The organism is Algoriphagus sp. SE2 (assembly GCF_039563885.1).
Taxonomy (GTDB): Bacteria; Bacteroidota; Bacteroidia; order Cytophagales; family Cyclobacteriaceae; genus Algoriphagus.
Genome location: NZ_JBCLWJ010000017.1, coordinates 57672 through 105761, shown reverse-complemented (window position 1 = coordinate 105761; position 48090 = coordinate 57672). Strand labels below are relative to the sequence as shown.

The 48090-nt window shown below is 36.8% G+C and carries 34 protein-coding genes and 1 pseudogene (1 of these 35 cut by a window edge); 20 read left to right on the top strand and 15 right to left on the bottom strand.

Going from position 1 to position 48090, the window contains the following annotated elements; all coding sequences use genetic code 11:
• The first annotated feature begins 442 nt into the window (after positions 1 to 442).
• A complete protein-coding gene (locus tag AAGF08_RS17430) occupies positions 443 to 2752 on the top strand; it encodes a GH92 family glycosyl hydrolase (protein WP_343512622.1) in 2310 nt (769 codons plus the stop codon).
• Positions 2753 to 2754: 2 nt separating this feature from the next.
• Here the strand turns inward: AAGF08_RS17430 and galE are convergent, their stop codons facing one another.
• From galE to AAGF08_RS17415, 3 genes are all read right to left on the bottom strand, one after another.
• Positions 2755 to 3768 carry a UDP-glucose 4-epimerase GalE gene (galE, locus tag AAGF08_RS17425; protein ID WP_343512621.1) on the bottom strand — a complete coding sequence of 338 codons (1014 nt, stop codon included), beginning with the start codon at positions 3766 to 3768 and terminating at the stop codon, positions 2755 to 2757.
• 66 nt (positions 3769 to 3834) lie between these two features.
• Positions 3835 to 6945, bottom strand: coding sequence for a PKD domain-containing protein (locus AAGF08_RS17420; protein ID WP_343512620.1), 3111 nt, complete (start codon positions 6943 to 6945; stop codon positions 3835 to 3837).
• Positions 6946 to 6954: 9 nt separating this feature from the next.
• A complete protein-coding gene (locus AAGF08_RS17415) occupies positions 6955 to 10086 on the bottom strand; it encodes a PKD domain-containing protein (RefSeq protein WP_343512619.1) in 3132 nt (1043 codons plus the stop codon).
• 164 nt (positions 10087 to 10250) lie between these two features.
• On the opposite strand from AAGF08_RS17415, the gene AAGF08_RS17410 reads away from it, so the two are divergent.
• From AAGF08_RS17410 to AAGF08_RS17385, 6 genes are all read left to right on the top strand, one after another.
• Positions 10251 to 11870, top strand: a complete 1620-nt coding sequence (locus AAGF08_RS17410) for an ATP-binding cassette domain-containing protein (protein ID WP_343512618.1) — start codon at positions 10251 to 10253, stop codon at positions 11868 to 11870.
• A 10-nt stretch (positions 11871 to 11880) separates the two neighbouring features.
• Positions 11881 to 13278, top strand: coding sequence for a sodium:solute symporter family protein (locus AAGF08_RS17405; protein ID WP_343512617.1), 1398 nt, complete (start codon positions 11881 to 11883; stop codon positions 13276 to 13278).
• Entirely contained in the window at positions 13265 to 14446 is a 1182-nt protein-coding gene (locus AAGF08_RS17400; protein ID WP_343512616.1) for a class I SAM-dependent rRNA methyltransferase, read from the top strand. The genes AAGF08_RS17405 and AAGF08_RS17400 overlap by 14 nt, the downstream gene beginning before the upstream one ends.
• Positions 14447 to 14510: 64 nt before the next feature.
• Positions 14511 to 14945, top strand: a complete 435-nt coding sequence (locus AAGF08_RS17395; protein ID WP_343512615.1) for a hypothetical protein — start codon at positions 14511 to 14513, stop codon at positions 14943 to 14945.
• 182 nt (positions 14946 to 15127) lie between these two features.
• The gene (locus tag AAGF08_RS17390) at positions 15128 to 17440 is read left to right on the top strand and encodes a TonB-dependent receptor (protein WP_343512614.1); all 2313 of its coding nucleotides are present in this window, start codon (positions 15128 to 15130) and stop codon (positions 17438 to 17440) included.
• A 14-nt stretch (positions 17441 to 17454) separates the two neighbouring features.
• The gene (locus AAGF08_RS17385) at positions 17455 to 18051 is read left to right on the top strand and encodes a hypothetical protein (protein ID WP_343512613.1); all 597 of its coding nucleotides are present in this window, start codon (positions 17455 to 17457) and stop codon (positions 18049 to 18051) included.
• Between the two features lie 93 nt (positions 18052 to 18144).
• Here the strand turns inward: AAGF08_RS17385 and AAGF08_RS17380 are convergent, their stop codons facing one another.
• Positions 18145 to 18609 carry a hypothetical protein gene (locus AAGF08_RS17380; RefSeq protein ID WP_343512612.1) on the bottom strand — a complete coding sequence of 155 codons (465 nt, stop codon included), beginning with the start codon at positions 18607 to 18609 and terminating at the stop codon, positions 18145 to 18147.
• 220 nt (positions 18610 to 18829) lie between these two features.
• On the opposite strand from AAGF08_RS17380, the gene AAGF08_RS17375 reads away from it, so the two are divergent.
• The gene (locus tag AAGF08_RS17375) at positions 18830 to 21289 is read left to right on the top strand and encodes a ligase-associated DNA damage response DEXH box helicase (RefSeq protein WP_343512610.1); all 2460 of its coding nucleotides are present in this window, start codon (positions 18830 to 18832) and stop codon (positions 21287 to 21289) included.
• Here AAGF08_RS17375 and AAGF08_RS17370 read toward each other — a convergent pair.
• From AAGF08_RS17370 to AAGF08_RS17355, 4 genes are all read right to left on the bottom strand, one after another.
• Positions 21286 to 22734, bottom strand: coding sequence for a TrkH family potassium uptake protein (locus AAGF08_RS17370; protein ID WP_343512609.1), 1449 nt, complete (start codon positions 22732 to 22734; stop codon positions 21286 to 21288). The two genes, AAGF08_RS17375 and AAGF08_RS17370, sit on opposite strands and share 4 nt — an antisense overlap.
• A gap of 2 nt (positions 22735 to 22736) precedes the next feature.
• On the bottom strand, positions 22737 to 24083 hold the full coding sequence (gene trkA / locus AAGF08_RS17365; protein WP_343512608.1) for a Trk system potassium transporter TrkA: 1347 nt from the start codon (positions 24081 to 24083) through the stop codon (positions 22737 to 22739).
• A gap of 163 nt (positions 24084 to 24246) precedes the next feature.
• Positions 24247 to 25491 carry a DNA recombination protein RmuC gene (gene rmuC, locus AAGF08_RS17360; RefSeq protein ID WP_343512607.1) on the bottom strand — a complete coding sequence of 415 codons (1245 nt, stop codon included), beginning with the start codon at positions 25489 to 25491 and terminating at the stop codon, positions 24247 to 24249.
• Entirely contained in the window at positions 25481 to 26494 is a 1014-nt protein-coding gene (locus AAGF08_RS17355) for an alpha/beta hydrolase (RefSeq protein ID WP_343512606.1), read from the bottom strand. Before AAGF08_RS17355 ends, rmuC begins: the two co-directional genes overlap by 11 nt.
• An 84-nt stretch (positions 26495 to 26578) precedes the next feature.
• Between AAGF08_RS17355 and AAGF08_RS17350 the strand changes: the two genes are divergently transcribed.
• Positions 26579 to 27805, top strand: a complete 1227-nt coding sequence (locus AAGF08_RS17350) for an Nramp family divalent metal transporter (protein WP_343512605.1) — start codon at positions 26579 to 26581, stop codon at positions 27803 to 27805.
• Positions 27806 to 27812: 7 nt separating this feature from the next.
• On the opposite strand, the gene AAGF08_RS17345 is transcribed toward AAGF08_RS17350, so the two are convergent.
• Positions 27813 to 28712, bottom strand: coding sequence for a neutral zinc metallopeptidase (locus tag AAGF08_RS17345; RefSeq protein ID WP_343512604.1), 900 nt, complete (start codon positions 28710 to 28712; stop codon positions 27813 to 27815).
• A 170-nt stretch (positions 28713 to 28882) separates the two neighbouring features.
• Between AAGF08_RS17345 and AAGF08_RS17340 the strand changes: the two genes are divergently transcribed.
• Positions 28883 to 29674 carry a DUF1080 domain-containing protein gene (locus AAGF08_RS17340; RefSeq protein WP_343512603.1) on the top strand — a complete coding sequence of 264 codons (792 nt, stop codon included), beginning with the start codon at positions 28883 to 28885 and terminating at the stop codon, positions 29672 to 29674.
• Between the two features lie 79 nt (positions 29675 to 29753).
• Here the strand turns inward: AAGF08_RS17340 and AAGF08_RS17335 are convergent, their stop codons facing one another.
• The 3 genes from AAGF08_RS17335 to AAGF08_RS17325 form a co-directional block, all read right to left on the bottom strand.
• On the bottom strand, positions 29754 to 30896 hold the full coding sequence (locus tag AAGF08_RS17335) for a permease (protein WP_343512602.1): 1143 nt from the start codon (positions 30894 to 30896) through the stop codon (positions 29754 to 29756).
• Positions 30897 to 30907: 11 nt separating this feature from the next.
• Positions 30908 to 32071 carry a histidinol-phosphate transaminase gene (locus tag AAGF08_RS17330; protein WP_343512601.1) on the bottom strand — a complete coding sequence of 388 codons (1164 nt, stop codon included), beginning with the start codon at positions 32069 to 32071 and terminating at the stop codon, positions 30908 to 30910.
• Between the two features lie 351 nt (positions 32072 to 32422).
• Positions 32423 to 32890, bottom strand: coding sequence for a histidine phosphatase family protein (locus tag AAGF08_RS17325; RefSeq protein ID WP_343512600.1), 468 nt, complete (start codon positions 32888 to 32890; stop codon positions 32423 to 32425).
• A gap of 154 nt (positions 32891 to 33044) precedes the next feature.
• Between AAGF08_RS17325 and topA the strand changes: the two are divergent.
• From topA to AAGF08_RS17285, 8 genes and pseudogenes are all read left to right on the top strand, one after another.
• Positions 33045 to 35368 (top strand): annotated as a pseudogene (gene topA, locus AAGF08_RS17320) (type I DNA topoisomerase).
• A gap of 26 nt (positions 35369 to 35394) precedes the next feature.
• Positions 35395 to 36633 (top strand): carboxypeptidase-like regulatory domain-containing protein, encoded by a 1239-nt coding sequence (locus AAGF08_RS17315; RefSeq protein WP_343512599.1) that lies wholly within the window; start codon positions 35395 to 35397, stop codon positions 36631 to 36633.
• 49 nt (positions 36634 to 36682) lie between these two features.
• Positions 36683 to 37378 (top strand): NAD-dependent deacylase, encoded by a 696-nt coding sequence (locus AAGF08_RS17310; protein ID WP_343512598.1) that lies wholly within the window; start codon positions 36683 to 36685, stop codon positions 37376 to 37378.
• Positions 37379 to 37422: 44 nt separating this feature from the next.
• Complete coding sequence (locus tag AAGF08_RS17305) at positions 37423 to 38358, top strand: DUF5996 family protein (RefSeq protein WP_343512596.1); 936 nt, start codon at positions 37423 to 37425, stop codon at positions 38356 to 38358.
• 101 nt (positions 38359 to 38459) lie between these two features.
• Positions 38460 to 39581: a serine hydrolase domain-containing protein gene (locus tag AAGF08_RS17300; RefSeq protein WP_343512595.1), complete on the top strand. Its 1122-nt coding sequence runs from the start codon at positions 38460 to 38462 to the stop codon at positions 39579 to 39581.
• Positions 39582 to 39589: 8 nt separating this feature from the next.
• Positions 39590 to 40924 carry a YfcC family protein gene (locus AAGF08_RS17295; protein ID WP_343512594.1) on the top strand — a complete coding sequence of 445 codons (1335 nt, stop codon included), beginning with the start codon at positions 39590 to 39592 and terminating at the stop codon, positions 40922 to 40924.
• 26 nt (positions 40925 to 40950) lie between these two features.
• Positions 40951 to 41973 (top strand): L-glyceraldehyde 3-phosphate reductase, encoded by a 1023-nt coding sequence (mgrA, locus tag AAGF08_RS17290; protein ID WP_343512593.1) that lies wholly within the window; start codon positions 40951 to 40953, stop codon positions 41971 to 41973.
• Positions 41970 to 43166: an MFS transporter gene (locus AAGF08_RS17285; RefSeq protein ID WP_343512591.1), complete on the top strand. Its 1197-nt coding sequence runs from the start codon at positions 41970 to 41972 to the stop codon at positions 43164 to 43166. The genes mgrA and AAGF08_RS17285 overlap by 4 nt, the downstream gene beginning before the upstream one ends.
• A gap of 17 nt (positions 43167 to 43183) precedes the next feature.
• Here AAGF08_RS17285 and AAGF08_RS17280 read toward each other — a convergent pair whose 3' ends face one another.
• Positions 43184 to 43975, bottom strand: coding sequence for a hypothetical protein (locus AAGF08_RS17280; RefSeq protein ID WP_343512590.1), 792 nt, complete (start codon positions 43973 to 43975; stop codon positions 43184 to 43186).
• A gap of 198 nt (positions 43976 to 44173) precedes the next feature.
• On the opposite strand from AAGF08_RS17280, the gene AAGF08_RS17275 reads away from it, so the two are divergent.
• Together AAGF08_RS17275 and AAGF08_RS17270 are read left to right on the top strand one after the other, a co-directional pair.
• Positions 44174 to 45298, top strand: coding sequence for a histidinol-phosphate transaminase (locus AAGF08_RS17275; RefSeq protein ID WP_343512589.1), 1125 nt, complete (start codon positions 44174 to 44176; stop codon positions 45296 to 45298).
• A complete protein-coding gene (locus AAGF08_RS17270; protein ID WP_343512588.1) occupies positions 45299 to 45862 on the top strand; it encodes a GNAT family protein in 564 nt (187 codons plus the stop codon).
• Here AAGF08_RS17270 and AAGF08_RS17265 read toward each other — a convergent pair.
• Positions 45851 to 47218, bottom strand: a complete 1368-nt coding sequence (locus AAGF08_RS17265; RefSeq protein WP_343512587.1) for an exonuclease domain-containing protein — start codon at positions 47216 to 47218, stop codon at positions 45851 to 45853. The two genes, AAGF08_RS17270 and AAGF08_RS17265, sit on opposite strands and share 12 nt — an antisense overlap.
• Positions 47219 to 47290: 72 nt before the next feature.
• Positions 47291 to 48090, bottom strand: partial view of an FAD-dependent protein gene (locus tag AAGF08_RS17260; RefSeq protein ID WP_343512586.1) — the 3' portion only. It continues 781 nt past the right edge of the window; the window shows 800 of its 1581 coding nt (coding positions 782-1581); the start codon falls outside the window, past its right edge — the gene reads right to left on this strand; it ends in the stop codon at positions 47291 to 47293.

Below are 48090 nucleotides of genomic sequence, written 5' to 3'. Positions count from 1 at the left end.
GTTTCAACAAAATTGTAGGATTGAAGTATCTTATTTACTTCCCTTCGTTTTTGAGTGATGCAAAGGTAGTTTTTTGAATCATTAATACAAAAACAGAACAATAAAATTGATTCAACAAATTGTATTAAGTTCTGATTCAAGGAGATAAATTTTAAAAAAATGACTCTATATGAAGTTTAATCAGGTTAAAATCACTCTTTTAAAGATTATGTTTCTAGCAGACACGTAAAAAATATTATTTGGCTCAACCTAATCTTTGAAAATTTAAATCCCTCCATTTTAATTTCTTTGAATCTGATCCATTTAGTAAAAAGTAAGTTAAACGCTTTGTTTCTTTTCCCAAAATTGAAATCCTTTCCGTACAAAGCTTTAGAGAAAGCTCAACCTTTTTTGTTTATTTAGTATGAATAGATCCAAAATCAAACTTCAATACCAAAGGAAAATGAACATTCGGATTATCCTTTTATTCATTCTAATTCATGTCAATTCCCTCACTCATGCTCAGAATGTAGTCAAACCTGTTGATTTAGTCTATCCATATGTAGATAGTAGTAATTCACGATGGTTCTTTTTTAATTCTGCTTCCAGACCTTTTGGTATGGTGAATTTAAGTCCGGATACAGACATCGATGGCGCTTGGGGAAGCGGGTACCGATATAATAGTGATACCATTAAAGGTTTCAGCCATATTCATGCTTGGCAACTTTCAGGATTGTCTGTATTGCCTTTGTTGGATTTTGATCTAAAGGAATCTAAGGTGTTTGGATCTCCTTTTAATCATTCATCCGAAATTGTTAAACCTGGATATCATCAAATATTTCTTGAGAGATATGGTGTAAAAGCCGAGCTGACCTCCACTTTACGCACAGGTTATCATCGGTATAATTTTGAAAATGAAGGAGATCAGCAAGTATTAATTCGTTTGGGTGGAATGCTTGGACCATCTGCCATTGTCAATGGTTCTATTTCACAAAAAGCGGATACCGTTTTTGAGGGTTTTATTATGAATGGCTCCACATCAAGACGGCCTTACGAAACTCCGATTTTCTTTGCGATAAAATTTAATAGACCAGTTCAAACCCTTACAGGATGGAATGAATCTGGGATTCAATCAAACCTACAAGAAATTAATGGTCCTGATTCAGGAGTGATTTTGTCTTTTGGGAAGGAATCACCTGAGCTCCTAATGAAAGTTGGGATTTCATATGTCAGTTCAGATCAGGCATTACTAAACTTAGAATCAGAATTGAATCACTGGGATTTCGAAAAAGTCATGGAGGATTCATTTGAAGAATGGGACTCGTACCTCTCCAGAATTGAAGTTTCTGGAGGTTCAGAAAAATCCCAGAAGAGGTTTTATACTGACTTATGGCATGCATTACAAGGCAGACGAACGATTAGTGATGTAAATGGTAAATATGCTGATATGACTTCTGGTAAGCACCTTACTAAGCAAATCCCTCTCGACAATTCAGGCAAACCTAAATTCAGACATTTTAACTCGGATTCTTTTTGGGGAGCCCAATGGACCATTAACACGCTTTGGCATTTAGTATATCCTGAGATAACAGAGGAATTCGTCAATTCTATGCTGCTCTATTATCAGGATGGTGGTTTGATCCCACGCGGCCCTTCAGGAGGAAATTATACTTATGTGATGACTGGAGCTTCAAGCACTCCTTTTATCGTAAGTGCCTACCAAAAAGGAATTCGTGGATTTGATATTCAAATGACTTACGAAGGGTTACTGAAAAACCATAAGCTAGGAGGTATTATGGAAAAAGCTGGATACGAGCATAAAACCAATTTAGGTGGAGGATTTAAATATTATTTGAAGAATGGTTTCGTTCCATGGCCAATTCCAGAAGGAAGGTTTGGGGCTCATCAAGATGGGCCAAGTCTTACAATGGAATATGCCTATCAAGACTGGACTTTGGCTCAGCTTGCTAAAGCACTTGGGGATCAGACTACCTATTCCGAAATGATGGAAAGGTCTAAATACTATAAAAACACATTTGATCTTGAGACTGGCTGGATGAGACCACGGAATGTTTCAGGTGAATGGAAGCAACCTTTTGACCCGTATGAATATAATGCTGGTTTCAATGAAGCGAATGGAAGTCAAGCCACCTGGTTTGTTCCCCATGACTTGGACGGACTTGCTTCTCTGATGGGAGGACAAGACAAAGCGATAGAGCGATTAAATGAATCATTCAAAGTTGCAGAAAAGCAAGGTTTCACATCGGGAACCTCACATTCACAGGAAGCTCACCCTGAATACCGAAGAATCCCAATCAATTATGGAAACCAACCATCTATTCAAACAGCATTTATTTTCCAAAAATTGGGTAGGCCTGATTTGACTCATTATTGGACAAGAGCGATAGTGAATAAAGTTTATTCAGAATTAAGTCCTGATTCTGGGTATAATGGTGATGAGGATCAAGGCTTGATGGGCAGTTTAGCTGTTCTGATGAAAATCGGCCTCTTTCAAATGAACGGAGGAACGGAAGAAAACCCTTCTTACCAATTAGGAAGTCCAATCTTTGATGAGATCAAAATCAACCTGAATCCTGCCTATTATGCAGGAAGGCAATTTATTATAAAAACAACAAACAATTCCCCTTCCCATTTTTATGTAAATTCTGGAAAATGGAATAATCAGATTTTAAGAAATCTTGAATTAAGACACGATCAGATAACCAGAGGAGGAGAACTTATTTTAGAAATGAGTGAGGCTCCAAATAGGTAAGATTACTTGATCAGGTTTTTTTGCCAATTCCAGGAATCCCTCAAAGAATCTTCTAAAGTATATTTTGGATGCCAACCGAGAACTGTATTTATTTTTTTAGTATCAGCCCAGATTTTTACCACATCGCCAACTCGTCTTGGTCCAATCGCATAATTGAGTTTGATTCTATTAACTTTCTCAAAGGTTTTGATAATTTCTAAAACGGTATTTCCGTTTCCGGTTCCTACATTAAATACATCGTAAAAATCATCATCCTGCTCATTCAAATAACTTAATGCTTTTACATGAGCATCTGCTAAATCCATGACATGAATAAAATCACGGATACAGCTACCGTCCTCCGTATCATAATCATCCCCAAAAACTGTGATTTTTTCCCGGATACCAGCTGCAGTCTGAGTTACATATGGGACCAAGTTATTAGGAGTACCATTTGGTAATTCCCCGATCTTTCCACTTGGATGAGCTCCAACAGGATTGAAATATCTAAGTGAAATAACTTTTACTCCAGCTTTACTTTTGACGAAATCGACCAAAATATCTTCGCAGATTTTTTTTGTATTCCCGTAAGGACTTTCGGCATCCTTTCTAGGCGTGGATTCTGTTACTGGTAATTTATCCGGCTGGCCATAAACGGTACAGGAAGAAGAGAAAACAATGTTTTTAATGCCTTTTTCTTTCATAAAATCTAAAAGAACAATCAACGAACCGACATTATTTCTGTAGTATTTTAAAGGTTCTATCGTACTTTCTCCCACTGCTTTAAAAGCTGCAAAATGAATAACACCAACGAATTTATGCTCAGAATAAACTTTTTCAAGGATGCTTTTATCATTACAATCACCCTCATAACAAATCACATCCTTCCCAATAATTTCTGCTAATCGATCAATTACACTTGATTGAGAGTTGGAAAAATCATCCAAAATTACAGGTTCATAACCTGCTTTTAATAATTCCACAGCTGTATGAGAGCCGATATATCCTGCTCCTCCCGTAATTAAAATCTTTTTCATTTCATCAAAAATTTAGATCGTAAAGCTATTTAAATCTGTCAGGTTAGAATAATTTAAATTCAAAAATCACTGAATTAATGTAAAAAAACCTGTCATGGAATCAGTACCAAACTCACCTTCTAGAGGGTATTCATAGGTGATTTTGTAAGTAAAAGTGCCTGGAATTCCAGGGTTCCCGAATTGATTTCCATCCCATCCCTCACTTCCAGCATAAACTAGTTGCCCCCAACGATCCCAAATCAATAATTCATAGGTGATAGTACAGTTAAAAATAGGTTCGTAAGGTCCATCCTTTGGATTAAAGCCGGTTGGCATCCGAACCTGTGGTTTAGATTCAGTTACATTACCGGTTCCATTTACAGAACAACCATTTGCATCCGTCACAGTCACACTAATCTGGCCTGAGGATAAGCCAGATATTCTGGAATCAGTTAGCCCATTCTCCCATAAAACTGTATAGGGTGCGGTTCCTCCTGAAGGAATAACTTCCAAAATACCATCCGATCCGCCTGGACAACCCGGGTTTTCTTCAAAAAAACGAATTTCCAACTGTTCTGGTCCTAATATTTCCCCCTCGACCACAATAGTACAAGATCTGGAATCTATTAGCGTTTCTGCAAAGGGTCCTTTTGGCAATCCGCTTACAGTAAGAAATTCTCCATCCCACTCTGAATCATATCCTAATACTTCATAGGGTGCTGTTCCCCCTGTTACTTTCATCCGGAATAAACCGTCCGAACTGTCTACACAACTTACATCTTGTATGATTATATCAGATGAATAAGATAAGGGATCCAAATCTTCTATTTCAATGGAAAGGTTTACCTCTCCACATCCGGAAAGATCCGTGATTTTTACTTCATAAATCCCAGAAGACAAATCAGATGCTATTTCAGAGTTAAGATTAGGGTCATGCACCCATACATAATTAAATGTTCCCGACCCACCCACAGGTTCAAGTTTGATCATCCCATTGGCTTCGCCCGGGCAAGATGGAGCGAGTGTTTCCATAACATTTACCTCAAAATCAGGATAAATTATCACCTCTAATTTCTTTGAAATCCCCGAACATTGGGAAGTTGAACTGGCCGTCACCTCATAGTTTACAAATCTACCAGTAGCATTAAAATCCCATATAACCTGGATTTCCTCTGTTCCCTGACCCGATTGGATTGTACCCCCTTCTATTATCCAGTTATAATTATTCTCACTAGATGGAAAAGGAACTGAATAGGCTAAACTTTCAGTTTGGACTCCACAAATTCCAACAGGCCCCTCAGGCAAATCCGGCTCAAATAGATCAGATACCGTTACTTGAATTTCTTGAATCTCACCCTGACATCCGTTATCCGAATAAGGGATCGCTCTCACGACACCTTCTTCAGTTGGATTTTCCCATCTTACAAGTAATGTAGAATCAGTTTTTGAGATTTCAATTCCCCCCTCAATCTCCCATTCCACTCTATCAAAATTCGAAGTATTTTCGAAAACATAAAGGATCTCTTCCTCATTGGGACAAACCGAACTAGGACCCTTCAACTCCCCTTCAATTTTTTTCACGTCTACTTCAAACCTAAATTCTTCCTCATTATCACAACCATCTTCTCCTGTTGAAGCTAGAACAACAACTTCAAATATTCCTTCTTCTGAAAAAGTATGAGCAACTTCTTGACCTGATTGTTCTTGACTTCCATCACCAAAATCCCAAATAAAGCTATTAAACAAAGGGCTATCAGGAATAATTTTCCAAATCCCCTCTTTCTCAAAACAAGCTATTTTATCCCCTTCAACCTCAAAATCATAGGTCGTTTCAGTTTCAAATTGAACATTCTGCAAATTTGCCGCTATGGCATATGCGAAGGATTCTATAAATCCAGAGCCATAAGCATATCCAATGAATCCTTCCGGATTTGATAGAGAATTTACTCCTTCAGAAACTGCCAGTTGTGCATACTCAAAACCAGAGTTACCCGGCACAGGTTTAAACTCAGCCCCCATATTTTGACCATTCAATATTGTTTTTCCGGAAGACCCACTGGGAACAATTACATTTATAAAATGTCTCTCTAAACTAACTCTACTAAAGATTGAAAAAACAGCTGACTTAAGTCGTTGATTAGTTGAACTATAGGTGATTAGAGAAGGATCTCCCTGACTTGACTGTGTACTTGTAATCAAATTACAAGCTTGACTTTTCCCCAAAGCAGTAACGGCAGTAGGTTTAGAAGTTTCAATGGTTGCCAATTGATCTTGCCCAAAATCAAGTTTAAGAAATTTACCTGCATTAATTGTCCCAACTAGGTTCCCGTCTACTCTTACCTCAGTATCATTTGAAGAAGCAAGAACTTTCACAATCTCTCCGGAAGTTCTATCGATAAAAGGAACATGAATATATGATTTTCCCCAAGTATTTATTGGGTAAGCTTGTTGGAAAAGATGATCGCCTGTTGTGCCACAATCTCCTGCACTCGTTAATTTATTACCGCCGAAAACTGCAATATTTTTACAATCACCTTCCTCGCCATTTACTACCCGAATCCTTGATCCTGTTAAATCCCCTACAGCTTTGATTTGATAGGTCTCACCCGCATTCAAAGTTATATATAGTGGTGCATTTGCTGGAATGGTATTTACCGTTGTGGTTGAAGTAATGATCTCCACTTCTGTGAAATCTTCTACCGCTAAAATCAAAAGGGTACTCTCGAAATTTGTATTTCCCCCAGGTTCTTGCCCAGGTCCAAAAACATCAGCATGCGCTGTCACATAATAATCTTTACCTAGGGCATTAACCGGTAATAAAACCGTCCCATCCCCACTTCTTTGTCGATGATTAAATGCATGAACAGCTACTTTCCCACTAGAATAGATGTAAGCACTCTTTTTTTCCTTTTCCCCTGATGTCCTGTGAATAATATCTTCACTAAACTCATGGACGAATTGTTCTCCTGCCTTAATCGAAAAGGGAATACTTGTATTTCCTTGTTGAATATATCCATCGCTATCCTCATTTGCAGTAATAATGATCATAGCAATGTCAGGCTGAATTTCCCGAAAATAATTCTCCATAAAGCCCACATAAAACTCATTCCCGATTGTACTGATTTGAGCCAAAGAATCCTTCGCAATCAAAAAAATTGCCAGCGTAACAAACAGATAAATAGACTTAATATTATTCATCAACAAAACTTACCTAATAAGGGTAAATGCTCCTCTCTTTTCAACGGTTTCAATTTCTCCTTCTAAAGGAAAAGTATATTGTATTAAATAGGTATAAGATCCAGAAGGCGCCTCATTTCCTGATATCAATCCATCCCAACCTGATGGACCAGAATAGATCAATTGCCCCCATCGGTTATATATCCAAAGTTCAAATTCTATTTCACAATTCGATACCCCTTGGAATAGGTTTTCATTGGAATTAGGATTAAAACCTGTGGGCATCCTTATTTCCGGTGCAGCCTCTTTTACTACCCCAACCCCTAAACTAATACACCCAGAAAGATCTCTAACTGAAATGTTATAATTCCCTCTTGGAACACCGATTAGCTGATTTCCAAGCCCCATCGGATCCTCCCAAGAATAAACATAAGGGCCATTTCCTCCTTCAGGAAAAGCAAATAATTCCCCATTACTTCCACCTGGACAAGCAGGTTTTTCCAATCTTACTTCCACTTCTAAAGCCGGTGGCGAAGTAATTTCAAACTCAATAGGAATGACACAACCATTTGAATCTTCTATCTCCCAATTAAAAACACCCTGTGGCATATCTGTTAAATTCAAAACGCCCATAAATGTTTGTAAACCTTCATATTCAAAGGTATAAGGAGCTGTACCCCCGGCTATTTCAAGATTTAATATACCATCGGCTTTTCCGTAGCAGGAAGTTGCTTGGGTATTAATTGAGCTAACTTCAAGTAATTCGGGTTCAGCCACCTCAATGTTATCCAATGACACCTCACATCCAATCTGATCTATAACCTTCACAGAATAAATTCCAGCTGATAATCCACTTACATTTAATTGCTTCAATTCAGGGTCATGTGACCAGATGATATCATAAGGTTCTATTCCTCCTTCAACTCCCAATTCTATCACGCCCCCACTTTCTCCAAAACAAGAAATTGAAGAAATGTTCACAATATTGATCTCAAAAGAATCTGCAACAGTCACCTCTAAAGCCGGAGAATCTCCTGCACAAGAATTATCAACCAAACTTGAAACTGTATAGCTAATTTTCCCAGTTACTCCTGGCTGGTCCCAAATGACCTCTACCATTCCATTTTCTGGAGAAACGACTATTGTACCTCCACTTATATTCCATTTATATCCCCTTCCCTGTGTAGGATTTGGTACCGAATAAAAATGAGAAACATTAGCATCGAAACAAACTTGTTGTTCCCCTACTGGAGATACAGCTTCTAGCCTATTATTGATTACAACTTCTTGGGAAATTGTTTCTCCCATGCATCCATTTGATGAAAATGGAACAGCAATTATTTTAGCAGAATTATTTGCTGGCCCCCAATTTACCAAGATCGAATCTCCATAGTTTTCAATTATTTCCCCTCCTTCAACCGTAAAGTCAATTTTTGAAATACCTGTCATGTCGGAAAGCTTATAGATTAATTCTTCAACATCAGGGCAAACACTAAAAACGCCTTCAATTTCTGCATCGCTGGATATTTCCAAAACCTCAACTTCAACGGTAATTTCTTCCTGTTCCTCGCATGAATTTGGGCTTAAGGATGCTTTTACAAGTATCTCATAATCCCCGGGCTGGGTATAAGTGTGTGTCACCTCATTACCGATTTGAACAGCCGACCCGTCTCCAAAATCCCACTCAAAATAGGTATAGTTTGGGTTTTCAGATTCAATCTCCCAAGTTCCTTCCTGATTAAGACAAGCCACATTATCTCCTTCCACCTCAAATTCATAGGTTGATTCTGTCTCAAAATTGAGATTATCTAATGCTGCTCCAACTGCAAAACCATAAGACTCTATAAACCCAAAACCATAGACATAAGCTGTAAAACCTTCAGAATTAGTAAGCTGATGAATTCCTTGGGAAATGTTTATTCTAGCATAAGAAAAAGAGGGATCACCCGGAACTGGCGAAAATCTTGTACCTACATTCTGCCCGTCTAAAAAAGTTAAGTTTTCAGTCCCAGCCTTAACAACTAAGTTCAAATAATGCGCAACTATAGACGGCAAATTCAATGCATTAAATCGAATTTCTTTCAATAATTGCTCACTTGGACTGTAGGTAATCATGAAAGGATCGCCATTATCATAATTAGGGGCATTGGGCTCATTACATTGCTGACTTTTTGCAAATACAGTGACGCTTGCAGGTTTAGAAGTTTCTATTTTAGCAGATTCATTGATACCGAATTCAATACTCAGAAATTCCCCGGCATTGATAGTCCCACGATTTTGTCCAGTTACGAAGACTTGGGTATTATCTTCAGAAGCAAGTACTTTAACTAATTCACCAGAGGTTCTTCCAGAAAGTGCTACATGCACAAATGAAGTTCCCCAGCTGCTGGTAGGATAAGTTTGTTGGAAAAGGTTATCAGGAGCTCCTCCGCAGTTTCCAACTGTTGTCCATTTGTTCCCTCCAAAAACAGCTATTTTCTTACAATTATCTGCATTTTCCTCTAACACTCGTATACGGGTTCCCGTCAAATCAGCTTTTGCTTTCAACTGATAACTTTGTCCTCGATTCAATATTATTGAGAAGGGAACACCCGCATTTTTGCCGCTGTATGCATCTACTGAAGAAGTTATTTCTATCTCTGTATCATCTTCGGTGGCAATAACCAATAGCTCACTTTCATCATTGACATTAGCTTGGAAAGAAACAGGAGCTGTCAAAAATTCATAATGCGAGGTAATTAAATAGTCTCTTCCTAAAGCTCCCAAGGGTAAAACAACCGTCCCATCTGCAGAACGAAAACGTTCATTAAAAGCATAAACTGCAATTTTTCCATTGGAGCTGATATATATTCCTTTATTCTCGACGACCCCGGAATTCCTATGATGCATATCCAAATCCTGCGAAGGAATGGTATGTGTAAACTGTTGACCTTGGGATAAATTAAATGGAATAGCTCTGCCCCTATATTCAATTACACCGGTAGCATCTTCATTAGCAGAAATTACAATCACAGCCTGATCAGGAGCATCTGGTAAAATTCTATTATTGTCCATAAAGCCTACCCAAAACTCTTTTCCTACAGTAGAGAGTTGAGCCTCAGCCAAATGGGAATAAAAGCAGCACAGAAAAAGAAATAAAAACAGGTGTAAAATTTTCCTCATATACCCCTCAGTGGGTGATCAGCTTTCAATATAAACATCCTACGAAACAATAGTTTAAATAATCTGGAATTGTATTCTTTTTTAACAACCAAAAGACATTTGAATCATTACCCAAGAAAAATTTAATTCCTATCTTTGCGGCTCAAAAAAAGAAGCGAAGCCTAATGATTTCAGTAGATAACCTTTCCCTTAAGTTTGGTAAAAGAACACTTTTTGATGAAGTAAGCGTAAAATTCACTCCAGGAAATTGCTATGGTGTGATAGGTGCCAATGGTGCCGGTAAATCGACATTTTTAAAGATCCTTTCCGGTGAAATTGAAAGTACCAGCGGATCGGTTAATATCACTCCAGGTCAGCGAATGGCTGTATTAAGTCAGGATCACTTCAAATTTGACGAAGTAGAAGTTCTTAAAACCGTCCTTATGGGACATAAAAAACTCTATTCCATCATGGAGGAAAAAGACGCTATCTATATGAAAGAAGACTTTTCTGAAGAAGATGGTTTAAGAGCCTCTGAACTAGAAGCTGAATTTGCTGAAATGGACGGTTGGAATGCAGAATCTGATGCTGCCTCTCTCCTTTCAGGATTGGGTATCTCGGAAGATCTACATTATTTACCGATGAACCAGTTAGCAGGTAATCAAAAAGTAAGAGTATTATTGGCTCAGGCGCTTTTTGGTAATCCAGACATCTTGATTCTCGATGAACCTACCAACGATCTGGATTCCGAAACTATCGAGTGGCTGGAAAACTTCCTGATAGATTTCAAAAACCTTGTGATTGTGGTTTCCCACGATCGTCACTTCCTTGATACAGTTTCTACCCATATCGTGGATATTGACTTTTCTAAAATAAAAATTTACTCCGGTAACTATACCTTCTGGTACGAATCCTCTCAGTTAGCACTGAAACAAAGATCTGATCAGAACAAAAAAGCAGAAGATAAAAGGAAAGAACTTCAATCTTTTATCGAACGATTCTCTGCCAACGTAGCGAAATCGAAACAAGCTACCTCTAGAAAGAAAATGCTTGAAAAGCTTAATGTGGATGATATTCAACCGTCTTCAAGAAAGTATCCTGGGATTATTTTCAAGCCAGAAAGGGAAGCAGGAGATCAGATTTTTATGTCAGAAAATCTGGAACTGAAAGCTGATGGAGTGACTTACTTCACAGATGTCAATTTGATGGTAGATAAAGGAGATAAAATAGCTTTCATATCAAGGACCAAACAAGCTGTCAACAAATTCTTCCAAACCATTATGGAAGAGATTCCAACCCAAAAAGGAAGCTTCAAATGGGGTGTAACAATAAATAAGGCCTATTTACCCAATGACAACTCCGACTATTTCAAGACTGATATTCCCCTAATCGAATGGTTGAGACAGTTCTCCAGCAACCAGGAAGAAGCCTATGTGAGAACATTCCTTGGAAGAATGCTCTTTACAGGAGAGGAATCCTTGAAAAAGTCTTCTGTACTTTCCGGAGGAGAAAAAGTTCGTTGCATGATTTCTAAAATGATGCTTCAAAACCCGAATCTCTTGGTACTTGACGAACCTACAAATCACTTGGATTTGGAGTCTATCACTGCTTTTAACAATGCAGTAGTTGATTTTACAGGTACAGTGATGATGTCCTCTTATGACCACACTTTTGTTCAATCTTCTGCTAATAGAATCGTGGAATTCACTCCAAATGGGACGATTGATAGAAGAATGCCATATGATGCTTATTTGGAATCAGAGGAAATAAAAGCTATCAGAGAAAAAATGTACGGAAACAAATAAGTTTTAGGACTTGCTGCTCACCTCAATTATTATTTATCTCGCTATTACCGTCGGAATTGGCGTTTGGTCAACAAGACTGGTAAAGAGTTCCAATGATTTTGTATTAGCAGGAAGATCCCTTCCCTTATTCCTATCAGCATCGGCTTTATTCGCAACTTGGTTTGGCTCCGAAACGATTTTCGGAGCCTCTTCTGTTTATTTAGAGGATGGTCTTCAAGGGGTAATTGAAGATCCTTTTGGAGGAGCGCTCTGTTTGGTGCTTTTCGGAATGTTTTATTTACGCCCCATGTACCGAATGGGCGTATTGACTATTGGGGATGTTTTTAAAAAGATCTTTGGAAAGAGGATTGAATTCTTTGCCTCAGTATTTATGGTACCTGCATATTTTGGTTACGTCGCTGCCCAATTAGTCGCTTTAAGTTTGGTTTTGGGCTCCATTACAGATCTGACTTTAACAGAAGGAATCTTGATTTCATCGGGGATTGTCGTTTTCTATACATTCCTTGGTGGGATGTGGGCAATTTCAATCACCGATTTCATACAAACAACTATGATTGTTATTGGATTGCTTTGGGTAGCAATTATGATAGCTAAAGAGGCAGGAGGTGTATCTGAAATAATTTCTCAATCTCCTCCAGAAAGTTTTCAATTCTTTCCAGATTCGAACCCGATTTCTTGGATCAATTATTTTGGAGCATGGATTATTCTTGGTTTAGGCAGTATTCCGAGTCAAGATATTTATCAGCGGGTGATGTCATCAAAATCCGAAAAAGTAGCCGTACAGTCCACTTACTTAGCAGGAGGGTTTTACTTGACATTTGGCTTATTACCTTTATTTATCGCATTAGGAGCAAAAGTCCTATATCCGGAGTTATATCTGGAAAACAGTCAGATGCTTTTACCTACCATGATTTTGGCGCATGGAGGCCTTCCTGTCCAAATTGTATTTTTTGGAGCCTTGATTTCAGCAATCATGAGTACTACGAGTTCAGGTTTATTGGCTCCGGCAGCGATTATTTCAGAAAACCTCATCAAACCTTATTTTGGTGAAAAGCTTAAAGACAAAAGCTTGCTTTGGATATTAAGGGCCAATATTGTTTTCGTTGCCGTTGTAGCCACGTTGATTGCTACAATGGAATCGAATATTTATGATCTGGTGGCCGGTGCTTCGATTTTGATGTTAGTTTCTTTGTTCGTTCCATTAACCGCAGGGTTGTATTGGAAAAAAGCCTCAGCAACAGGGTCATTGCTGGCAATGATTATTGGAATGATATCATACTTAATTGCAGATCAACTGGAACCTCCAATCGGATCACATATTATCGGATTGGTTTTTAGTATTTTAGCCATGATAATCGGAAGCTATAGTTTCCCTACACGAATCTTACAAAACGATGAATTATCCTAAAATTATTCTCAAAAAAGGCAAAGAGATTTCTTTGAAACGAAGACATCATTGGGTGTTTTCAGGAGCTATTTATCAAATGCCTGATGATCTAAAAAATGGTGATTTAGTTTCTATTTTTTCTTCAAGGGATGAATTCTTGGGAACAGGTCATTTTTCACATGGCTCCATCATGGTGCGGATTATATCTTTTGAAGAAAGAGAAATAAACCAAGCCTTTTGGAATGAGAAAATAGCTTCTGCTTATTCTCTAAGAAAAAATCTGGGATTAATTAAAAATACACAAACCAACGTTTATCGGTTAGTTCATGGTGAGGGAGACTTAATTCCGGGCTTAATCGTAGATTACTATAATGGAACAGCCGTAATTCAGGCCCATCATGTGGGAATGCATGCTCATGTCAAGGAAATCGCTTTCGCAATCAAAAACACCTATGGAGAAACCCTTGCTGGAGTATTTGATAAAAGCGCTGAAACACTTCCTAAAAATCTTGGTATTTCCTCTAATGAATGGATTCTTGGAGAACCAAAAACTAACTTGGTTCAGGAGTATGGGGCCACTTACAAGATCGATTGGGAAAAAGGTCAGAAGACGGGTTTTTTCATAGATCAACGGGAAAACAGAAAACTCTTAGCCTCCTACTCCTCTGGAAAAAAGGTTCTTAATACCTTTTGCTATTCGGGGGGATTCTCTGTGCTGGCACTAAGAGAGGGTGCCTCTGAAGTGCATTCGGTTGATATTTCTCCAAAAGCTATTGAACTAACGGAAGAAAACGTAAGTCTAAATCCGGATATCAAAGGCAAGCACGAATCTAAAGTTGCCGATGTGGTAAAATATATCCGTGAAATTGGAGATGATTATGATATCATCGTTTTAGATCCTCCAGCTTTTGCTAAAAATATGAAAGCACGGCATAATGCCGTGCAGGCTTATAAAAGATTAAATGCTGAGGCTTTAAAAAAAATAAAAACAGGTGGGATACTTTTCACGTTCTCCTGTAGCCAAGTCGTTGACAAAGCCTTATTTACTAATACCATCACGGCTGCGGCTTTAGAAAGTGGTAGAAAAATCAAAATCCTTCATCAAGTCACGCAACCAGCGGATCACCCCGTGAATATTTTCCATACAGAAACTGAATATTTGAAAGGTTTGGTATTATTTGTCGAGTAATTCCTAGGAAACCGACTTATCATATCTACTTTTCAACTATTTTCACCTATCAAAATCAAAAAACATGTATACAGGATTACAACACTTACATTCAGGCCTAGCATATTTGGTGCTTTTGGCTCTTATTTTAATCGTTTTATATTCCCTATATGGCTCCCTGTCCAATAAAGATTTCACAGATAAAGACAGGAAAATTGCCTTAATAGGTTTTATTCTTTCACATATTCAGTTAACAGTAGGACTGATACTTTATTTTGTGAGTCCACTTGGATTCGAGTTGTTAAAATCTGGTTCCGCGATGTCAGATTCCGCAGCAAGATTAACAGCTGTAGAACATCCACTAGTCAATATCATTGCCATTGTTTTAATTTCTATTGGCTACATCCGGGCCAAAAAAGGATCTATATCTAAAGCAAGATTCCGTAGTATTTATATGATGTATGCCATAGGAATTTTACTCCTATTATCAAGGATTCCTTGGTCATCCTGGTTGGGATAAAAAATTCAAAATCTTCAAAGTCCAGCAACTAAATGTTGGACTTTTTATTTTTCCAGCAATAGAATAGACATTCTGTCATTTGATTTTGCCACTTGAATAGTCATATTAAACCTATTTCACATTTTTGCAACTTTGTTTCATTTACACTAGTTTAATCTAGAAATGGAATCTATTTTTGTTCTGTGAAATACTTGAAGCTTTCCACATTTTCTATAATTCTTTTTCTAGTAGGTGCATTTTCTGCCTATGGGCAAAAATGTGATTTATCTATCCGAGGTAAAATTTTGCACCAAGAAAATAATGATCCTATCGTAGGTGCTTATATATGGATTGTAGAAAGTGCAACAGGTGCTGTTTCTAATGAAAATGGGAATTTCGAAGTCAAAAACCTCTGTGCAGGAACTTACACGTTAACGATCCAATATTTAGGCCATAAAGAAATAAGAGATAGCATTCTACTCAATTCTAACAATTTCAATAAAACGTATCGATTAGAGGAAGAATCTATGGATCTGGGGGGAGTTGAAATTCATGGTCATAGGTTTGATGTACAAACGACAACTTCAGTTTCTGCACTCTACGGGGAAGCATTATTAGAAGCAAGAGGTGAAAATTTGGGAGAAAGCTTAAAACGGATATCAGGAGTCACTACTTTTTCTACAGGTAACAGTATTTCTAAACCTGTGATTCATGGAATGCACAGTAATAGAATAATGATTTTGAATAATGGAATCCGACTCGAAGGCCAACAATGGGGTGCTGAACATGCACCTGAAATTGATCCTTTTGTAGCAGATGAAATTACTGTTATTAAAGGTGCTGAAACTGTTCGATATGGACCCGAAGCAATGGGTGGTGTGATTCTGGTAAACCCTGCTCCTCTTCCAACAAAAAAAGACCCAAAGACGAATCTTTATCTAACTGGGGGAACCAATGGAAGAATGGGAAACATCTCTATTTCACATGCCAACGGCTCAAATAAAATAAAGGGCCTGGGCTATCAGGTTCAAGCATCTGCTAAAAGAGCTGGAAATATTAAATCTCCCGATTATTACCAGGGAAATACCGGACTTAGTGAACTTAACTTTTCCGGATCTATAGGATACAGCAGTTCAAAACTTGGGATTGAAGGGTATTATAGTTATTTCAATACCACCTTGGGAATTCTTCGAGATTCACATACCGGGAATCTAGATGATCTTACCAGCATAATAGAAAATGGCCGTCCCTTTTCAGACCCTGGATTTACCTATGATATAGTTAATCCAAAGCAAGTTGTATCTCATCATTTGGGAAAAATAAAATCTCACTATCATCTTTCCGATACTTGGAAACTCAACTTTCAATATGGATTCCAAGCAAATAATAGACAAGAATTCGATAAAAGAAGAGGAGATTTAAACGAAAGGGCAAGTCTTGATTTACAGTTGTTCACCAATACTGTAGACTTATTTTTAGATCATAATCTAAAAAATGAATGGAGTGGAAGTTTTGGGCTTAATGCTATTCAACAAGCAAACAGCAATATCCCAGGAACTGGAGTTACACCATTGATCCCAAATTACGATATGCTTAATCTGGGAATTTATGCTATTGAAAAATACAGTAAAGGGCCATTAGAGCTAGAGGGAGGGTTAAGGTTTGATACAAGATCTGTAAGCACAGCAAGATATGTTGGATCTGAACTTCAGGAAGCTGATTTAAGCTATAATAACTTTTCTGCATTTATTGGTGGTTTATACCAAATCAACCCTAAAATCACTTTCAATTCTAATTTAGGTACAGCTTGGAGACCCCCAAATGTCAACGAGCTTTTCAGTGAGGGGCTACATCATGGAGCAGCAGCAGTAGAAATTGGAGATGCTGACCTTAATTCAGAAAATTCTGTTAAGTGGGTAAATGCATTGGAGTATGATGGAGGAAGGACTCATTTAGAGGTCACAGCCTATGCAAATCATATCTCAGACTATATCTATTTAAATCCAACCGGCGACACTTATGTTTCATTAAGGGGTACTTTCAATGTCTATGAATATCTTCAGGCAAATGCTTTCTTCTATGGTTTAGATTTCTCTGGAAGCTATGTCTTTACTGAAAGGTTAAGCGCCTATGCAAAAGGGTCTATTATTCGGGCAAAAAATACTGATGAAGGAAATTATTTTCCTTTTATTCCTTCCGATAGAATGGACTGGGGGTTGGCATACCAATTTGGATCTTTAAGTAATTCCAAAACTAATAAACTAACGCTCAGCAATTTACTTGTTGCCAAACAAAAAAGAGAGCCTGATTTTGATTTGGCTCCCGCTCCACCGGCGTACGCAATTTTTAACATTGCTTATCAAAAACAAATTGCTCTTGGGGAAGATAAATTAAACCTGGGTGTTCAAGTACAGAATTTATTCAATAGTTCTTATAAGGAGTACATGAATCGATTCCGCTATTTCACTGATGATATGGGAAGAAACATTTTATTAAAAATCAATTATCAATTCTAAACTTTACCAACAAAATGAAGCAATTCAAAAATCTTTACGTTCTTTCAGCAATTCTATTCTCCATGGTTTTAATATCCTGTGAAAGTGATGATCCTGTAATGGAAAATGATGAAGAAGTTATCACTGATGTCACATTGCGATTCACTGAACTGGATAATTCAGGAGCAACAGTTGGGGACCCATTCGAGTTTTTGGCATCAGATCCTCAAGGTATTGAGCTTGGAACTCCAACCATAGAAACTGTCAATTTGACTAAAGGTAAAACTTATAAATTGGAAATATTACTCTATAACTCTATCGCGGATGAGGATATTACTGAAGAAGTTCAGGAAGAATCTGATGAGCACCAGTTTTACTTCTTAGGTTCAGCCTTTGTAGGTTCACCAATTTTAACTTATTCTTACAATGATTTAAATGGAGAAGCTCTTGGTCTGGTTGGCGAGGTTATAGTTGCTGAAAACCCCAGCTTTAACAATGCCAACATGAGAATAGTTTTAAGACATGATTTAGATAAAAATTTTCCAGGAGCTGATAATCCAAATTTTGAAAATTTTGTTTCTGCAGGCGGCGAAACGGATTTAGATATAACATTCCCTCTGGTAGTCAATTAAAAAAGTACAACTGCTATAAAGGGCAGCTATAAATAGCTGCCCTTTTTTTGATTCTTCTCTGTGACTGATAATTTAAAAATCTAAACTTTTATATTATTCTGTAGCATTCGCTCCTACATTACCGGCAACCAATATTACATCATAATCCGGGCCTTCGCTAGAAAGATGAACTTTGATATGACCATTGAAAGTCTTGAAGCTTTCATAATTTATTACGTTTCCATTTGCTAATTCCTTCAATATTGTTGCCCCTTCCAAGGAACTAGCATAAATAGGGTTTAACATAGCCGCCATGGGTGCATCTGAAGTACCATAAGGCCCATAGTGCAAATGTGCAGGGTAAGTTACAGCTTTACTTCCTTTCTCACCTTTTAGGGTAATCACTAATTCCAATTCTCCTGTTGGCAGCTCTCCTGCCTCTAATTGTCCTGTATAATTATATTCACTGGTTTGTTGTAATTCATATATGGTTGATTGGACATATCTTGATGGACGTTCTGTTTCAGTACAGCCATAAAACAAAACCCCAATAACCAGCGCTAAAACTATTTTTTTCATATGTAAATTATTTACAAAGTGAAACGATTTCACATGATGTATGTTTTGTAAATTCTAAATTGGATTAATCTAGTAGAAATACCAAAAGCTTGAGAAGTAAAAATTTTTGAATTTTGAACTGTGTAGAAATTGAAAAGAAAATTTGTCAATCACCTTCAAAAAGTAGAATTCTTGATTGAATTTCGGCATTTTGAATTGGTCAATCCCAATTTCTGATTCTATGGAAGATGTAAGGTTTAAGGTTGCGTTTGAATACTTTCGAAAGAAAGGTTGGAAGCCTTTTCCCTTTCAATTGGAAACTTGGAAAGATTTTCTTAATGGCAAATCAGGTCTCTTGAATGCCCCTACTGGGTCAGGAAAAACATTCGCCTTATGGTTTCCTGTGATTTTAGAATACATAAACCAGAATCCTGACACCTGGAAAAAACCTAAGAACAATGGGATTCAATTAATTTGGGTTACCCCGCTAAGAGCTCTTTCTAAAGACATTCAACTTGCAATGCAAGAAGTTTGTGATTCTATTGGATTACCATGGAAAGTAGCGGTTAGAAATGGTGATACTGATGCAAAAACTCGTGCGGCAATAAAAAGAAGGCCTCCCGAATGTCTTATCACTACTCCAGAAACTCTTCACATTCTTATTTCGCAAAAAGATCATGTTAACTTATTCCAATCCGTAAAAGCCATTGTGGTTGATGAATGGCATGAATTAGTAGGAAATAAAAGAGGGGTTCAAGTTCAATTAGCTTTAGAATACATCCAATCGATTTGCCCTGAAACTTTCCGAAGATGGGCGGTTTCTGCTACTTTGGGAAATTTGGAAGAAGCAGCGGCTACTCTACTCGGTAAGAAACTTCCGATTCATATCATAAAAGCAAAAGTTGAAAAAGAGATAATTTTGAATTCGGTTTTTCCTAATGAGATCGAGAAATATCCCTGGGCAGGACATTTGGGGATTAGGATGCTGGATAAAGTAATTCCGATAATAGAATCCAGCAATACTGTATTACTTTTTACAAATACCCGTTCACAAACTGAAATCTGGTATCAAAAAATCCTGGAAGCAAGGCCTGACTGGGCCGGTTGGATAGCGATGCATCATGGGTCCTTAGACATGTCGGTCCGAGCTTGGGTAGAGGAATCCTTGCATGAAGGAAAACTTAAACTTGTCGTATGTACTTCCAGTTTGGATCTTGGAGTTGATTTTAGACCAGTGGATCGGGTAATTCAAGTTGGAAGCCCGAAAGGTGTTTCTCGTTTTATCCAAAGAGCTGGAAGAGCAGGTCATCAACCTGGAATGCCATCAGAAATATTTTTTGTTCCTACCAATTCATTGGAACTAATTGAAGCTTCTGCTTTGAGAGACGCGATAGAAAAAGAGGAAATGGAGTCTCAATTCTCCCCTGATCTCCCCTATGATGTATTGATACAGTTTTTAGTGACCTTGGCTGTTGGAGATGGATTAGATGCAAAAAAAATCTATCAGGTGGTAAAGCGGACAAAGTCTTATGAAAAGCTTACTGGGCAGGAAATGAACTGGGTAATGGATTTTATCACCAAAGGTGGTAACTCCTTAGGAAGCTACGAAGATTTTCTAAAGATAGAGTTGGAAGAGGATGGACTTTACAAGGTTAAAAATAAACGAATAGCAATGAAGCATAGACTCTCAATGGGGACAATTGTTTCAGATGCTCTTCTTAAAGTTAAATTCAAAAACGGAGCCTATTTAGGAAGTGTTGAAGAGTATTTTATTTCGAAGATGAAAATTGGTGATCGCTTTTTCTTTGCCGGAAGGAGTTTGGAATTTCTCCAAGTAAAAGGCTTGACCGCAACCGTAAAGGTGTCTGATAAAAAGACAAAAAATGTGGTCTCTTGGATGGGAGCTCGCATGTCCTTATCATCAAAACTTTCAGATAAAATCAGAGAAATTCTTGAGCTATATAACCAAGAAAAATATATTTCAGAAGAGATCATTCGAGTTTTACCTATTCTGGATCTCCAGAACAAACTTTCGATTGTTCCAAATAAGGATACTTTCCTTATAGAATCCCACCAAAGTAAAGAGGGCTATCATATTTTTTTCTATCCTTTTGAAGGAAGAATGATTCATGAATTAATGAGTGCTTTGATTGCATATCGAATAAGCGTGAGTTATGCTGTAACCTTTAGCATAGCTATGAATGATTATGGTTTTGAACTGTTATCAGATAGCTTCATCCCAATTGAAGAACTTTTAGAAGAAGATCTATTCACATTGGATAATATCCACGAGGACATTAGACATTGCGTCAATGAAAGCGAAATGAGTAGAAGGAAATTTAGAGAGATTGCAAGTATTGCCGGACTTGTCTTCCAGGGTTATCCAGGAAAACCTACCACTTTTAAACATATTCAGGCAAATTCAAGCTTGCTTTTTCAGGTTTTTGAATCTTACGATCCTGATAACCTGCTACTCAAGCAAGCACATTCGGAAGCTATAAATCAACAGATGGATAAGGAGAAAATGATTAATTCAATGAAAAAAATAAATCTTCAGCAGATTAAGGTATTACATCCAATCCAGTTTACGCCATTTTCTTTTCCAATCATGGTGGATAGATTAAGTCGAAACTCTGTTTCTTCCGAATCCATTGAGGACCGAATTGTCAAAATTCAATCTCAATTTGAAATATTGGATTAGTTTGCTCTCCAGAAGAAAGGAGTAAATAAAATCAGAATAGTGAACAATTCCAGTCTTCCCAATAACATGATAAATGAAAGGAATATTTTTGCTGTTGAAGATAAAAATGCAAAATTATTTACAGGGCCGACTTTCCCAATCCCTGGCCCGACATTTCCTAGGCAAGTTGCGACAGCCCCTAATGATGTTTCAAAATCATAACCCATAATGGAAAGTACAAATGCACCAAAAACAAAAATCAAGAGATAAATCAAGAGAAAATTCATGATATGAGTTACAATTCTCCCTGTTACCCTATCCCCATTTATCATCAATGGGACGATTGCACGGGGATGTACCAATCTTTTGAATTCCAAATAGGAATTTTTGAAAAAAGTTAGATGTCTTACAAACTTTATCCCACCTGCCGTAGATCCAGCTGATGCTCCCACAAATAAAAGAATGAAGCAAATAAAGGTGACCCCTTGCCCATACTGAGTATAATCATCTGATACAAAACCAGTTGTTGTAATCAGTGAAACAACCTGAAATGCGGACTTTCGAAAAGCCAATTCAGGATCACTTCCCATGTTGGCAAAAATGGGAAAGAATATAACTATTGAGATGGCAAAAACAACAAATGCATATGCCTTAAACTCATCGCTCTTAAGAACTCTCCTGAATTTCCCCACTAAACCAAAATAAATAATTGTAAAGTTGGTACCGGCCAAAAACATAAAGAATATAGCTGTGTATTGGATAAACGCTGAGTCGTAGTGAGCCATACTCGCATTTTTTGTAGAAAACCCACCTGTGGCAAGTGTAGTTAAGGCGTGATTTATCCCATCATAAAAAGTCATTCCCCCTACCCAATATAATAAAGTAGCTGCGACGGTTAAGCCCACATAAACATACCAAAGTCTTTTTGCCGTTTCGGAAATTCTTGGATGAACTTTGTCGGAAGTTGGTCCAGGTGATTCTGCAACAAAAAGTTCAATTCCACCAATTCCCAATAACGGGAATATGGCAACGGTTAACACTATAATTCCCAGGCCACCTATCCACTGAAGCATACTTCGCCAAAAAAGCAAACCTTTAGGCATCGCTTCAATATCATTTAGTATAGAAGCACCGGTTGTGGTAATACCTGAGGTGGTTTCAAATAGTGCATCTGCAAAAGAAATGATCTCATGACTTAGAATAAAAGGAAGCATTCCAAATCCAGCCATAAAAAACCAACTCAGAGATACAATGAGATATCCTTCTCTCTTTCTGATATTCTGATCTTCCTTGGAAAATGAGAAAAACAAAATCCCGCCCACAATCATTGTGATCACGGAAGAGCTCAAAATAGGCCAGGGATCCTCATCAAAATAAAGAGAAAAACCAACTCCAGGAAGCATTAATAGTCCTATCAGCACTAAAAGTGCTCCCATGATTTTGGCAATTTCTTTAAAATGGATCATTCTTAATGAAAAAGTTTTTCTAGAGGCATTTTAGCTTCCGGAAGTGCTAAAACTATTGCTTTATCATCCATTTGAAGCATAAAATCTCCATCGGGAATAAACACTTCCTCTCCCCGGATTACACCTGCTACAATTGCAGAGTCAGGAAAATGTAATTCTCTGAGCGGCTTCTTGATTAATCTATTAATCTTAGAAACAGAATATTGAATAAATTCTGCATCAACACCATAGATTCCTGAAACAGCATCAACAGTACCCTTTTTCAAATACCTAGAGATTTCATTTGCAGCAACAAGCTTTTTATTAATTAAGGAATCGACTCCAATACTGTGTGAAATATGAATATATTCCCTTGTATCCACATGGGCAATCGTTTTATACACTCCATGATTTTTGGCGGTCAATGAAGTGATAATATTTGTTTCAGAGGATTCTGTCAAAGCCAAAAAAGCATCCATCTGTTCAAGCCCCTCTTCAACCAATAGTTCAATGTTTTTATAGTCCCCATTGATTACCAAGGTGTTCTTCAAATTTTCAGCAAGCCATTTACATCTTTCCTTATCCTTATTAACAAGAGTGACTCTGAAGTGATCCTCTAATCTTAATGCCGTAGTCAAAGCCATATCATCACCTCCAATGATCATTACATTTTTGATGATCACTTTCTTTTGACCAAGGACCTCCATGATGCTCTCGGTATTCTTTTTATTCGAAATAAAGAACACATGGTCATTATTTCTAATGATCGTACTTCCTCTCGGAATAATTGTTTTTTGATCCCTAAGAATGGCTATGATCCGAATATCTTCAAATATTGGGTTTGTTTTGGTATCCATAATCCTTTGATTAACCAAGGGATTATATTGATCTAAGGTGATGCCTACAATATTTAATTTACCTCCACCAAAGTCAAAAACCTCTGTAAAGCTGGAGTTTTCAATCATATTGAAAATCTCACGGCTACAAAGCATTGTAGGAGAAATCAGGTTATCTATACCAAGATTATTAAAATAGTTTACATTCTCGGGATTTAAGTAAGAGTGGTTTCTTACTCTTGCCATTACACGTTTTGCACCAAGTTGTTTCGCCAAAACTGCTGTAACAATATTTGTTTTTTCGGAAGTTGTTACGGCCAAAACCATACTGGCACGTTCGACATTTGCTTGTTGAAGGACTTCAAAAGAGGTAGAATCCCCTTGAACTGTTAATACATCTAATTTTGAAGCAACATATTCTAGCACTTCTCTATCCGTATCAATCAGTGTAATATCCTTATTATCAAAACTTAATTGCTCAGCTAGGTGATATCCCATATCTCCAGCACCAGCAATCACAATGTTCATCCCCATAGAGGTAATTCGAGTGATTTAAACGACTGCAAAACTAACATCTTTCTACATGGTTTTCAGTCATATAGATTATTTCTTTTGCGATTAAGTCGAAAAGTAGTTAATCTGATCTTTTATGATAAATTTTTGAAGATTTTTTTTATTGAAATCAAAAATAAAGAAATCATTCTTCTAATAATTTCGAGCTTTCAGCTTCTGTAAGGGCTTCTACATCCTTTAGTTTCCTTTGTATCGCCCTAGTTCTAGAACCCACCAATTTGTCCAATTCAGAGTTGGCTTCACCCAATTTCTTTTGAGTTTTCTCTATCAATTGTCCAAATTTCCCGAACTCTGTTTTTATTGCTCCCAAAACCTGCCATACTTCTGAACTTCTTTTTTGAATCGCTAAGGTTCTGAATCCCATCTGTAAGCTATTCAAAATAGCAGAAAGGGTCGTGGGTCCAGTTACTAAAACTTTATATTCCTGCTGTATCTGCTGCGAAAGCCCTGGTTCCCTTAATATTTCTGCATAAAGACTTTCCACAGGTAAAAAAAGAATGGCAAAATCTGTTGTATGTGGAACTTGGATGTATTTATTCCTTATGTCGGAGGCAGCCTTTTTAACTGCTTTGATCAATTCTGCCCTTGCAAAATCAATTTCCGGTTTATTTACTTTTTCGTTTGCATCCACTAATCTTAAATAAGACTCTTGAGGGAACTTCGAGTCAATCGGTAGTAAAACCTGTGTATCATTTCCAGGCATTTTAACGGCAAACTCAACACGCTCTCTTCCTGAATTTCCAATGGCTGCATTTAATATATATTGATCAGCAGTTAGGATATTTTCCAAAATAGCCTGCAATTGATATTCTCCTAGCACGCCTCTACTTTTCACATTGCTCAAAACCCTTTTTAAATCCCCAACCCCATTTGCTAAACTCTGCATTTCGCCCAGTCCTTTCTGTACCGCTTGCAGTTGGTTGCTAACCATTTCAAATGATTGACCTAGCCTAGTTTCCAATGTTTTTTGAAGCTTTTCATCAACCGTCTCACGAATCTTTTCAAGTCTCGACTCTGTAACTTTCATCAACTCCACCTGCCTTTTATTCAATTCTTCAAATTTGTCTTTCTGAAGAGAATTAAAGTCTTGAACATTCCTTCTAAATACCTCACCAAAATTTTTAAGCGCCTCATTTTGATCTCTAGAACTAGCCCGTTGATTATCAAAAACAAGTCTGAATTGGGAGGTCAGGTTTTGACTGGCTTCTTTTCTAGATTCAGTTAAAGTTAACTCAATCTCCTTAGTCATTCTATTAAGCTCCGATTGTAATATTTCCTTTTCTGCTTTTCCACTACGGTTCAAAAAAATAAGAGCTAGTATAATCGTTTGAAATATTAAAACTAGACCGATTAAAATCTCAATGGACATGGGTTAAATAATTTGGCTCTTTAATGTAATCTTTCCTTATTTCGACACCTAAAAAGGAAAGGTATTCTGCGACAGTCTCAGTCGGTATTTCTTCCATGGGTACATGCCCCGCTTCTTCAAAAACAACAAGTCTAGATCCCGGAATGGCATTCTCAATTAAATATGCCTGCTTTAGAGGAATCCATTTATCTTCTTTTCCCCACATAATTAATGTTGGCATTTTCACAACATTGAAATCAAAATCATATTCCCTTGGAATTGACAATCTGTCCAATGTTGCCTTTCTATTTCCGTCCCTCAACATTAATTCATAATACCTATCAATCTTATCGTTCGTGATCTTATCAGAATCATAATACACCTCTTTCATATTCATTGCAAATAGAAACTTTGGGGTACATTTGAGCAATAATTTTGCGAAGATAGGGTTCGAAGTAATTTTAAAAATCAATCCTTTATCAGATGATCCCTCTTCCTCTTTCTCTAAAGTCCCTATAGAAGGTATTGGTGCGCCAGACGCATCAATAAGATTTAAGCTCAATACTTTATCTGGCCTAGTCGAAGCCATTTGCAAGGCTACTGCACCTCCCATGGAGTTTCCTGCTACATGAAATTTTTCCAGCCCAAGATTTTCTGCTAATGTCAAGGCCAAGTGACTGTAATCTTTTATGGAATATCTTTGTAATTCATCCGGACCTGTCAATCCATGACCTGGAAAATCAAAGGAAATGGTCATGAAATAAGGACTCAATTCTTCCTGCCAACTCTCCCAAGTATGAAGTGAAGAAAAACTTCCGTGAAAGAGCAAGATGGGCTCTCCTTGCCCCATGATCCTAACATGGATATTTTGACCATTAACTTTTATAAAATGGGATTGAGGAGTAGCATATTTTTGATCTATTTCTTCTTTGGAAATATCGTTCCTGAAGAGAAGCATCAAAAAGAAAATACATGATAGTACAAGAGTTGCTAAAACCTTTACTATTCTTTTGATCCAAATCATATATTAATTTAATGCTTTCAAATGCTTTCAAGTAAAAACTACAAAAAATCTCTTAAATCTCTATTTTGCATAAAAAAATAGAAATTGTCATATAGAAACTTTTTAAGAAACCTAGGTCCAGGCCCGGTCATTGCTGCAGCCTTCATAGGACCAGGTACAGTAACAGTTTGTACACTGGCAGGTGTTAATTTTGGTTACTCTTTACTTTGGGCTTTGGTCTTATCCATTTGCGCAACCCTTACCCTTCAGGAAATCTCTGGGAGAATAGGCATTAGCACTGGACAAGATTTGAGCCAATTACTTAGAAAAGGAAAATCAAATCTTTTCTTCAAATATGCATCTATGGTTTTGGTTTTATTAGCCATTGTACTTGGTAACGCAGCATATGAATCAGGCAATATCACAGGAGCTAACCTTGGGCTAGAAATTTTCTGGAAGTCGCCGGTCTTCAAAATAGGATTTATAAATATTCAAACGGGAAACTTCCTTATAGGAGCTATTGCTTTCATCTTATTATACTTTGGAAACTACAAAAGTCTTGAGAAGTTATTAGTAGCCTTAGTTATTTTGATGTCTATAGCATTTACAATAACTGCATTTCTTACGAAGCCTGACTGGACAAGAGTTTTAGAAGGTTTTATCCCTTCATGGAATAATAAAGAATTTCTAACCATTGTTTCACTAATCGGCACCACAGTAGTCCCTTATAATTTATTTCTCTATGCAAGTTTGGCCAATAAACGTTGGAAAAAATCAGATGGCATATCATGGATGAGAAAAGATATAGGTATATCTGTAATCTTAGGAGGTATAGTTTCAATGGCTATTTTGATGGTTGGAGCTGCTAATACCAGTAGCGAAGTCAATAATGCTATTGATGTATCCAAAGGTCTGGAACCCTATTTTGGGTCTCTAGCCAAGTATTTAATGGGAATTGGTTTTTTAGCAGCTGGACTTACCTCTTCTCTTACTGCTCCTCTTGCAGCGGGATTGGTTGTTTGTGGAATTGCGGGCTGGAGTCAAGATCTAAAATCAACTTCCATGCGAAGATCCATGAGTGTGGTCTTACTCTTAGGGTTGATATTCGCATCCTTTGGTATTAAACCCGTTCAATTAATCACGCTTTCTCAGCTTGCTAATGGAATTTTATTACCTCTCATTAGTGGCTGGATTATTTGGATAGGAGCTCAAAAATCAATTATGGGCGATCTGAAAAGCAGCCTAAGAGCAAATATTCTTTATTTGGCAATTTGGTTAATTACCTTGGTTCTCGGGCTTAAAAGTATAGGGGCAGTTTTTGGAATCTGGTAATTATCTTTTATAAATCAGAAGCACTAAACGTGTCACCCTGACTTATATCTCCTGTATCAAACCCTTTTTTAAACCATTTCATTCTTTGTGCAGAAGTGCCATGTGTAAATGAATCAGGTACTACTCTACCACCAGCTTGTTTTTGTAATCTATCATCCCCAATGGCATTCGCAGCATTTAATGCTTCTTCTAAATCACCTTTTTCCAACCAACCACTTGATTCTTGACTGAAATGCGCCCAAACACCAGCTAAGAAGTCAGCCTGTAATTCTAATCTAACAGAGTATTGATTATACTCCTTCTCACTTACATTTCCTCGTAGACTATGAATCTGATCTGTAATCCCCATTATTTTCTGAATATGGTGACCTACCTCATGGGCAATAACATAGGCTTGAGCAAAATCACCTGGAGCATTTAGCTTCCGTTCCATGTCTTCAAAAAAACTAATGTCAAGATATAATTTTTCATCCGCTGGGCAGTAAAATGGCCCAGTTGCCGAAGAAGCATTTCCACAGGCAGAGGAAACTGAATTAGTAAATAAAACCAAAGTTGGGTTCCTGTAATTATCGAGCTCCTGATTCCAAACGTCCTCTGTATCGGCTAATACCGTTGAGCAAAATTCTGCCAGTCTATCTTCTTCCGTAGTCGGCTGATAATTAGATTCTGTGGTAAAACCCTGACCTCCACCACCCATCATTCCACCGATGAGCGCTAATGGATTCGTTCCAGTGGCAACTGAAAAAACCACCAATATTCCGATTATGATTAAACCAGTTTTAGAAAATAAAATTTTCAACAATGGTCCAATCAACAAGGGATTAAAACCTCCTCCACCCATCCCAGAACCACTTTGGCGCCTTCTATCATCTACATTACTACTTTGTCTTTTTCCTTGCCATTTCATATTGGAATTTTTTACTTATTACTTTACCTTTTACAACAGTAAAGCTAAATCAGAATAGTTTTTCTCTGATATAAAATTTTGTTTGATAAAAATTGAATGATTAAAAATAGCTAATTTTCGTAACCAGCGTATTTCTTACGTTTATTTTAAATAAAAAAAGCCCAAAATCTATGTTCCAAAAACTAAACACAGAATATTCCATTCTAAAAATCAGCTTATTAGTAGCTATACTTTTTACAATCTCCATTTCTGGTTATTCTCAAACAGGAGTTGGTGTTAAACCAATTAAAGGTGCGAAATTAATGCTTGACGGAACTGAGAAAATGCTTCATAAAAATTGGAAGTATTGGGAAGGACCAAGATTTTCTAGTTCCATGCCAATAAAATGGCCTTCAGCAACGGATCCAATTGATGGGGGTCCTGTGATTAGCAGCAATGATCCTGCAGGAGCCGGAGGAAAATATGGAGCAGCAGATATAGTAACAAAGAAAGAATATAGAGACTTTCGAGCTCATGTAGAATTCTTAGTCAAAGAGCCCGGAGGAAACAGCGGAGTATATTTACAGAACCGATACGAAATCCAAATTCTTGATGGAGATAATACAAACCATGGGATGGCCGCTATTATCAACGAACAAATACCTACTTCAGATGAATACAATGGAACTGGGAAGTGGAATGCTTATGATATAAATTTTAAGGCTGCAAGATTCGAAAATGGAGTATTGACTGAAAAAGCCCGGGTAACTATATACTTCAATGGGGTAAAAATTCATGAGGACCAGCCTATTCAACAAGTTTGGGGAGGGCCAAACTCCGGAATGGATGGAGGTAACGATGGAGGTAAAGGAATTACAGATAGACCAGGAGGTTTAAAACTTCAAGCAGAAGGGCATGATGTCTATTACAGGAATATTTGGATTAAAGAATTGAATTTAGATGGAAAAAGCACCGATTTTTAAGAATTATAGAAATCAAAAAAAACCTGAGATAGACATCTCAGGTTTTTTGCATTTTAATCAATAATCAAACCCATTTTTATTATCTGCTTTCAGCAGAACTATCTTTTAAATTCTTTTCCTCTAAAAAAGGAATATCAATTTCTATATTCCTAAACCAAGAAATGACTCTGGGCAATATCGGAAGCGATATCATTGCCCCACCAATAATGAATAAATGGCTTGGCACAGTAAAATATGCTCCCGAGCTAAATACACCTAAAATCAAGGCAGTACTAAAAGGGAGTGAAACTGCCAATATATTTATTCCTAAATCCAAATCGAATGTTCCTTTCTCAGAGTCTACACCCTTGTCTCTTTCCAATTGACGAATAGCAGACATATGCGCAAATGGCCAAAATGAGCATGCTGATAATGGAAATACAACAGCTAAAAGAACAGCCGCTTCATTTGGCAAATCAAAAAGCGCTACAAATCCTCCACTAAGCACTAAACTAAAGCCGGCTCTTAAGATCAATACAGAAGCAATGGTCTGAATTTGACTCCACTTAAGTATCACCGAAACACCAATAAATAAGAGCACTAAGGGAGTCATAATATCTTTAAGCATCAAAACTGATTCTCCAATAAAGCCAGGAAGATTTTGAAGTTGAAAGCCTAAAGCCAATAGTACTAAAGCAACTATGATTACTAGATTGATAGGCTCTTTAAACATCGATAAAAACAACTCTTTTACTTTTTGCCCATTAGATCTTGACCCCATTTTAAAATGATTGTAATACCAATTCATGGCCAGCAAATAAGAAAATATCAAGACATATACCTTGTTTCCAATATCTCCCAAAGCTCCCCAAGCCAAGGCATCATCTCCTAAATACTCCACCAAGAATGGAAAACAGGACAATCCAGGTGCTAAAGAAGGAATCATTAAAAGCCAAGTTCTGGTTTCGGAACTATCCTTCCTAAACCCTAATAAAGGCAACATGAATTTGCTTGTAAGAAACATAGTCACGTTCCAAATCAAAATCAAAAGTGGCAGAAACATTAATTCAGTATCTACCTCAATTTTCAACAAGGCAACGAAAATCATGGCTGGCAAAGCCAAATCAAGAATAGTAGTTTTTAGGCCTTTTTTATGATCATCCTTTATCAATCTGTTTTTCAGCAAAAAGCCAATCAGAATGAGTAATAGAAATGAGCAAGTCTTTTGTAAGGCTAAGGGCATATTCTAAATTCTTAAGCTGTTACCCTCTTGAAGGTCTCGACAAAAATTTCCATTTCTGTTTTAGTCCCCATACTTACCCTGCACCAAGGCTTATCATAAATATCAAATACTCTAATACCCACCCCAGAATCATACATTGACTTTAAAAATGACTTACCATCCATATCAATTGGGAAAATCATAAAGCTGGTATAAGATGGAATTATGTCATAACCTAGAGAGGAGATGGCATTTTTTGTGAATTCTCTGCACTCTGAATTATATCCTCTACATTCTCCCATAAATTGGTTTTCCTTCATACTGGCAATCGCACCCTTTAATGAGGTGGAGCAAAGTCCCATGGTACTTCTTACCATGCTTGTAATGCTTTCTATTCTTTCAGGAGTACCAACGATATAGCCAATTCTCAACCCTGCCATTCCATGGATCTTGCTAAATGTCCTTGCAACGATCACATCTTTTCCTTCGGCAACCAAACCTACCATACTTTGGGATTTTGGGTTTTCTAAAAACTCCAAATAGGCCTCGTCAACAAAAATTGGAGTTTTTTCTGAAGCACTAATACAGAACTTCTTCAATTCCTCGGCATTGGTAATTGATCCAGTAGGATTATTTGGGTTACATACATAGATCAGTTTTGTATCCGCTTCAATTGCATTTTCCATTCCCACTAAATCATGAGCATAATCTGCTGTCAATGGAACAGGTTTCCAAGTTCCTCCCATTGCTTGCGCCGTATTGATTAAAGACATGTAAGAAGGATCGGCAGCAATAATATTCCCTCCATTTTTGAATCGTGTAATCGCTACTTTTTCCAAAAGATCGGTAGAACCAGGGCCTAACATGATATGGTCTGGAGTTACACCCTCTTTTTCTGCAATCATTGATATCAGTGTATTTGCATCTGCATGTGCATAACGATTCCCCATACTAGCAGCCTCACCAATTGCTTTTATAACTTGAGGAGCTGGTCCATATGGATTTTCGTTAGCATTTAATCTTGCAACCATTTTAGGTTCAGCGATAGGGAAATCCGGTAAATATTCCCCTAGAATACTTTCTGGAGAATAATAAAATGCTGAATTGACAGCTTTCTTTGGAAGTGCAAATGATGGAGCAGCTAATAATGAACCCGCTGATAGCAAGCTCGTTTTCATCCAATCTCTTCTATTCATCGATTTCAACATAATTTTAATGGTTAGGATAGATAATTCTTCTAAGGATAATGAAGGGGGTACCCCTTACTGTTTGTTACTATTTAATCAAAGCGAGTTTCGCTTTCCTTAGGCTATTGTTACTGATCGGTAAAAATGATCAATAGTATTGGGTGGGTTTATCATTAAAAATCAGAAATAAAGTAAAATCTAAAACATGGTTTAAATCAAACCCTATTCTTCCTAAATTTTTGTTAATGTAAATAAATTAGGTTTAAAATAAAATACAGGTTTTTCATTTTTATGTAAAAAATTAAAAATTAGGTTTTTATTAACCCGCCTTTGAAAAGACAAAGAATAACAAATTGGGTTTTATTGAAAAATCTCCTTCAGTATTCCAGAATTTAAACCAATCAATCTCCAATCATCAATTTCCAGCTGTAAATAGGCAAGCATACCAGGCTGCAGATTAATATAATTTTCTCCAGAAAGATGCGCAACCAAAAGGCTCAGGATTGGATTATGTCCAATGATCAAACAAGAATTAGCCTGAAATGGAACATTTTCTAACAATTGAATCAAATCCCCAAGATTGCCCCCATATATCTCCTTTAAAAAAATTTCTTCTTTAATTATTAAATAATTATGGATAATAGAGGAAGTTTCCATGGTTCTTCGTGCAGTAGAACAGTACATCAAATCCACAGAAAAAGATCTGCTTTTTAGTTCTGCCCCCATCCTAGTTAACCTTTCAATCCCTTTTTTAGTCAATTGCCTTTGAAAATCCGTTCCTTCAGAAAATCCTGCTTCTCCATGTCTTAATAAAAATAATTGCTTCATAGTGATTGGATTAAATGACTTTATTAGACAAATTATTTATCAAAAATCCCTCCAATTAGAGGGAATGAATTTTTATTTATTTGGATCAAAAAACAATGCCATCTATTTTTAGCAATCCAAATCGGGCATAACAGCCCAAAAAAAATTGATTTTTATGTCGAAAAACCTTGTCATTGTCGAGTCCCCAGCCAAAGCTAAAACCATAGAAGGTTATTTAGGTAGCGATTATAAGGTTGTTTCCAGCTATGGGCACGTGAGAGACCTCCCAAAAGGAGATAAAGCAATTGATGTCAAAAACAGATTCGAACCTACTTATGAGGTTACAGCTGATAAAAAGGAAGTGATCAAAAATTTGAAAGCATTGGTTAAGGATTCAGAAATGGTATTCCTTGCCAGTGATGATGACCGTGAAGGAGAAGCTATTTCCTGGCATCTAAAAGAGGTTTTGAAACTAAAGGATGAGCAAACCAAGAGAATTGTATTTAGAGAAATCACAAAGAATGCAATTTCAAAAGCAATTGAAAACCCTAGAGGAATTGATATTGATTTAGTCAATGCACAGCAGGCAAGAAGAATCCTTGATAGACTGGTGGGTTTTGAGCTATCCCCAATCCTTTGGAAGAAAATTAAAACTGGACTTTCAGCTGGAAGGGTACAATCTGTAGCTGTACGTCTAATAGTTGATAGAGAAAGAGAGATTGAGCATTTCAACTCTAAATCAAGCTTTAAGATTTCGGCGATCTTTGAAGTTGAAGGAAAAACATTTAAAGCGGAGCTGCCTAAAAAGTTTGAAACAAAAGAACAGGCGGAGACTTTTCTCAAATCCTGTTTAAAAGCAGATTTTTCAGTTGGGAATCTAGAAAAGAAACCAGGAAAAAAATCTCCAGCTGCTCCTTTTACAACATCTACTCTCCAACAAGAGGCTAGTAGAAAACTTTATTTCTCTGTAGCACAAACCATGTCTGTAGCGCAAAAGCTTTATGAAGCTGGGAAAATCACATACATGCGTACAGACAGTGTCAATCTTTCTGATGATGCTATGAATTCTGCGAAGAACGCGGTTCATAATTCTTATGGAGAAAATTATCATAAATCCAGAAAATACGCCACAAAATCAGAAGGTGCTCAAGAGGCCCATGAGGCAATTAGACCTACTGATTTCTCTGTAAACCATATCAGTGGAGATAGAAATGAACAGCGGCTTTATGAATTGATCTGGAAAAGAGCAATCGCATCACAGATGTCTGATGCAGAACTTGAGAAAACTACTATCACTATTGATATCTCTAATTCTGATTTAAATCTAATAGCCACTGGAGAAATCATCAAATTTGATGGATTCTTAAAAGTATATTTAGAAGATACCGATGATGAGCCGGAAGAGGAAGATGATACAAACAAATCCCTACTTCCACCTTTGAATATAGGGCAAGAACTTGCTTTACAGCAAATGAGAGGAAAGGAGACATTTACCAGACCTTCCCCTCGTTATACGGAAGCCTCTTTGGTGAAAAAATTAGAAGAGTTAGGTATAGGGCGACCTTCTACTTATGCCCCCACTATTTCTAAATTCAAAAAAGGGAATACGTTATCAAAGAGTCCAGAGATGGTACTCCGAGAAAATATGTAGAAATGAGTATTTCATCAGGAAAATTCAACGACGAAATAAAAACTGAAATAACAGGAGCAGAAAAACAGAAACTATTCCCAACCAATATAGCAATGGTTGTGAATGATTTTCTAGTTGAGCATTTTCCAAATGTTATTGATTTCAATTTTACAGCTCGGGTTGAAAAGGAGTTTGATGATATCGCCACCGGAGGTCAAGTATGGCAGGATATGATTGACTCTTTTTATGGTAACTTCCACAAGAGCGTAGAAGAGACAGAACAAGTTTCAAGACAGGATATTAATACGAGTAGAGAAATTGGAGTTCATCCGGAGAATGGAAAGCCAATTATAGCTCGATTGGGAAAATTTGGTCCACTTGTACAAATCGGGGATAGCGAAGATGAAGACAAACAATTTGCAAGTCTGAAAAAAGGACAGTTCATCGAAAATATCACTTTGGAAGAGGCTTTAGAGCTTTTCAAACTTCCAAGGGAAGTAGGTACATTTGAAGATAAAAAAATGGTTGCTGCAATTGGTAGATTTGGTCCCTATATCAGACACGATGGTGCCTTTTTCTCTTTAGGCAAAGAGCAGGATCCTCTAAGTATCAACGAGGAAGAAGCTATTCAGCTGATAAAAGACAAAAGAGAAGCTGATGCTAAGAAACACATCAAATCATTTGATGAAAACCCGGAAATCCAAGTATTGAATGGAAGATGGGGGCCTTATATTAAAATGGGTAAAAACAATTATAAAATCCCTAAAGACAAGGTCGCTGAAGACCTTACTTATGAGGAGACTATGCATATCATAGAGAATCAACCGGAGCCTAAAAAGAAAGGGAGATTTTCAAAAAAGAAGACTTAAGATCGTTTAGTCTAAAATCAGCATTTATGAATTTTATAAAGAGACCAAAATCAGTCATTTTAAACCTGTTTTTGGTCTTTTTTTTATTCGTTTTAAAACCAAATGTGTTTGCCGAAAATATTTTAAAAGGAAGGGTTACAGAAGAAGAAACCGAAATTCCTGTTCCATTTGCAAGTGTGTTTTTAATAAATACTACTTTAGGTATTACCGCTGATAAAAACGGGCAATTTAGCCTTTCAATACCAGATGGGCAATATGATGTAATTGTTAGAATGCTCGGATATGAACCAGTCACCTTTACTGTAAATACGAATTCTCTTCCTGCAAAAGGATACAAAATCCAATTACTAACTTCGGATCAAGAACTAGAACAGGTAGAGGTAGAAAGAGAGCGAGACCCTGTTTGGTACAAAAATTTTGAAAAATTCAAGGAATTGTTTTTTGGGACATCTAAAAATGGGCGTGCTGTTAGTATTGAAAATGAGGAGGATTTGATTTTGGATTCCGAAACAGTACCTAACTTGCTTCAGGCGCAAGCGAGAAATATATTAAAACTTGATAATCCCAACCTAGGGTATGAATTGGAATTTTCACTCGAGGAATTCCGATATGATATTGAGAACAAAACTATTTACTACAAAGGGTATCCGTTTTTCATACCTTACAAAGACCTTTCTTTATCAAAGGAAAAGAAAATCGAAAAAAATAGAGATGCAGCCTATCAAGGAAGTTTACAGCACTTTATCCATTCATTATATCAAGGAAATTCGATTGATGAGGGTTTTATCATTAAGCGGATTATTAAAATCCCAAACCCTGAAAAACCTACAAAGAAGCAATTTGAAGAGGCGAGATCAATTTTTAGAACTATTAAGAGCCAAATAATCAGGGATTCTATTCAAATTAACGTATTATCAAAAGCTGATCTTGAAGATGAAATTGAAAAAGTAGAAGAAGCCGAACTAGACCCTGAAACTCTTTTAATCAGGAATGAAGATGGTAGGGTATTATTAAAATATAAAGACCAATTTCAAGTTACATATACCAGGGAGCCAATGGCAAGGGAATATCCCAGAACTATAGGAACCCAGAATAAAAAAAATCAAATTTCGAAGGTAACCATCAGTGTTCCTGACTTAGAAATATTTTTTAGTGGTACAGCTGATGATCCTTTTGGCTTATTGGTTGAGGGATACATGGCTTGGGAAAGAGTTGGAGATTTAATGCCTTGGGACTATGTACCCATCAAGTCTAGCAATCAATAATTACAAGCATGCAATTTATATGTGGTTCTTAAAATAGCAGAGGTTAAGGATGAATAAAAAAAAGTTAGTGGTTTTATCAGGAGCTGGAATTTCGCAAGAAAGCGGAATAAAGACCTTTAGGGATAGTAATGGCTTATGGGAAAATCATGATATTTTGGAAGTTGCATCACCTGAAGGATGGAGAAAAAATCAAAAATTAGTTCAGGAATTCTATAATAAAAGGAGAAAACAAGCTCAGGAATGTCAACCGAATGAAGCTCATAGAATATTAGCGAATTTGGAAGAACAAATGGATGTAACCATAATTACCCAGAATGTAGATGACTTGCACGAGCGTGCCGGATCCTCCCAAGTAATTCATCTACATGGAGAATTATCAAAAGCCCAGAGCGGTATTAACCCTGAATTGATATACCCCATTAAAGGATGGGAAATTAAAGAAGGAGAGTGCTGCGAACTTGGAAGCCAACTAAGACCCCATATTGTCTGGTTTGGAGAGCCTGTACCTAAAATGGATGATGCTATCCAATTTGCTGGAATAGCTGATTATTTTTTGGTAGTTGGAACTTCTCTCCAAGTCTATCCTGCTGCTGGTCTAATAAATTATGTTCCGAATGAAGCAAAAAAATTTATCGTGGATCTACAAAAACCCAACTATCATTTATCCAATGATATGATTTTTATAGAAAAAAAAGCAAGTGAAGGACTGAAGCTTTTAGAAAGTATTATTTTAGGAGAATTATAGCAGTCCGATTTTCCAAATTCATATCTTGAATAAAAATTTTTACTATGGCATCTAAAAAGTCAACATGGCCTGTTTTTCAATATGATGATTGTAAGGATACAATTACGTTACTTCATCAATGGACACAAATCGTAGGAAAAGTACGACTTAAAAAATCCCCTTGGCAAAACCATTCTTGGCACGTTTCACTGTATGTTGACCATCAAGGATTAACCACTGGGGTCATCCCTTATGAAAACGGACTATTTGAAATCATGTTTGATTTTAATCATCATGAACTGAAAATTAAAACTAGCTCAGGAACAAGAGACAGGTTCCCTTTGGGTGGACAAACAGTAGCTAGTTTTTATGAAATGCTAATGGAAAAACTTAAGTTTTTGGGAATTGCAGTCAAAATTCATGGAATGCCGAACGAAATACATGGAGCTATCCCATTTATTAAGAACACTAAAAGAATTCCATACCAAGCGAATCAGGCTCAAACTTTCTGGAAAGTATTGGTTCAAATCCAAAATGTCTTCGTGACTTTTAGAAGTAAGTTTACTGGAAAACATAGCCCGATTCATTTCTTTTGGGGCTCATTCGATTTGGCATACACTAGATTTTCAGGAAAAAAAGCTCCAGAATTTCAGGGGGAAATGCCAAATATTCCACTAGAAGTCATGCAAGAAGCCTACTCACATGAAGTTTGCAGTTTTGGCTTTTGGCCAGGTAGTGTTGCTTTTCCAACGCCTGTATTTTATTCTTATATATATCCAAATGATCCAGCTTTTAAGGATCAAAATATATTGCCTAATGAATCTTTTTGGAATGACGAAATGGGTGAATTTATGTTGAAATATAGTGATATTCAAAATGCAGAGAATCCCTCAGAAAAGCTTCTATTATTCCTCCAAAGCAGTTACGAAGCAGCTTGTAAAGTATTAGATTGGGATAGAAAGAATTTGGATTTTGATTTTTCATATTTTGAGAAAAAATAAATTTGAATTCATCTAGCAATAAAATATTGATTAAAACCGGCTTTATTAGAAATCTAATTCATATCACAAATCTTTAATAAAATGAAGTTAAAGGACTGAATATGAATAAGAAGTTGAATATTTTCCTGACAATTCTAGGAGTTTGGTTCGTACTTTTTTTATTTCTTGATTGGTGGAATAGTTTTCCCAAAATAAAGATAGTCCAGGTTAAGAATTCTCAACAATTTTCAGATAAAATTGATTCTATTCTTCAAAAATCAATCGTTGAATATACCTTACCAGGAATAGGACTGGGTATTGTAAAAGAAGGGAAAATCATATATCAGAATTCCTTTGGTTTTCAAAGCTTAGAACCATTGGACTCATTTTCTACAGATAGTCAATTCCCAATCGCTTCTATCTCAAAGATTTTGACGGCGATTGCTTCAGCAAATCATTGGTCATCAAAAGGAATCGTTTCTAAGGACTTAATTTCAATGATAAAGTCACCAAAAGATCCAGAATCAGAAATCGGTCAACTCAAAATAGAAAATCTCTTAAGACATACTTCAGGAATCCAAAATCCGGGATTAATAGAAAAAATTATTTTTTTTCGCTCTAGCATCTCTTTAGATGAATTTGGAAATGAAATATTGAAATCCGATTATAAAAAACCTGATTCGCTATTTTATACATATTCAGATATCAATTTTGATTTGTTAGGATATTTACTGCAGCAATCTGCAAATCTTCCTTTTGAAAAGTATTTAAAAGAAAATGTCCTTCTCCCTGCAGGTATGGTGAATTCATATTTTACAAAAGCATGGCCGGAAAAAAACAATTCAATGACAGGCTACCAAGAGACCTTTGTTTGGAAAAGAATCCAACCTAAAAAATTAAAATTTGAAAGACTGCCCTCTCCTTCATCAGGACTCATAACATCTATTGGAGAAATGAATCTTTTCATGATACATCTTTTAAGAGGAGAAATGGGGATTTTTCAAAACGAATTAAGGTGGTTAAACCCAACTAAAAGTAATCTTCCAATGGGTTTCCAGGAAATTAAGGTTAATGATGAATCATGGTTAGGTCATTTTGGAGGCCAAGCGGGATATAGTTCATTATTACTTTTCGCACCTCAAAAAAAGATAGGAATCATTCTTTTTTCAAATGCAAGAGATACAAAGGGATTTAGAACAAAAATTCTAAGCCAGGTACTTCAAGTTTTAACACCCACAAAATAATCGAACATATGAAAAAGTCCTTCCCGCATCCTTTGATTATCATGTTGATATTTGTAGTTCTATCAGGGATTTTCACTTACTTCATTCAATCCGGAGAATACGAAAGGCAATTTGATGAAAAAACAGGAAGAGATGTAGTGGTCCCTGGAAGTTTTCATACTATCGAAGATCAAAATACAAGCATCAGTGAAATAGTTCTATCTATTCCTGAAGGTCTTATTGAAGGTGCAGACATTTTGGTTTTGATTCTTTTAATTGGAGGAGCCTTTTATGTGATTGAAAAAACGGGAGCATTACAAGTAGGAATCGAATCGTTGATCTATACCTTTCGGAAAAGCCATTTTTTATTATTGTTTTTAATTGGATTACTATTTAGCATTTGCGGGGCTACGATAGCCATGCAAGAAGAATTAATTGCAATGGCCCCAATTCTAATTCTACTTTCTAAGAAGCTTCATTATGACCAAAGATCCATCGTGGCCTTGACTTTAGGTTGTGCATTGGTCGGGGGCTCCTTCTCTCCTATTAATCCATTTGGAGGACTTTTGTCTTCCAATATTGCAGAAGTTGATTTTAATTATGGATTGACCTTCCGTATCATCACTTTACTGGTTGTCATTCTGGTTTGGATCATCTTTCATATTAAAACTGGAAGGAATAAACATGATCAAATAGATATCCCTGATTTCAAACCGGTAACGATTTCAAGTAGACATAAAGTTATTTTAATAGTAATGACTTTTGGGATTTTTGTAATGGGATTGGGTATAGCTAAATATGATTGGGACTATAATCAGATGTCAGGACTATTCTTTGTTGTTGGAATAGCCTGTGGCTTAATCGGTAAATTAGGAGTGAATGGCACGGCAAAAACCTATACTGAGGGCTTTTCCGAAATGATTTTTGCCGGAGTCATAGTAGGACTTGCTAGAAGTATTTATTTTGTTTTAAATCAATCTTCTAGCATAGACCCTTTAATTCAATCCTTATTTGAACCGTTACAATCGTTGCCCACTTATGCTGCGGCTTTTGGAATGTTTATTTCTCAGGCCATCATACATTTACCGGTACCTAGCACTTCAGGACAAGCCGTACTAACTACCCCTATTACCGCCCCATTAACAGATCTTTTGGGAATTTCCAGGCTAGTTGCAGTAATGAGTTATCAATTTCCTGCAGGGTTAATGGATTTGATCACCCCAACAAATGGAGGAATGATGGCCGTAATTGCAGCCGTGGGTGTAAACTATAGAGATTGGTTTGCATATATCTGGAAAAGCTTCCTTCTTTTGATGGTTTTGGGCATGATTTCTATTATTTTGGTAACTGTTTACTTTTCTTAATTAATTGTAAAATCTAATTCAAACCCATGAAAATAAACGACCACAATCCATTATTGCCTTATCATGCTGCTGCTGAACGGTATGACAGTATGAAATTTAGAAACTGCGGGAATAGTGGATTGAAATTACCGGAGATTAGCTTAGGCCTTTGGCATAACTTCGGCCACAATTCAGATTTCACGCTAGGAAGAAAAATTCTTAGAAGAGCTTTTGACTTGGGAATTACCCATTTTGATTTAGCAAATAATTATGGTCCTCCTTATGGATCAGCTGAAGAAAATTTCGGAAGAATATTTCAGAAGGATTTTCTAAGTTATCGAGATGAACTATTGATTTCAAGCAAGGCGGGTTGGGATATGTGGCCAGGCCCTTATGGAAATTTTGGATCTAAAAAATATCTAATCGCCAGCTTGGATCAAAGCTTGAAGAGAATGGGACTAGAATATGTAGACATCTTCTATCATCATAGACCTGATCCTGAAACGCCACTGGAAGAGACTATGGGAGCTTTAGATCAAATTGTCAAGCAAGGCAAGGCTCTTTATGTTGGAATTTCCCAATATAGCGCGGAAGACACCATAAAAGCTTACGATATCCTTAATAGTATGGGAACGCCTCTATTGATCCATCAACCAAGATATAGTATGTTAGACAGATGGGTAGAAAACGGTCTTCTAGATGCTATAGAGGAAAAAGGTGTGGGAAGTATTGCTTTTTCGCCTTTAGAACAAGGTATGTTGACTGATAAATATCTGAAGGGAATTCCGAAAGATTCACGTGCGGCAAAAGATGGAAGATATTTAAAGGTCGAGCAGATCTCGTCAGAAAAAATAGAGATGATTCGAAAATTAAATGACATTGCACAAACAAGAGACCAAAGTTTAGCTCAAATGGCTATCGCCTGGCTCTTAAAAGATCCTAGAATCACATCTGTACTAGTTGGGGTTTCAAAGCCTGAACAGCTTGACGATAATGTTGCTGCTATAAAAAATACGGAATTTGGACCAGCTGAAATCACTCAGATAAAATCCATTATTGGCGCTTCATGAAAATGATTTCCAGCAGAAGTGCCCTGATATTGATCGTAATTGCTCAATTTCTGGGTACTTCTCTTTGGTTTGCAGGTAATGCAGTAGCTTCTGAAATAGGGGCTGTTTTAGGAGAGCCAGAGTTAATAGCCTCAATTACATCAGCAGTACAATTAGGTTTTATCATTGGAACATTTTTTTATGCTTTTTTTGCTATTCCTGATAGGTTTCCACCGGGAGATGTTTTTTTCTTCAGTGCCATATTAGCTGCTTCAGCCAACATATTTATTGTAATCCTTCCGTTTAAATTAGAATTTATACTTTCATTTCGGTTTTTAGTAGGTTTTTTCCTTGCAGGGATTTATCCAGTTGGGATGAAAATTGCTTCAGATTATTTTGAAAAAGGACTGGGGCCTGCTTTAGGATTTTTAGTTGGAGCTCTAGTATTAGGAACAGCCTTTCCCCATTTAGTAAAAGGACTAGGACTACAGATTTCCTGGAAAGTTATTTTTTGGATTACTTCTTCCTTAGCTATTATTGGTGGCGGTATAATAGGATTTTTGGTTCCAGATGGTCCTTACAGGAAAGTAAACCCAAAATTTGAAATCAAGCTTCTCCCTCAACTCAGTAAAATAAATGAATTGAAAAGCGCTGCATCTGGATATTTTGGGCATATGTGGGAGCTATATACTTTTTGGGCATTTGTACCACCTGTCATTACCTATTTATCGAAAGGTGAGTTTTCTCCTGTTCATATTTCCTTATTATCATTTTCAGTCATTGCAGTTGGTGGACTTTCCTGCGCCTGCGGAGGAATAATATCTTCAAAATTGGGCAGTAAAAAAGTGGCTTTGGTTTCATTGACGGGATCAGGTATCTGTTGTCTATTATTAGTATTTGCCCCGCATTTTTCAAATTTTATTTGGATAACATTTCTTTTAATTTGGGGGATTTTGGTCACAGCTGATTCTCCTCAATTTTCAACTCTTGTTTCTCAATCCGTACCTGCAGAATATAGAGGAACGGCGTTGACACTAGTGAATAGCTTAGGGTTTGGAATTAGTATTGTAAGCATCCAATTTGGTCAGTATTTACTGAATTGGTTGGAAATAGACCATATGCTAGCATTACTCTTTATTGGTCCTTTAAGCGGATTAATTCTTTTTAGGTTTTTTTCAAAAAAAAAGAGGCTTCAATTTGAAGCCTCTAAGTGAAAAGTCAAACCGGACTATTATCTCACTATATTTTCTAATATGGCCAAATAAACCCACTTTTGATCTCTCGAATTCAAACCTGCACTGACCGCTTTTTGCTCCTCCTCTGTTTGATCCAAATCTTCATAGGCCTGGGCATTAAAGAACTGCATATAATCTTTATACATATTCATAGTCAAATGAGTGGACTTAGCCTCTGAACCTAAAGGCAGAGCTGTCCGGAGAAAGCTCCAATGCCCCATCATGCCTTGTTCTATTCTTTTTTGATGGATTGGCCTAAAGACTAATTCTTCAGCTTGTTCATATTGATCAAACATACCTTCATTCGCTTTCATTAAATCAAATGAAGCCAAGACCCCTGGTTTCATTTGAAAATTATCATCTGTTGAGACAATCTGCTTCATATAAAGTCTCATGGGTGTGTCTTTAATAGCCAAGGCATTTTGAAATAGATTTGCTACCTGAGCATCATTTAAATGAGGGTATGCAATCTTAGTGTAATCCATCATCGTAGATTCATCAAGTCCATTCATCATGTTCACCGGATCATTATAATATGTTATCATGATGTATTGGAATGCACTTTGATCTGCTCCGGATTGCAAAGCCCAAAAATCCCAACCTTTTATCTTATTGTCATTTAAAGCCTGTCTATAAACTTTTTCCATTAAATCTTTAAATTCGATGTAATCAAAAATTTGATCGTTTTCAACTTTAATAAAATCGAATACCATATATTGAGCTTGTTGAGCCCGAACACCGGTCGCCATCAATAAGCCAAAAATCAAGAATAAAACAATCTTTTTCATAATGTTTTGGGTTTAGGGTAAATTGTGCTTTTGTTTAATTTAAAAAATAATTTCGTTTATTTCTTATTTAGGATAGATTATTTTATTTTAGAAGGTTTTTCAGTAATAAAATATATTTTAATAAAGCAGCTAGGAAAATGTAAATTTTATAAAGTATTGTTAAAGTGCTTAGATAATTAACAAATAAATCGTAAAAATATGACAGGATTATCAAGAAGATCATGGCTCAAAAGGACAGCCCTAGGAAGTAGTTTTGCCTTACTGGGTGGGGCCGGAATAACTACTTCACTATCAGCTGAAGAAATAAAAAAATTTAACCCACGTCCTTTAGCAGGCCCAATTAGATTAGGATCTAATGAAAACCCTTACGGTCCTTCTGAATCAGTAAGAAAAGCAATGACAGAGGGCTTTGACTTGGGTTGCAGATATCCTTGGAGCTATAATTCCGACTTAGTGAAAATGATTGCGGCTAAAGAAGGTGTGCCAGAAGACCATATTGTAATGGTAGCAGGTTCTACAGAGGGTCTAAAAATTACCGGAATTACTTTTGGACAGGGAGGGGAAATTATTTCCTGTGCTCCAACATTTTTATCGATGATGGATTATGCTGCACTATGGGGTACTGACATCAATTGGGTTCCTTTGACCAAAGACCATGATTTTGATCTTGATGAAATCGAAAAAAGAGTCTCTTATAATACAAGGCTAGTATTTCTTTGCAATCCGAATAATCCAACTGGAAAATTACTTCCAGCAGATAGAGTTCGGGATTTTTGTGAAACTGTTAGTAAAAAGGCAATTGTGTTTTCGGATGAAGCTTACTATGACTACATCACAGAGCCTAATTATCCCTCAATGGTGGAGTTTGTAAAGCAGGGGAAAGATGTCATTGTTTCAAAAACTTTCTCAAAAGTTTATGGACTTGCCGGAATTCGGTTGGGATATTTGATAGCTAGACCTGAAATAGCCGCTAAACTTTCAGAGCGAGTGGTGGCAAATACAAATATCATGGCAATTGAAGCGGGAAAAGCGGCTTTAAAAGACACAGCCTTCTATGACTTTTCTGTAAACAAAGCTAAAGAGGCAAAAAAGATGATTACGAATACATTAGATGAACTCAATCTCCCCTACCTTGAATCTCATACGAACTTTGTGTTTTTCCATACAGGTCGGGATATCGTAGAGTTGAATAAGCAAATGGCTGATAAAGGCTTTATTATCGGACGTCCTTTTCCTCCCTTAAACGATTGGTGCAGAATCTCAACTGGAACAATTGAAGAAGTTTCCCTTTACAATAGTGCGATTAAAGAAGTCCTTGGCTAAATGATCGAAAAAAACCTTATTCTAGAAAATGATAAAGTCCTGCTTAAGCCTTTTAGCGAGCAGGACTTTCCTTTACTTCAAATTCTATGCAATGAGCCTGAAATGTGGACGTGGTTTACTCATGATCTTCAAACTAAAGAGGGTTTTATGAATTGGGCAAAACCCGCCTTAATCCAAGAGAGGTTTCAATTCACTGTTTTTGAAAAAACAAAGGGAAAAGTTGCTGGCTCTACAGCTTTTGGTAATTTTTCTCCAAGAGATAAACGCTTAGAGATAGGCTGGACCTGGCTTGGCAAAGAATTTCATGGAACTGGGATAAATCAAGAAATGAAATACTTGATGCTGGAATATTGCTTCGAAAAATTAGATCTTGAAAGGGTTGAATTCAAAACAGATGTACTGAATCTTTCAGCTCGACATGCTTTGCTAAAATTAGGGGCTATTGAAGAAGGAATACTTCGCAGTCACACGCTGATGGTCAAAGGGAGAAGAAGAGATACAATTTATTATAGTGTATTACCTGAAGACTGGGTGAAAATAAAATCAAAAAAATCAAGAAACTGAGTCCAAAACACGAATTTGATCAGGTTTTAGGTGTGGAATAAATTTCTTGAGAATGTAATAAGTTTCTGGAATCGAAGGGACTGGATTTAGGTTTTCAAGGATGGTTTCTACTTTGGCATTCTCTTCAAAAAAACCGTAGCTTTTTAAAATCCCCCTCTCAAAAACACAAGCTGTAATTTCATTTGGCTCTTTCCCTTCCAAGGTCACCAATATTTCCTTTTGACTCTCTTTAATACTATTTAAAAAAGAAGCAGCTTTGGCATTATATACTTTTGTTTCCAATTCTGAATTGCACTTACCTTGACAGCTTATCGGTTCATCTTGCTTACAAGCTGCTTTCCTTAAGCCACAAAGCCTTGGGCAAAGTTCAAAATTCTCTATCCCTTCTTTTAAAAAAGAAATAGCTTCATCAGAGGACAAAAACGATTCGAAGGGCTTTAAGTGCTTTGAAACTTTTGCTATTTGAAATCTTGAATAACCAGAATTATCTTCATAGTAAAATAAGCCCCAAAGTGTTTTTGGGAGTTTTAAAGCAGAATTATATTTTGGCCATAATCGTTTGATTTCCAACGCTTCAAACAACAAGGCCATTAATTCTGACCCAGTAATTTGCCATTTTAAATCTACAATTTCGGTTTTAAGTTTTTGCTTTATTCCTGGTAGTAAATTTCCTGAAAAATGATTTTTAAACCGTTCCTTGATATTGATTGCTTTTCCTACGTAAATGACTTTTCCCCGATCATTTAACATATAATAAACACCACACTTTTCGGGTATTTCTCTGTATTTAGAAAGTGAAAAGTTTGGGGGTAAAAATGACTCTCCGGAATTCTTTTTTAAAGAAGCAGAAATGATATCTGGCCTTTCTTTTATCATCTGATCAAAAAGAATTGAAGTTGCTCTGGCATCACCCATTGCTCTATGCCTTGCATAAATTGGGATTTCTCTAGTTTCACATATTCTACCTAAACTATAAGAACTCAATCCAGGAATAATCTTTCTGGAAAGTCTAACTGTACATAGTTTTTCAGCTTTAAATTCCCTATTAACTCTCTTAAAAGATTCTCTTAAAAAACCGTAATCAAAATTAACGGAATGAGCTACAAAAACTCTTTCATGGAGCAATTCCCATAATTTTTTTGCCAATTCATCAAAAGTCGGAGCATTTTGAATCATTGCAGAATCTATTCCAGTAAGGCCTGTGATATAGCTAGGGATTTCTTGTTCTGGATTGATCAAGGATTCAAATTCCTCAATAACCTTTTCACCATCATGGATCAGGATTGCGATTTCAGTTATACCACAGTTTGATGCTGTGCCACCTGTTGTTTCTATATCTACAATCGCGTACTCCATATTGCAAAATAAGAAAATGAAAGCAGGCTTATTAATTTATGTCAGGTATTGACGAGCAATTTTAAGAGAGATTTACTTTTTGATATAGGCCGCAATCAATTTCTCAGCGCACCTCTCTCCATCCATTGCAGCCGACACTATTCCTCCTGCATATCCAGCCCCCTCTCCACATGGATAAAGTCTCTTGATCTGAACATGCTCAAAACTTTCTTTGTCTCTGGGAATCCTTACCGGGGAAGATGTCCTACTCTCAACACCGATTAATTGTGATTCATTCGTATAATATCCATGCATTTTCTGACCAAATACTTTAAAAGCCATGGCTAGCCTTTCTGAAATAAAATCCGGTAAAACTTCTCGCATTTCTACAGATTCTAGTCCTGGTTGATAAGAAGTATCCAGAAGAAAAGAACTGTTTTTTTTCTGAACAAAATCAATCATTTTCTGAGCTGGAGCTTTTTGTGTTTTCCCTCCCATTTCCCAAGCCTTTTTCTCAATTTCAGACTGAAAGTACATTGCGGCCAATGGTCCGTATTTTTGATACTCAGGTAAATCTTCCAATTCAACAGCCGCGACAATTCCTGAATTAGCATACTTACTATCTCTCCTGCTTGGACTCATCCCATTTACTACCAATTCACCGGGAGAGGTAGCTGAAGGTACAATGTATCCCCCCGGACACATACAAAAGCTAAATACTCCTCTTTGTATTCCATTAAAATTTGTTTGTGTAACCAACGAATAAGAAGATGCAGGCAAGTAGCGACCTCTATCTACCTCACAATGATACTGAATTCTATCTATCAAATTTTGACTATGCTCGATTCTAACGCCTAAAGCAAAGGGTTTGGCCTCAATAAAAATCTTTTTCT

What these genes read in the sequence shown, in the direction of transcription:
- AAGF08_RS17265 (WP_343512587.1), bottom strand. Translation starts at nt 47,218, where the DNA reads ATGGAGTACGCGATTGTAGATATAGAAACAACAGGTGGCACAGCATCA.
- AAGF08_RS17400 (WP_343512616.1), top strand. Translation starts at nt 13,265, where the DNA reads ATGAATTATCCTAAAATTATTCTCAAAAAAGGCAAAGAGATTTCTTTG.
- trkA (WP_343512608.1), bottom strand. Translation starts at nt 24,083, where the DNA reads ATGGGGATGAACATTGTGATTGCTGGTGCTGGAGATATGGGATATCAC.
- AAGF08_RS17430 (WP_343512622.1), top strand. Translation starts at nt 443, where the DNA reads ATGAACATTCGGATTATCCTTTTATTCATTCTAATTCATGTCAATTCC.
- AAGF08_RS17280 (WP_343512590.1), bottom strand. Translation starts at nt 43,975, where the DNA reads ATGAAAAAGATTGTTTTATTCTTGATTTTTGGCTTATTGATGGCGACC.
- AAGF08_RS17370 (WP_343512609.1), bottom strand. Translation starts at nt 22,734, where the DNA reads ATGATCCATTTTAAAGAAATTGCCAAAATCATGGGAGCACTTTTAGTG.
- AAGF08_RS17380 (WP_343512612.1), bottom strand. Translation starts at nt 18,609, where the DNA reads ATGAAAAAAATAGTTTTAGCGCTGGTTATTGGGGTTTTGTTTTATGGC.
- AAGF08_RS17340 (WP_343512603.1), top strand. Translation starts at nt 28,883, where the DNA reads ATGTTCCAAAAACTAAACACAGAATATTCCATTCTAAAAATCAGCTTA.
- AAGF08_RS17375 (WP_343512610.1), top strand. Translation starts at nt 18,830, where the DNA reads ATGGAAGATGTAAGGTTTAAGGTTGCGTTTGAATACTTTCGAAAGAAA.
- AAGF08_RS17315 (WP_343512599.1), top strand. Translation starts at nt 35,395, where the DNA reads ATGAATTTTATAAAGAGACCAAAATCAGTCATTTTAAACCTGTTTTTG.
- mgrA (WP_343512593.1), top strand. Translation starts at nt 40,951, where the DNA reads ATGAAAATAAACGACCACAATCCATTATTGCCTTATCATGCTGCTGCT.
- AAGF08_RS17415 (WP_343512619.1), bottom strand. Translation starts at nt 10,086, where the DNA reads ATGAGGAAAATTTTACACCTGTTTTTATTTCTTTTTCTGTGCTGCTTT.
- AAGF08_RS17410 (WP_343512618.1), top strand. Translation starts at nt 10,251, where the DNA reads ATGATTTCAGTAGATAACCTTTCCCTTAAGTTTGGTAAAAGAACACTT.
- AAGF08_RS17300 (WP_343512595.1), top strand. Translation starts at nt 38,460, where the DNA reads ATGAATAAGAAGTTGAATATTTTCCTGACAATTCTAGGAGTTTGGTTC.
- AAGF08_RS17310 (WP_343512598.1), top strand. Translation starts at nt 36,683, where the DNA reads ATGAATAAAAAAAAGTTAGTGGTTTTATCAGGAGCTGGAATTTCGCAA.
- AAGF08_RS17395 (WP_343512615.1), top strand. Translation starts at nt 14,511, where the DNA reads ATGTATACAGGATTACAACACTTACATTCAGGCCTAGCATATTTGGTG.
- AAGF08_RS17330 (WP_343512601.1), bottom strand. Translation starts at nt 32,071, where the DNA reads ATGAATAGAAGAGATTGGATGAAAACGAGCTTGCTATCAGCGGGTTCA.
- AAGF08_RS17355 (WP_343512606.1), bottom strand. Translation starts at nt 26,494, where the DNA reads ATGATTTGGATCAAAAGAATAGTAAAGGTTTTAGCAACTCTTGTACTA.
- rmuC (WP_343512607.1), bottom strand. Translation starts at nt 25,491, where the DNA reads ATGTCCATTGAGATTTTAATCGGTCTAGTTTTAATATTTCAAACGATT.
- AAGF08_RS17305 (WP_343512596.1), top strand. Translation starts at nt 37,423, where the DNA reads ATGGCATCTAAAAAGTCAACATGGCCTGTTTTTCAATATGATGATTGT.
- AAGF08_RS17295 (WP_343512594.1), top strand. Translation starts at nt 39,590, where the DNA reads ATGAAAAAGTCCTTCCCGCATCCTTTGATTATCATGTTGATATTTGTA.
- AAGF08_RS17345 (WP_343512604.1), bottom strand. Translation starts at nt 28,712, where the DNA reads ATGAAATGGCAAGGAAAAAGACAAAGTAGTAATGTAGATGATAGAAGG.
- AAGF08_RS17325 (WP_343512600.1), bottom strand. Translation starts at nt 32,890, where the DNA reads ATGAAGCAATTATTTTTATTAAGACATGGAGAAGCAGGATTTTCTGAA.
- galE (WP_343512621.1), bottom strand. Translation starts at nt 3,768, where the DNA reads ATGAAAAAGATTTTAATTACGGGAGGAGCAGGATATATCGGCTCTCAT.
- AAGF08_RS17275 (WP_343512589.1), top strand. Translation starts at nt 44,174, where the DNA reads ATGACAGGATTATCAAGAAGATCATGGCTCAAAAGGACAGCCCTAGGA.
- AAGF08_RS17285 (WP_343512591.1), top strand. Translation starts at nt 41,970, where the DNA reads ATGAAAATGATTTCCAGCAGAAGTGCCCTGATATTGATCGTAATTGCT.
- AAGF08_RS17335 (WP_343512602.1), bottom strand. Translation starts at nt 30,896, where the DNA reads ATGCCCTTAGCCTTACAAAAGACTTGCTCATTTCTATTACTCATTCTG.
- AAGF08_RS17270 (WP_343512588.1), top strand. Translation starts at nt 45,299, where the DNA reads ATGATCGAAAAAAACCTTATTCTAGAAAATGATAAAGTCCTGCTTAAG.
- AAGF08_RS17385 (WP_343512613.1), top strand. Translation starts at nt 17,455, where the DNA reads ATGAAGCAATTCAAAAATCTTTACGTTCTTTCAGCAATTCTATTCTCC.
- AAGF08_RS17420 (WP_343512620.1), bottom strand. Translation starts at nt 6,945, where the DNA reads ATGAATAATATTAAGTCTATTTATCTGTTTGTTACGCTGGCAATTTTT.